Raw genomic sequence first — 57,671 nt, 5'->3', positions numbered from 1 at the left:
GCTCAGGGGGCTGGATTACTTGATCAGGTTGGGGCAGATGCTTGGCGGCATGGGCTGGGCCGGAAAAACCTTTCATGCCAACGGCACCGGTTATAACCGCCTGACGCCCGGCACCAAGTTTGCCGCCATGGCGGTGATGCCGCACTACAAGCTGCGCAAGATCAACGGCGAGCTGATTGGCTTCGATTTTTATCACTGCATTGATAACTCCCCCGTGGCCCCAAACATCCCGGTGCGTTCGCTCAACTACGCGTCCCCGGAGCACAACAACCCGCTGATCCTGCCCAGAACCCGTGACGAAATCGTGGAAATTGTCCCCGGGGTCTATCTCGGTCGCGTGCTGATCCGGGACAACTTTGGCTGGAACCTCTCCGGCTACTTTGGTCTGCGTTATCCGGTGGGAGGCTGAACCATGAGCATCAAACTCAATGGCGCCGTCACCTGCGTTACCGGGGCAGCCCGTGGTATCGGCTTTGCCACGGCAAAAGCACTGGCCGATCGGGGTGCCCTCGTTGTAGTCGGTGATATCGACGAAACCGAGGCGCAAAAAGCAGCGGACACCATTGGTCGCGGAGCGATGGCGGTGCGCGTGGATGTGGCCGACCCGGCTTCCTTTACCCACTTTATTGAACAGGCAAAATCCCTGGGCCCCATCGCCCTGCTGGTCAACAATGCCGGGATTCAGCGCACTGGGCGTTTTATCGACCAGCCTCTGGACAGCCAGCACCGTGAAATCGCCATCAACCTGAGCGGCGTGATCAGCGGCATGCGGCTGGTGCTGCCCGACATGCTGGCAGCAGACTATGGCCACATCGTCAACGTGGCGTCCATGTCCGCCAAGATGACCCTGCCCGGCGTGGCGGTGTACACCGCCAGCAAGTTTGGCGTGGCCAGCCTGTCCCGTTCAGTACGTGCGGAAATTGTCGACTCCAATGTGACCATCACCACCGTGATGCCCTCGGCAGTACAAACCGAACTGGCCGCAGGACTGAATATTCGTGGTGTGCCCAAGGCCAGCCCGGAAGAGGTGGCCGAAGAAATCGTCGCCAGCTGCCTCCATTGCAAGGGTGAGATCACGGTTCCCCGCTGGCTCACACCGGTGAAGGCCATCGAAGAGGTGCTCCCTGAAAAAGTCGGCAGTTTCCTGAAAAAACTGGCCGGAGCCCAGGAGCGGCTACTGCACGATACCCCGGCATCCCGGGCCTATCAGGAGAGGGTGTCCAAACACTGATCGCCGGGTTGGGCGTCCGAATCAATCTTAAAGCCATCAAGGAGGTTTCCCATGGCAACTGTGGATCTGGACAGAATGCTGGGCAAGGTACGCTCTACCCAGTGGGCTCTGCAGGATATTGACTGGGACGCCCCGGGCGCAGAGCTGATCACCGATGAACAGTGGCCCAAACTCCGCGACTTCATGGCCGACCTGGTGTGGATAGAACACATCGGTGGACGCGGTTTTGCAGCCATGGCAAAGAGCGCACCCACCGAGACCTTGCGCCAGCTTTACACCTATTTTTATGCCGAAGAGCAACGCCACGCCAACGCAGAAATGGCGCTGATGAAACGCTGGGGCATGCTGGATGATAACGGCAACATGCCACCGCCCAACAACAACATTCGTCTGGTAGTGGACTGGATGGAACGCTATGCCGACGATCTGGATTACCGCGTACTAGGCACCGTTACCCCCGCACTGGAAGTCGCCCTGGACGGCGCCCTGTGCCAGTTCCTGCTCGACACCGTCAAGGACCCGGTCTGCCATCAGGCCTTTGCCAAAATCAACGATGACGAGTCCCGGCATCTGGGCGTCGGCTTTGCCGTCATGGAGCGTTATAGCGGTAGCCGCACAAGGGGCCGGATCAACATGGCCACCGCAAAGATGCTGGGCCGCATCCTGAAACCCCAAATCATTCTGGGTGCCGCCGTCCACTTCCCGCTAATGAACAAGATGCGCGATAACGTAATCCGCGCCGGCCTCCCCGAAGAAAAACTCTATCAAGCCATGGCCAAATTCGAAAAGATCGGCGGCCGCACCCAAGCCGGACGCAGCAACCCACTCTTTCGTATGGTCAGTGCCCACATGAAAATGGTGGCAGATCGCAGTAACCGCTATTACCACGTACCCGTGGACCTGATGGTGAAACTCACCGACCACATTCCCCAATGGGCCCTTCCGAAAAAACCGAGCTGGGCCGGCGAGGTGACATGGAAGCCAACCGACGAGAGTGAAGCACCTCGCTGAACACTGGAATATTGGCGTCAGGTCTCGCCTTTTGCCTTCCTGGTCATGGGTTCAAGACCAGATCCAAATGTTCGCTATATCTAGGATTTTCCAATGGAAGAAGGGAAATCCAGCTCCTTTTTTACAAATATTTCTTTAACGCCCTTCTTTTGCTCGAGAAATTGCTGCCTCAATAGCAGCCTTTGCTTGTGGGCTATTTTTCCAGCAGGTTGTCCTCAGCATTGAAGCAACCATGTCCGCTATATCCTCCGCCTGATAAGTCGCCAACTCAGAAAGCGTATCGATACCCACTTCCTCAAACCTTTTCAGGACAGTCGGACCAACGCCCTTGACCGATAAGAGCACTTCTTTTTCTGCATCAGAAAATGCCACAAGACCTCCCACAGAACGCTAACCCACCCGAAATCATGCCTTTGTACCATACAGGCTGCCTTACCCCTTCCCTCGAATAAACGTGGCAATCTGGCAATCTTCCAAGCCCCGCTCAATCCGCCCATCTATATCTCCTCTCTCAGAAACCAGTTCGGGTCGCGGGGGGAGATGGCTTGGCAAACGGATATTTTTAACAATACCCAAGTTGTATAACGCATTCAGAACCCACCACCCCGGATCTGGCTCATCGGTATATAGACCTAGCATCGCCGATCTAGGGTACGCATGATGATTGTTGTGCCATGCTTCACCCATAGAGATTAACCCGGCCAGGCGAATGTTGTGGCCCTGTACAGCAGCACCATCAACCCGCCAAGTGCGCTCTCCATGGTTGTGTGCAAAGTATCCGATGAACCAATGCCCGCCCACTGAGACGACTATGCGAACGGAAATCCCCCATACCAGCCAGCTTAAGCCTCCAATCCAATAAAGTGGCACCGCAAGCACTAGCTGTTGCCACATCCATGTCTTTTCGATAAACCGATAGAATGGATCGGACGTAACACTTTCTTCAATACAAAACTCTGGGGGATTGTCCAGCCTCAGATCACAATTGAGTTGCCACCAGCCATCTTTAATCATGCTGGAACCGTGCAGCAAATAATCATGGCAGCGCGTTTGACGCTGTGCCCAATCTCTCAGGTCATGCTGTCGCATCATCCCGATGGGGCCCGCCATACCAACCAGAGTTCCCAGATATACAAACAGGTACTCCATCCACTTTGGGCATTCGTAAGACCGGTGGATCAAAAGCCTGTGCATCCCGAGTGAATGACCAAAGCATAATGTCACAGCGGTTAGCACAATAAATATGGCAATAGATGAAACAGAGGCAACAAAGGGAGCGACCAAGATCAAAGTCAGAAAATGGAACAGGAACCAAATCGACTTGCTCGGGCTCCACAAGACCCTCCCCGCAAAGGCGTCTGTGCCTGTTTTGGTTCTAACCCTTTCTGTGTTAAACATGGCTGCCCCTGTATTGATATTTTTTTGGGGCCCCTTTTCCCATCCGGGCTCGTGGCAGACCTGGCCCCGAATCACGACCCTGTAAATCTAGCGAGTACCTGCTCAGTTTTCCATCGGCTTCAGTACCAGCTGAATACCAGCCTGCTCTGCTTCGGGAGCGATCAAATCGTGATATTTTTCATCCGCTACTACCATAATAGTAACCCCCTGAAGCGCCGCTGGCTCAGCCAGGGCTAAGGCATCGCGAACGGCGCGAGCCGTGAGCGACGGGTTATTCCCGCCAATTACTACGTTTGTTAAACCGTTCTGTTTGGCATTCTCCAGATCCCTAAGCATGGGTTCGGCCCGAGAGGATCGCCCAGTCAACTCCCCCAGAGAGATCGACAGCACATCTGAAAGAGCACCATATGAAGCGACTCGGGTCACCACGTATGCGCCGGAATACTGCTCACTACCCATGGCCATTAGCTCGGCGTCTGAAACGGTAGTGGAGGCGCACCCAGTAAAGAAAATTGCGAGGAAAATAAAAATAACTCTCATCTTTTTCTGCTCTTGATTAATTTATAAATTCCAGCATAGCCAGTTGTGGTTACAGATCTTCTGGTTAGGAGAAGGTGCCCACTAAAGTGGGGGAACTACACTTGCAACCTTGGGGTCAGATCTTGCCTTTTGCTATCTTGAGCACGGGGCAAGACCTGACCCCGAATCGCAAAGATATTTACGTCCCTGCCACCGCGATTATCAAGCTCGCCACAGCAACTACAGCGGTAATCCACCAGCGCCTTTCCTGTGCATGCTTGATTTCCCGCTCGTGGAGGCTGATTGCTATTTCCACTAGCTTCGTAACTTCAGAAGGAGCTAGAGGAGGTCGTGACAATCGCTTCTTCCCCGTTTTCTTCTCATCTTCAGCAAGTCGAATTACCTCTTCACGAGGAAGCAATTTTCGTGTGTATGTATCATAGTTGCGCTCGCGGCTGCGACGCCAGACCACCGAGATATTTTCTCTTTGCGTTGTGAAAAATTCCGGATGCTGTTTAAAGACTGTTTCCCAATTTGGAGCAGATACTGGTGTCCGCCCTAGACGTTTTTCCCATTTTTCTAGGCTCCGGCTTGCAAAGCGATACGTCCCAAGCACTTGAATGGCTGCAATTAGGTCAGCCAATCTATTAGGATTTGCTATATATGGTGATGTTTTTAGTTTTATTCTCGACATGATCTACAACACCTAGGCTCGCCAACCGATTTGGAGGCACAACAAGCAGTATGGGGCTGGCCTATCATATCCCCCCTCGCAAACTTGGGGTCAGGTCTTGAATGTTGCCCTTAAGTTCACGGGGAAAGACCTGATTCAATTTTTGTGGGAAATGTGAGGTCTGACCCCCGTAGCTCCTTTCTGCGACAGCAGTGCTCTGTTATGCATTTACCTTGTTTAAAATGAGATCCTCAGCGTACGCAATCCCCTTAGGAGAAATAATACATTCGCCTGTACCTCTGTATTCTATAAACCGGCCAGCATGAAGCTGCTTTAGAGTTCGCTTAAAGTAAGCTTGGTTTTTATACTCGATAATTTCCAAAAGCTTTTTGTCAAAAACCTCTTCAGTTGCATATAACAAGAATATTACTTGCTCTTTAATAGAGAGCCCTTCCGCCAAGACCCTAGTAATATCAGCTTCTTCCCAAATCCCCTCGACATTCCTTTCTACGATGTGATCGACTATCTTTGATGTCTCTTCAGGTTTATATGAAGAGTTCAGACGAATAAGTTCAGCCAAAACCCATTTGACTGTCGAAACAATAAATGTTGCGTCTAGATGGTTAGGGCTGACGGTAGAAATATGGCCAACACCACGCTTGTTCCTAATTCCATAAACTGTTAACAAGGCTCTCGGGATATGGATACGATACGAGTCATCTCCTTGAGAATTAACGTAACTCAGCATTGTTTTATCATTAAAAGCTGGCAAACCTTTACTAATAGCTGTGTACTTTCCGAATAGCTTTAACTCTATTAGCCGGCGAACAGACTCTACAAAATGTCCGGCGTCTAATTCACTTGTTTTCCAAGACTTAATAAAATAATTTCTTTCCACTTCTTTGTACGAGTCTATAATGAGGTCTGATAGTGCTTTATCGGACGCCGACTCGATTATATTTCGTACTTTATTCTCCATTTAAATCTTCCAGCAATTCTTCGGCACGCTCAACTCCAGGCAAAGTTAGCTTGCAGGTCTTGGAAGAGGATCCCTTTTTACCATCTATAATTAAGTATTCACGCGCACCCTGTAGCGTGGCAGAAAAATTCTTTGAGTCTAAACACCCTTGCTGCTCACAAAGATCGCGGATTTCTTGAAATGATACACCTTCCACCCCAACAGACCTTTTTCCCCAAAGATATGCTAATGCCGTGTTTACCGATTTCTTAGCATTGTTTGTACCGGGCATTCTCTTGATGATCTTCACATCCTTATCTTCGATATGCAGCACTCTAGGGAATGACTTGTTGTCAAAACCGTGCTCTGACTTCTCGCCAGGGGCTAGAGGTTCAGCGGGAGGAGGAGGCACAAAGTCATCATTATGTCGCGGCAGATCTTGTGAGGGCTTATTCTTGCTTTGTAGAGCCTCCAAGATAATGTCTTTAAAGTTTTCGATTTGCTGTGACACAAATAATTCGGAGCCTGAAATTTCAAAGACCCCCTCTTCTAAAGATAAGTGCAACTTTGCTTCTGAGTTACTCATTCCTACCCCTTGGTATATTTAGTGTATTGCATGACAACGAATTAATTAGAACGCTCCTAACAACCCGGTTCCGTATAACTCCGAGCGCCCCTCCCCGCTCAACCTATCAAAATACTCTCATATCAATCAGTTAGAGTGAAATAGCCAATGTCTTACACGGAGTTCATAGGAACGTTCCTTTGAACTCCTTTCCTGCTATCCCGTTTTCAGTCATTCGAAATGCAATTGAAATCAATGAGTTGGCTTTTCACTCCCAGAGTTATGAGGAAGGTTCCGTTGAAAACGGGCACGGCTTTCACTTCATCGCCATGTATCCATGCCTGGCGATCGTCTGATGTACAATCCTCCCCACATTCTCCAGAGCCCTAGCTAATGCGTACCTTCGTCCTCCGCGCCCGTGCGGCCTCTACCAACAGCCAGACCCTGCTGGCCAATGTGGGTGGTGATGCCCATAGCGAGATCCTGGCGCATACCCTGATGAATGCGATCTTTGTGGCGCAGTCTCACCGGGAGGATGTGGTGGTGCATCTGGTACTGGAGAGCACCCAGGATTATTCGCGCACCATCACCTTCGCAGCCGCGGAGATGCGGGATATTGGTGGGTTTCATGAGCAGGCGTTGCTGGCCAAGGTGGTGCGGGCGCTGGATGCTTCTGCGGGGATGGGCAAGGAGCAGATGAAGGCGGTGGAGAGTGGCATCAGCGTGCGTACGCTGAGCTTTGAAAAGCTGGTGAAGGAGCTGGCCGAGGATGGCCATCAGCTGTACATGATGGACCCGAAGGGCGAGAGCATTCGCGAGCTGGCTTTTGCCGATAAGCCCTGCTTCCTGCTTACCGATCACATTCCCATGCCGAAGAAGAGCTTCAACAGCCTGAAGCGGCTGGGCACCGAGAAGATCAGCCTGGGGCCGACCATGCTGTTTGCGTCGCAGTGTGTGGTGTTGATTAATAATGAGCTTGATTTGGCGGGGCAGTGAACAGTGAACAGTGAACAGTGAACAGTGAACAGTGAACAGTGAACAGTGAAGGCTGCCCGACCGGCACACCTTGTCAAGTTATTATCAGGTTTGTTCCTTTTTTAAACGCATGAGGCCGCGCCCGAAATCCGGGCGCGGCCTCATGCGTTTAAGTACCAACAACGCGCTATCGCGCCGCTGTTCACTGTTCACTATTCACTGTTAACTAACTTTCCAGCCAGACTTCCCGCGCCCACTGCCAAATACTCCCCCACTCTTCCTCCTCGCTAATGCCTGCGCCAGGCACCCAAAGCAACACTGCGCCTTCCTGAGACATGGCGTAGATGCCGTTGGGCGCTTCGCAGACCGGAATCAGGTAGCGGGGCATGCCTTGGTCCCAGGCGTTGGCGGCCATTTCCGGGAGAAAGTTGTGGGCGTAGTCATCCATTACTGTGGCGGGTTCCAGACTGCCGCAGAGGATGTCGCTGGCGTTGAGCAGGAACTCCTTGTAATCACCGGGTAACGGGATCAGAAGTTGTTCCTCTATTTCTACCAGGCGGTCTTCGTCGGGTAATTCCAGTGCCACCAAACCACCTTGGTGGCGTTCGCGCAGCAGTTCGATCACGTCTTCCATATAAAAACCTTGTTAACCACAGAGGTCACCGAGAGCGCAGAGAAAGAAAAAGGTTTCCCTCAGTGAACTCCGTGACCTCCGAGGTAAAAAATCGTCTACCCCCGACGGAACGGGAACAGGAACTGTTTGACCACCCCTTCTGGTACCTGGGTGCTGGCACGGGTGCCGTACTCGGCGGCCAGGTGTTTGGGCATGATCAGTGTGCCGAACAGTTTATCGTAGATGGGCAGGAAGGCCGCGTAGTTTTTATCCACCGCTTCGTCTTCAGAGGAGTGGTGCCAGTGGTGGAATTCCGGGGTGGCGATAAGCCAGCGAATACCCGGGAAACGGAACCGCACATTGGCGTGGATAAAGATGGCGTGGAAGGACACGAAGACCAGGTAGGCGTACACCGCCGACGGCGCAAAGCCGAGAATGAAGATAGGCAAGTAGCCCACAAAACGGTTGGCGATGATTTCCACCACATGCAGGCGTGAAGACGCCAGCCAATCCATCTTGGTAGTGGAGTGATGCACGGCATGGAATTTCCACAGCCAGGGCACTTCGTGAAAGGCGCGATGAATCCAGTAGCTGCCCAGATCAATGACAATCAGGATCTCGATAAACTGTAGCCACAGGGGCTGGCTGGCGATCACCTGCTGGAAGCCCACGTCCACCTTGTCGTGCAGGTAAACCTGAATAGGAATGACGGTGAAGAAACTGATCAGCTGGAGGCCCACATGGCTGAACAGAAAGTACTTCATGTCGGTGATCCAGCCACCTCGCAGGGTCTTCTGTTGCGGGTCTTTGGGGAAGGCGCGCTCCAGCGGGATGAATACCAGGGCCAGCACCAGCAAGGTAAGAATAAAATAGTCCAGCCCGGCATAGAGGCTACGGCCATCCACCGGCGGCACATCCAGCCGCCCGGAGCCGATCAGCGCGGCCATGCACGCCAGCACCATACCGATGATGCCGTAGCGCTTTTCCTGATGCCGGAACACACTGAAGAAGCCGCAGGTGAAGCCGATACCGATGCCGATAAACAGGGCAATGCGCAGTACCTCAGCGTTATAGAAGCCGCGAAACTCCGGGGTGGTAAAAATCTCGGGATAGAGAAAACAGAAGCTGCCCATCAGCGCCAACAGGCCAAGTCCAATGGACACAGTGGCGGTAATCTTGCCCTGCCCCGGCGTCAGATCCACCTCTTCATAACGTTCCCGCAAAAATTCACTCATGGGCTCCCTCCTCAATTCTCCCAAAGCCTGCCTGACACCCCCACAATTGGGCCAGTACAGGGCCGTAACAAGCTGCTACACTGCGCGTTCAATAGAGCTGCAAGTCTCAAGTGGCAAGTTTCAAGGCGCGAGTGGTTTTCGTTGCCAGATTGAAGTCGATCCCCCGCGAACCACTCTTCGCGTAGAACTGCCTGCCAGCCTGGCTCTTCCCTAAAGCCGCGTTGCAACTTGAAACTTGTATCTTGCTACTCACCACAGCACGCAATATTCACATATTTGATCACGCCAAAGTATGCCTCTACTCACGCTTCGCGAAATACAGCTCAGTTATGGCCAGCAGGCCTTGCTTGACCATGTGAACCTTTCCATCGACAGCGGCGAGCGGCTGTGTCTGATCGGCCGCAACGGGGCTGGCAAGTCCACCCTGATGAAAGTGATCGCCGGTGAGATCCAGGCAGACGACGGCCAGATCGAGAAGCCTCAGGGCCTGAGTGTGGCACGGCTGGAGCAGGAGGTCCCGGATGATCAGGATCACACTGTTCACTATATGGTGTCACAGGGGCTCGGGGAGCACGGCGCGCTGTTGAGCGAGCATGCCGAGCTGAGCCACCAGCTGGCGGACGGTGACGACAAGGTGCTGGCGCGCTTTGAGGTTTTGAGCAGCGAGATTGAAGCTCGCGGTGCCTGGCAGCTGTCCCAGCGAGTGGATACCGCCCTGTCCAAGCTGAGCCTGGATGGCGACGTGCAGTTCGCCGGTCTGTCCGGCGGGATGAAGCGTCGGGTGTTGCTGGCCCGTGCACTGGTACAGGAACCGGACATTCTGCTGCTGGACGAGCCCACCAACCACCTGGATATGGAATCCATCCAGTGGCTGGAAGAATTCCTGAAAAGCTATGGCGCCACCCTGGTGTTCATTTCCCACGACCGTGCCTTTATCCGCGCGTTGGCCACTCGCATCATTGAGCTGGATCGCGGTCAGCTGACCAGCTGGCCCGGCAGCTATGAAAAGTACCTGACGGGCAAGCAGGCGCAGCTGGATGCGGAAGAGAAAGCCAACGCCGAGTTCGACAAGAAACTGAGTCAGGAAGAAAAGTGGATTCGCCAGGGCATCAAGGCCCGCCGCACCCGCAATGAAGGCCGGGTACGGGCCCTGAAAGCCATGCGCGACGAGTTCGCCCAGCGCCGCAACCGCACCGGCACGGCCAACCTGACCATCCAGAGCAGCGACAACTCCGGCAAGATCGTGGTGGAAGCCGACAATATCAGCTATGCGGTGGGCGGCAAGCAGATCGTCAAGGACTTCTCCGTTACCTTGATGCGCGGCGACCGGGTGGGCATTCTCGGCCCCAATGGCTGTGGCAAATCGACGCTCATTCGCCTGTTACTGGATCGTCTCAAGCCGGATGCCGGCACAGTCAAAATCGGCACCCAGCTGCAGGTGGCCTACTTCGACCAGCTGCGCGACACCCTGGATGAAGAAAAGAGCGTGATCGACAACGTGGCCGAAGGCTCCGATGTGATCAGCCTGAATGGCCAGAACAAGCATGTGATTGGCTACCTGCAGGACTTCCTGTTTGATCCTGGCCGGGTACGCCAACCGGTGAAATCCCTGTCTGGCGGCGAGCGCAACCGGCTACTGCTGGCCAAGCTGTTTACCAAACCGTTCAACCTGTTGGTGCTGGATGAGCCCACCAATGACCTGGATGCGGAAACCCTGGAGCTGCTGGAAGAGCAGCTGATGAACTATCAGGGCACGCTACTGCTGGTCAGTCATGACCGGGAGTTCATCGATAATGTGGTGACCTCCACACTGGTTTTCGAACACGGTCACATAAACAGCTATGTGGGCGGATATCAGGACTGGATTCGCCAACGACCGGAACCTGTGAAGGAAAAGCCCGTCAAAGCCGAGAAGCCGGCAGCGCCGGCCAAAGACGATGCGCCCAAACGCAAGAAGCTGTCCTACAAGGATCAGCGGGAACTGGAACAGCTCCCCGCCACCATTGAACAATTGGAAGGCGATCTGGAGGCGGTACAGGCCCGAATGTCTGACCCGGCTTTCTACAAGGGCGCCCCGGCCGATATTACGGCCGCCCAACAGCAACAGACCGAGCTGCAGACGGCACTGGAAGCCGCCTATGCCCGCTGGGATGAACTGGACCAGCTCGGCTGAATACGTACAAGGAGAGGTTGTGCAACCATCGATCCGCTATCTGGGAATCCTGTGCCTGAGCCTGTGGCTGGCCACCAGCCCGGCATGGGCTACCGAGGTGGAAGACGAAGAGCGGGCGATAGAACGCCAGCAAGAAACGGATCACCCGGCACCGGCCAAACCCGCCCATGCTGCCACCCAGTCGGACACCACTGAAGCAGAAGGCGAACCAGAGCCACAACAGACGGCTCTGGCGCTGCTCAACCGCAAGGTGGAACCCGGGACATTCGCCACCCTTCACTGGACGCCGGATCAATCGTTCGCCTCCATCGCGACCCCGGTACCCGTGTTGGTAGCACATGGAAAAAAACCTGGCCCCCTGCTCTGCCTGACCGCAGCCATTCATGGTGACGAACTGAACGGCATCGAGATGGTGCGCCGTCTGATGTATGAGCTGGAACCGGATCAGCTGGCCGGTACCGTGATCGGGGTGCCCATCGTCAATCTGGATGGCTTCCGCAGCGGTAGCCGTTACCTGAGCGATCGCCGGGATCTGAACCGCTATTTCCCCGGCACCCGCAAAGGTAGCGCCGCAGCCCGCGTGGCCCACTCGCTGTACAGCAGTATCGTCAGCCACTGTGATTACCTGGTGGATCTGCACACCGGTTCCCAGAAGCGCGTTAACCTGCCACAGCTGCGTGCTGACCTGGATAACCCGGATGTCGTCGCCTTCGCCAAGCATTTTGGTGGCATGACGGTTCTGCACAGCCCTGGCGTTGCTGGCATGCTGCGTGATGCGGCAGTAAAAGACGGCATCATCTCCGTGACCATGGAAGCCGGTGGCCCTAACCGTCTGGAACCTCAGGCGGTGAACTATGGTGTGCAGGCACTGGAAACCCTGCTGGAAAACCTGAAGATGCGGAAGGCCAGCCGTTTCTGGAGCGCCCCCCAGCCGGTATTCTTTGAATCAGAATGGATCCGTGCTGCCCAGGGCGGCATTCTGCTTTCCGAGGTAAAACTCAATGACAGAGTGAAGAAGGGCCAGATCCTCGGCACCGTCACCGACCCGATTAGCAATACTGGCAGCGCCATCATCGCCCCCTACGATGGTCGGGTATTGGGGATGGCAGTGAATCAGGTAGTCCACGCCGGGTTTGCGGCTTTCCGGATAGGGGAAGTGAAGACCACGGAAGAAGTGGAAGCGCAGGCGGAAAAAGCCAGTAAGGAAAAAACCCATTCGCAGCCCGATGCAGACGAAAGCAGTGACGACAACAACGAAGCGTCGCCTCATTCGGCAAGCACGGGCACTAACAGCGATGGCATCGCAGCGGTGGAAGACAGCAACGACCCGGACGAAACCACGGAAGAGTAAGCACCTGCCAACCTGACACGCTCACACGGCGCACTGTCCTCGCTACAATCCCATTGAGCGAGGACAGTGTTGGCTTTACTGCACTGTCAGCTGATCCTGCATCTTCGCCAACGTTTTTTCACCAATTCCCTTCACAGCCAGCAGCTGGTCCACGCTGGTAAAGGGACCATTGGCTTCACGCCAGGCAACAATGGATTCCGCCGTCTTCGGACCCACACCTTTCAGCTCCTGAAGCTGGTTGGCATCCGCAGTATTAAGATTGATACGCGCGGTCTGGCTGGCCGTCTCGGCTGCGCCTGCCGGTGTCACAGGATTGACCTCTACCGCAAGGGAAAGGCTGCTGACTGCAAGCATAAAAATGGCGAAAACAAACTGGATTCCTTTCATGGTTGATCTCCTTGTCATTGGAGAAAGCACCATAAAAGGCTGCCTCGTTACGGGTTATCAGCTAACGAGGCCAATTCGTGTCAGCAGGTCAGGAAAGGCTCTGTAATATTTCGTCCACCACCGCTGTAGGCTGAGCGGCCTGAGTGATCGGGCGGCCGATGACCATGTAATCCACGCCGGCATCGCGGGCCTGCACCGGGGTGAGTACCCGGCGCTGATCGCCAGCTTCCGCACCCACCGGGCGAATACCCGGCGTCACCAAGGCAAAGTCCATGCCGCAGGCTTCCTTGAGCATGATGGCTTCCTGCGCGGAACATACCACCCCATCCATCCCCGACGCCTTGGACAGCTCGGCCAGGCGACGCACCTGCACCTCGGGAAGATCCACGATGCCGACCTGCTCCAGGTCAGCAGATTCCATACTGGTGAGCACCGTCACCGCGATCAGCAGCGGGCGGCTGGTGTGGTTGGCGATGGCATTGGCTGCCGCTTCCATCATCCGCTGACCACCACTGGCGTGCACATTCACCATCCAGATGCCCATGTCCGCAGCAGCGGATACTGCACCCGCCACGGTGTTGGGGATGTCATGGAATTTGAGATCGAGAAACACCTCGAAGCCCTTGTCATGCAGGGCATCCACCACTGCCGGTCCACTGCGGGTAAAGATTTCCTTACCCACCTTTACGCGTACTTTGGCGGGATCGAGCTGATCCGCCATGGCCAGGGCCTGAGCCTGATCGGGGTAATCCAGAGCAACAACAACGGGGCTGGCAATAGTCATGGCAGGAATCCTGGGTGGTGGGTGGCGGGGGTATGGTAGGCGTTGCTTGGAAGTGGTTCAAGAATGGCCTGGCTTGATGCTCCTGCCGGCAATGCCAAGATGAAGAGGTGATAGCCGCTGTAGGAGCGGACGTTCGGCCGCGAACCGAGCGCAGCGAGGCGACCGGAGGGAGATCATCCTTTTGCACCTGTCGAGATGTCTGATCGCCCTGCGGTCGATTGGTGCGCGCAGCCAGGACTCTCACGACGTTTCCGGGCTCTTTACCTCGCTTTGGCTCGGTTCGCGGCCGAACGTCCGCTCCTACAGCTGCTTCGTAGAAACGCCAAGGAAATCAGGACCTTTAGGCCAGACCAATCCTATCGAGCCTGGTTCGTAGCTCACCGCTGATAGCTCATGGCTCACAGCGGCGTCTAAACCTCCTTCACCACCGGCTTGATGGTGCCCCAGCGTTTGCAGCTTGGGCAGCGCCATTGCATCAGCGGGGTTTCAAAGCCGCAGCGGCGGCATTTGTAGAGGCTTTTGTTGTTGACCAGTTTCTCGGACATTTGCCGCAGCGCATCCAGGTGCTCGCGGGCTTCGCCTTCCACAATGCCGGCCAGGCTCATGTCGAGGATCTTGTTGAGGCCACGCACGGACGGGTTGGCCTTCATGTACTCGCCGATGAAGTCAGCGGCTTCCTTGTCACCGTAACGCTCTTTCAGCGCCTCGGAGAGCAGCAGAATGCGGCTGGTGCTGGGTTTCTCTGCACTGTAGTCGGCCAGCATCTGAATAAAATCTTCGCTCTTCTCCTGGGCCTCATAGCAGCTACGCAGCTTGTCGAGCACTTCATCGAAGTAGTCGCTGTCCTGCACCCAGATACGCTGGAAAGCCTGGATGGCGGCCTCCCAGTTTTGCTCGGCCATTTCCAGCTCCCCTTCCTGGAAACTGGCGCGCACGCAATTGTTATCCAGCGAAAGGGCTTTGCGAAGCATGCGGCGGGCGGGGTTGATGTCCTTGTCGCGCCGGAGGTTCTCGGCCTGCTCACAGCAGTACTGGGCCAATACCGGCACCAGCTCGGGGCGGTTTTTCAGCAGCCGCTCCCCCATGCTGATCGCATTGATCCAGTCCCGTTCCTGTTCGTACAAACCCATCAGCTGGCTGCAGACTTCATCCTTGGCATCGCAATCCTGATCCAGCATTTCCAGCAGTACTTGCTCGGCCAGATCAAAAATACCGCTGGCGAGGTAATCCTGAGCCAGTTCCAGCTGAATTTCTTCCTGCACCGGGCGAGCGTAATCGCCATGCTCGAGCAGATGGGTATGAAGCTGGGCGGCGCGATCAAATTCGCCACGTTTGCGGAACAGCTTGCCCAACGCCAGGTGGGTGTCGAGTCCCTCTTCACCCACATCAAGGCCCTTCAACAGGGCTTCAATGCCTTTGTCTGGCTCTTCATTGAGGAAGAAGTTGATGCCGGCCACATAGTCCTTTGACAGGGAGGCCATGCGGCGACGCTGGCGGCGCTTGCTCTCTCGCCGCCCCAGAAAGAACCCCGCTCCGATTGCTACAAAGAAGAGCGGGATCAACCACAGGGATTCATTCATGAAAACAGGCTCTTGAGACCACGCAGGCCAATACCGGCCAATAATCCGGCAAACAGGCCGATGGCCAGTACACCGATCACCAGCACACCCAGAGACACTTCCCAGTGCCACTGGTCAACCAACAGATCCAGAATCACCAGGTCCCGATTGCTGGTCACAAACAGGAACGCAATAAAGAATACGGCCACTACGGCCAAAATCACCAGAATGCGGTAGAGATTACGCATGGCAGGTTTCCTCTTTCCGGCCCTCGCCGGTTACAGCATGGGAACCGGTCAGCTGGCTGCCACCTGGCCGCCCTCGGAGTCAGAGTCCTGGTGTTCACCACCTTCCAGCTGCAGGGAATCATTCACGCGTTCGCGCAATTCCTTGCCTGGCTTGAAATGGGGGACATATTTACCGTGCAGCTCAACGCTGGCACCGGTTTTGGGATTGCGTCCCACACGGGGGGCGCGGAAGTGGAGGGAAAAACTGCCGAAGCCGCGAATTTCAATGCGACCTCCGCCGGCCAGGGAATCGGCCATTTCCTCGATCAGCGTTTTGACTGCCAGTTCCACATCCTTGGGCGACAGTTGCGACTGTCGTTCGGCAATACGCTCAATCAGTTCAGACTTGGTTAACGCCATTACAGCTTGCTCCCTGGGCTCCCAGCCCAGTGGGGTCGGCGTGATTGCCGACCCCGCGGGAGGAGCCGATTAAGACTCGTTGCTGTTTTCCATCTGCTGCTTGATCAGATCACCGATGGTCTTCGGCGCATTGGCATCCTGCTGTTCAGACAGGTTGTCCATGGCTTCACGCTCATCAGCCTGATCCTTCGCTTTGATGGACAAGCTCAGTGCACGGTTCTTGCGATCAACGTTGACGATCTTGGCTTCCACTTCGTCGCCCACGTTGAGCACTTCGGTCGCATCGTTAACGCGGTCGCGGCTGATTTCGCTGGCACGCAGGGTACCTTCGACATTCTCAGCCAGCTCTACGGTGGCCGCTTTCGCGTCTACCGCAATGACCTTGCCTTTAACAATTGCGCCCTTGTCATTAGCAGCAACATACTGAGCAAACGGATCGTCTGTCAACTGCTTGATACCCAAGGAAATTCTTTCGCGCTCTGCATCGATGGACAGAACCACGGTTTCCAGCTCGTCACCCTTGTTGAAGTTACGCACAGCGTCTTCGCCCTGCTCTTCCCAAGAGATGTCGGACAGGTGCACCAGACCGTCGATACCGCCTTCCAGACCGATGAAGATACCGAAGTCAGTGATGGACTTGATCTTGCCGGAAATGCGCTCGCCTTTCTGGTATTTCTGCTCGAAGGCATCCCACGGGTTGGACTGACACTGCTTGATACCCAGGGAGATACGACGACGATCTTCGTCGATGTCCAGGATCATCACTTCCACTTCGTCGCCGATCTCTACAACCTTGGACGGGTGGATGTTCTTGTTGGTCCAATCCATTTCGGATACGTGAACCAGACCCTCTACACCTTCCTCGATTTCGGCGAAGCAGCCGTAGTCGGTCAGGTTGGTTACCTTGGCCTTCACCTTGGCACCTTCCGGGTACTTGCCCACGATGTCGTGCCACGGATCTTCGCCCAGCTGCTTCAGACCCAGGGAAACACGCATCTTCTCGCGGTCGAACTTCAGTACCTTGACGTCGATTTCCTGACCTACTTCCACGATCTCGCTCGGATGCTTGATGCGCTTCCAGGCCATATCGGTGATGTGCAGCAGGCCGTCGATGCCGCCCAGGTCTACGAACGCACCGTAGTCGGTCAGGTTCTTCACGATACCCTTGACTTCCATGCCTTCCTGCAGGGATTCCAGCAGCTGCTCGCGCTCTTGAGAGTGCTCAGCTTCCATCACCGCACGACGGGAAACGACCACGTTGTTGCGCTTGGGATCCAGCTTGATGACTTTGAAGTCCAGCTCTTTGCCTTCCAGGTGAGCAACGTCGCGCACCGGACGGATGTCTACCAGAGAGCCCGGCAGGAAGGCGCGGATGGGACCGATGTCCACAGTGAAACCGCCTTTTACCTTGCCAGAAATCTGACCTTTTACGATCTCGTCGTCGTCGAAAGCTTTTTCCAGCTCGCCCCATACTTCGGCGCGCTTGGCTTTTTCACGGGACAGGCGAGTGAAGCCCATGCCATCGTCGATGGCGTCTACGGCTACATCTACTTCATCGCCTTCGGCGATTTCCAGTTCACCTGCCTCGTTGATGAATTCGTCACGGGCAATAATGCCTTCGGATTTCAGGCCCGCATTAACAGTTACCCAATCGCTATCGATGGCAACAACGGTACCTTTGATGATGGAACCACGAGCAACGTCGAGGTCCTTGAGGCTTTCTTCAAAAAGATCAGCAAAAGATTCAGTCATGTTTCTCTCTGTTTACATTCACATGCCAACCAGCAGACATGGGTTATGGATAATTGGACCCGCCCTCCCCAGCTGGCTTACTTTGTGAGGGAGTGACAGATCAGCCGCTTGAACACAGAATCAAAAACGCCCCGCGACAAGGGTTGCCGAAGGGTGCCATGGGTGTGTGACTGCTGCGTTACGTCTGGCTGAACAGGTTCAAACCAGCTGTCGCGCCGCAGCCTCGTCGAGAATCCGGTTTACCACGTCATCAACCGAAAGTGTTGTGGAATCAATCACCACGGCATCGTCTGCCGGGCGCAATGGCGCCACCTCACGGTTCATGTCACGGTCATCCCGGGTGCGGATGTCCTCAACAAGGGTCGCGAGGGTAGCACCAAACCCCTTTTCCTTCAACTGCTCAAAGCGCCGTCTGGCGCGCTCTTCAGCGCTGGCGGTGAGGTAAATCTTGAGGGGAGCATCGGTAAACACCACGGTACCCATATCCCGGCCATCCGCTACCAGCCCCGGAGACTCCGCAAACGCCTGCTGGCGGGCCAGCAGCGCATCACGCACCGGCTGCAACACCGCCACCTGGCTGGCCAGCTCGCCGACGCTTTCCTGGCGGATGATATTGGAGACATCTTCGCCGTCCAGAATCACTGCTGTTTCCCCCTGGCTCTCCACAAATCGCACCGGGAGGGCTTTGGCCAACGACACCAAGGCGGCCTCATCATCCAGCGCAACCCCTTGATTTCTGGCGTAATAGCCCAGAACCCGGTAGAGCGCACCGGAATCCAGCAGGTGCCAGCCCAAACGTGCAGCCACCAGTCGTGCCACGGTACCTTTACCGGAGGAAACCGGCCCGTCGATAGTGAGTACGGCGGTTTCCGTCATTTTTCCTCCAGCTGCAGGCCGGCATGGGCGGACAGCTGGGCAAAGCCCGGGAAACTGGTCGCCACGTTGGCACAATCATGAATAGTGATGGGGCCATTGGCACGCAGGGACGCCATGGCAAAGCTCATGGCGATACGATGGTCACCGTGGGACTGAATCTCACCACCACCGAACTCGCCACCGGTGATGCGGATGCCGTCTTCAAATACTTCGTGATCCACACCCAGGGCGGCCAGGCCATCGGCCATCACCTGGATACGGTCAGATTCCTTCACCCGCAACTCTTCCGCACCGCGCAGGATGGTGTCGCCTTCGGCACAGGCGGCGGCGATGAAAATGGCCGGGAATTCGTCGATGGCCAGGGGCACCAGCTCCTCGGGAATCTCAATACCCTTCAGCGGCGCAGATTTCACCACGATATCCGCCACCGGCTCACCACCGGCATCGCGCTGGTTTTCCAGGCGGATATCCGCCCCCATCAGCTTGAGGATGTCGATCACGCCGGTACGAGTGGGATTGATCCCCACGTGCGGCAACGTCACTTCGCTGCCTTCGGCAATGGACGCGCCGACCAGGAAAAAGGCGGCAGAGGAAATGTCTGCCGGGACTTCCAGCTTGCAGGCAGTGAGCTTGCCACCGCCCTGCACCGCGCTGGTGGCGCCGTCACGGCGTACGGCATAGCCGAAACCGCCCAGCATGCGTTCGGTGTGGTCACGGGTGGGCGCGGGTTCGGTGACCGAGGTTTCCCCTTCGGCATACAGGCCACCCAGCAAGACGGCAGATTTTACCTGGGCCGAGGCCATGGGCAGATCATAGTGGATCGCCTTGAGAGACTGGCCGCCACGAATGCGCACTGGCGGACGCCCTTCATCGCCGGTGGTGATCTGGGCTCCCATGTCACGCAGGGGCTTGGCCACCCGCTCCATGGGGCGCTTGGAGAGAGACGCATCACCGGTGAGCTCCACATCAAAGGCCTGACCAGCCAGCAGACCGGTGAGCAGACGCATGGAGGTGCCCGAGTTACCCATGTACAGCGGCTTGTTGGGCGCTTTCAGGCCATGCAAACCAACACCATGGATGGTCACCTGACCATTATTGGGGCCTTCGATCACCACGCCCATGTCGCGGAATGCCTGCAGGGTTGCCAGAGCATCTTCCCCTTCCAGGAAACCCTCTACCTCGGTCACCCCGTCCGCCAGGGAACCCAGCATAATGGAACGGTGGGACATGGATTTATCGCCGGGCACGCGGATGCGGCCATTCAGCTTGCCACCCGGGCTCATCAGATAGGTCGGGTTGGCCTTGCTTGTGTCTGTCATGATTGTGTCGTCACCTGAATGTTGGGCGCGAGTATAGGAAGTGCGCCCGTTCATGGCCATAAAGTGTGCCCGGGCCGTATTGGCGCGGGTCATGATGCCCATCAGGGCATCGGAATCCCCTCTTTCCACGGCGTCGCGGAAACGGTCGATGCCATTGCTGAACAGGCCCAGCGCCTGCAACAGGGCGGCCTTGTTCTCCCGGAAAATGTCGTGCCACATGACCGGGTCGGAGCTGGCAATCCGGGTGAAGTCCCGAAAACCGCCGGCAGCATAGCGGAAAATCTCGTTGGAATCCCCCTGCCGGGCCAGAGTATCCACCAGGGAGAAAGCCAGCAGGTGCGGCAGGTGGCTGGTTTCCGCCAGCACCTGGTCGTGGTAATCCGGCGACATCTGCAGCACTTCGGCGCCCATGGCAGTCCAGATAGCGCGCACTTTGGCGGTGGCTGCCGGGTCGGTATCGTCGGTGGGGGTCAGGATCACCCGATGATCCCGGTACAGGGTCGCATCCGCCGCCGTCACGCCACTTTTTTCCTTGCCGGCAATGGGGTGACCGGGCACGAAGCGGGAATAATGCTCCCCCAACGCCTCACGGGCAGCCGTAATCACGTTGCCTTTAACGCTGCCGCCGTCGGTGACGATCGCGGAGCGGGAAAGGCCCGGCTTCAGGGCCGCCAGCACCTTGCCCATGGCGGACACCGGAGTGGACACGAATACCAGGTCCGCGCCTTTTACCGCCTCTGCCAGATCCTGGCTACCGTCATCCACCACCCCCAGGGCAATGCCCTGCTCCAGGGTGCGCGCCGAGCGCGAGCCGGCCACGATGGAATTGGCCAGACCGTTCTCTCGGGCAGCAGCAGCAAAGGAACCGCCAATCAGGCCGAGGCCAATGATGGCGATGCGATTGAAGAGTGGTTCAGACATTCGAGCGCCCACCTTCCTCTGTAGGAGCGCCGCTTGAGGCGCTAACCGAATCTGGCAAGGCATCTCGCAAGCAGGTTCGCGTCTCAAGCGACGCTCCTACAGCGAGGAGTCCGAAACGGTTGAAATCACCCATCGGCCAGATCCTGCAGCACATGCTTGAGGGCGATCAGGAAGCGCTCGTTCTCGCGGCTGGTGCCGATAGTCACCCGCAGATGATTGGGCATGCCATAGCCGCCCAGCGGGCGCACGATCACCCCTTCCTTGAGCAGCCCTTCATAGACCGGCATGGCAGGCTGACCGCAATCAAAGGCAATAAAGTTGGCCACAGAGGGAATCTGCTCCAGATGCAGCTTCTGCAAGCCTTCAGCGATCTGCACCAGGCCGGTGGTGTTCTCGCTGCGGGAATTCTCGATGTGGTCATCGTCCTGCAGTGCGGCTTCCGCGGCGATCTGGGCCGGGGTGTTCACGTTGAACGGCTGACGCACCCGGTTGAGCACATCGGCGATTTCCGGGCTGGAGATACCGTAGCCCACGCGCAGACCGGCAAGGCCATAGATCTTGGAGAAGGTACGGGTCACGATCAGGTTGGGGTATTTGCCCAGCCGATCGATGCCGTTGGGGTAATGACTTTCTTCCACATACTCGAAGTAGGCCTCGTCCAGCACCACGATCACCCGCTCGGGAATCCGTGACAGGAACTCGTCCAGCGCATGGGCATTGAACCAGGTGCCGGTGGGGTTGTTCGGGTTGGCCACAAAGATGACCCGGGTGCGATCGGTCACCGCCTCAGCCATGGCTGCCAGATCATGGCCAAACAGGTTGGACGGTACCTGCACCGGCTTGGCATTGCAGGCCAGGGTCACGATCGGATACACCGCAAAGGCATACTCGGAGAAGATGGCTTCGTCACCTTCCTGCAGGTAGGCACGGGCAATCATGTCGAGCACATCGTTGGAGCCATTGCCCAGGGTCAGCTGGTTGCTGGCCACATTGAGTTTTTCTGCCAGTGCTGCCTTCAGGGAAAAGGTAGCGCCATCCGGGTACAAGTGCAGTTCATGCAGGTGCTTGAGCGCATGCAGGGCCTTGTGGCTAGCGCCCAGCGGATTCTCGTTGCTGGCCAGTTTGACGATGTCCGTCACCCCCAGCTCGCGCTCCAATTCCTCAATGGGCTTGCCCGGCTCGTAGGGCTTGAGCTGCTGGATGCCGTTGTTGGCTAATTGGATGTAATCGCAGGTCATGATGCTGCTCCCTGGTGCCTGGTTGTAGGCGGTGGATTCGTCTTTGTTTTTTACCACAGAGGGCACAGAGGTCGCAGAGGAAAAACCCCATTCAAGCCGACATCTGCAGCAGGTAATTTCTGTGGGAGCGAGCCTGCTCGCGATTCTCGTTAGCGAAACCGAATCGCGAGCAGGCTCGCTCCCACAGCGGCTTAGAGCACCGCTTTTGGGTACGACCCCAACAGCTTGATGGTATTGCCGGCAGCCTCCAGCTTGTCCAATACCGCCTGCAGGTTGCCGTCTTCCTTGTGCCCTTCACAGTCCACAAAGAACACATAGCTCCAGTTCGCGGTACGGGACGGGCGGGACTCCAGGCGGGTCAGGTTGATGCCTTCGTCGCGGAACGGGGCCAGCACTTCGAACAACAGGCCGGGGCGGTTCTTGCCACTGACCATCAGGCTGGTCTTGTCCTTGCCGGACGCCGGGGTGTCCTGGCGGCCGATGATCAGGAACCGGGTGGTGTTGTCCGGGCGATCCTCGATGTTGCGTTGCACGGCTTCCAGCCCATACAGCTCTTCCGCCATTTCACCGGCAATGGCCATGGCGTTCCACTCGTCCTTGAGACGACGGGCCGCTTCGGCATTGGAGCTCACCGCGATACGCTCGACGCCGGGCATGTGCGCATCCAGCCACTGACGGCACTGGGCCAGGGTCTGCTGGTGGGAGTACACCCGGGTCACCTTGTCACGCTGGGTATGTTCACCGGCCAGCAGGTGATGATGGATACGCAGCTCCACCTCGCCGCAGATCTTCAGCTCGGAGGTCATGAAGGTATCCAGGGTGTGATTGACCACGCCCTCGGTGGAGTTTTCGACCGGCACCACACCGTAATGGGCGGCACCGGCTTCCACTTCGCGGAACACCTCATCAATGGCACCCAGCGGCACCGATTCCACCGCATGGCCAAAGTGCTTCAGGGCAGCCTGTTGGGTAAAGGTGCCTTCCGGGCCCAGAAACGCCACTTTCATGCGTTGTTCCAGCGCCAGACAGGCACTCATGATCTCGCGGAAAAACCGCGCCATGGTCTCACCGTCCAGCGGCCCCTGATTGCGCTCTTTCACCCGGCGCAGCACCTGGGCTTCACGCTCAGGACGATAGAACACCGGGTTCGGGTCGGTGGCGATTTTCACTTCCGCCACCTTGTGGGCCAGGGTGGCACGCTCGTTAAGCAGATCCTGCAGCTTCTGATCCAGCTCGTCGATCTGGTTACGCAAGTTGTCTAATGAATCAGTCATTTCGGACTCGCCTGCATGCAGCACGCATCACGCAACACGCGAACAAGCGTGGGAGCGTTCGTTGCGATCTCGTGCCAACCGTTCAAATCCATTGTTCTACCCACCTCTCAAACAATCACTTCGCCAAACGCCCGCAACACAACCACCCCCAAGGCGGCGTGTTGCGTGCTGGGTGACGCGTTTAGGCGTTCCTTTTTTCGAAGTCCGCCATAAAGGCGATCAGCGCATCCACAGCCGCTTCCGGCACCGCGTTGTAGATGCTGGCACGCATGCCGCCGACGCTGCGGTGACCTTTCAGGTTGAGCAGGCCAGCGGCATCGGCTTCTGCCAGGAACGGCTTGTCCAGACGATCATCGCCCAGCACAAACGGCACATTCATCTGGCTGCGGCTGATCACTTCCACCGGGTTGCTGTAGAAATCACTGCCATCAATGAAACCATACAGCTTTTCGGCCTTGCGCTGGTTGATTTCTGCCATGTTGGCCACGCCACCCTGCTTTTTCAGCCATTCAAATACCAGACCAGCCAGGTACCAGGCGTAGGTGGGCGGGGTGTTGTACATGCTGCCGTTGTCCGCATGGGTCTGATAATTAAGCATCGCAGGCACATTAGCGCCGGCCTTGCCAAGCAGATCCTTGCGCACGATAACCAGGGTCAAACCGGCGGGGCCGATATTCTTCTGGGCACCGGCATAGATCAGACCGAAGCGGTTCACGTCCACCGGACGAGACAGGATGGTGGAACTCATGTCCGCCACCAAGGTGGTATCACCTACCTCGGGGATGAAGCTGTACTCCAGCCCACCGATGGTTTCATTGGGGCAGTAATGCACGTAGGCCGGGTTGGCAGAAAGCTGCCAGGTATCCTGGGGAGGGACGGTGGTGAAGTTGGTGTCTTCGCTGCTGGCGGCCACATTGATGTTGCCGTAGCGAGCGGCTTCCTTGATGGCCTTCTTGGACCACTGCCCGGTATTGATGTAATCCGCCGTTTCGCCCGCACCCAACAGGTTCATGGGCACCATGGCAAACTGGGTAGACGCCCCGCCCTGCAGGAACAGCACGGCGTAATCGTCGCTGATTCCCATCAGGTCGCGCAGGTCCTGCTCGGCCTTCTCGGCGATATCCACAAAGACCTTGTCCCGGTGGCTCATTTCCATGATGGACAGGCCCATACCCTGGTAATCCAGCATTTCCTGCTGGGCCTGTTCCAGTACCGCCGTCGGCAACGCCGCCGGCCCTGCGCAGAAGTTATAGGCGCGGGACATCTGTGTTCTCCGTCTAATCAAAGAAGCCCGGCGGAACCGGGCTCGGGGATTTCCTTGCTCATCATTTCTGCCTGGCAGCCCCGTGACCGGATATCGGGTCTAAGGGGTTGGCAGGCGTTGCGAGGTACGAGTTTCGAGTTGCGAAATTCAAAAGCGGTTACGCTTTCAGGTGTTGCTCTTCGAAACTCGTTACTCGTCACTCGCTTCTACGATATTACTCTTCTGCGTCGTCGCTGGCGTCGGACTCCGGTGCTTCCGGGGTGGCTTCCCCTTCGATCACCTCACCCTCTTCACCTTCCAGCTCCTCGTCTTCCTCAGCCCCTTCCAGTTCCGGAATGGTGGCCAGGCCGCAGAGTTTTTCTTCCTCGCCGAGGCGAATCAGACGCACGCCCTGGGTGTTACGACCGGAGGTGCTGATCTGGTCCACACCGGTACGCACCAGGGTGCCCTGGTTGGAGATCAGCATGATGTCCTCGCCGCCAAACACCTGGGTGGCACCGACCAGTTCACCGTTACGCTCGTTGATCACCATGGCGATCACGCCCTGGCCACCACGACCTTTGGTCGGGTACTCGGTGAGCGGGGTGCGCTTGCCGTAGCCGTTCTCGGAGGCGGTCAGGATCTGGCCATTTTCTTCCGGCACGATCAGGGAGATCACGTCGACGCCGTCGGCCAGCTTGATACCACGCACACCACGGGCCAGACGGCTCATGACACGGACCTTGGACTGATGGAAACGCACCGCTTTGCCGTTGCGCGCCACCAGCATCACGTCTTCGTGGCCCTGGGTAATGGCCACGTTCACCAGATGCTCGCCTTCCTGCAGTTTTACGGCGATCAGGCCGGAGCTGCGCGGACGGGCAAAGTTGGCCAGCTGGGTACGTTTGACCACACCGCTGGAGGTGGCCATGAAGATGAACGGACCGGGCACGGTATCGGCCACGATGCCGTCGTCATCACCCTCTGCTGCATCATCAACCACGTCTTCCGCGTCAATGGTGGTCTCTTCGTCTTCTTCGCTGTCCGCTTTCTGCTGACGCACCATCTCTGCGTCGAGTCGCAGGATGGCGGTAATCCTTTCTTCCGCCCCCAGTGCCGGCAGCAAATTAACGATGGGCTTGCCGCGGGAAGCACGGCCACCTTGCGGCAGCTCGAAGGTCCGCAGCCAGAACACCTTGCCGGCATCGGTAAACAGCAACAGGGTATCGTGGGTGCCCGCTACCAGCAGGTGCTCCACATAATCTTCGTCTTTCAACTGCCCGGCGGACTTGCCGCGACCGCCACGCTTCTGGGCGCGGTAGGTATCGATGGGCTGCATCTTGGCGTAACCACCGTTGGACAGGGTCACCACCACGGTTTCTTCAGCGATCAGGTCTTCCATGCTGAGATCCAGGCGGGACGCCACGATCTCGGAGCGACGCTCGTCGCCGTATTCTTCGCGAACGGCTACCAGCTCGTCACGGATCACCTGCATCAGGCGCTGTGGATCCGCCAGGATCAGCATCAGCTCGGCAATGATTTCCAGCAGCTCCTGGTAATCATTGATCAGCTTCTCGCGTTCCAGACCCGTCAGCTTCTGCAGACGCAGGTCCAGAATGGCCTGAGCCTGTTCCGGGCTAAGGTAGTAGAGGTCATCACGCAGGCCGTATTGCTCGTCGAGGCCGTCCGGGCGAGCGGCATTTTCGCCACCGGCACGCTCCAGCATCTTGAGTACATCACCCGGCGCCCAGCCTTTGGCCAGCAGCTTTTCTTTCGCTTCGGCACCGCTCGGCGAGCTCTTGATCAGTTCGATCACCGGATCGATGTTACTCAACGCCACTGCCAGACCTTCCAGCAGGTGCGCCTTTTCGCGGGCCTTGCGCAGTTCGAACACGGTACGGCGAGTCACCACTTCACGACGGTGACGGATAAAGGCATCCAGCAGCTCGCGCAGGTTCAGGGTCTTGGGCTGGCCATCGACCAGGGCCACGGTGTTGATACCGAACACCGACTCCATCTGGGTCTGCTGGTACAGGTTGTTCAGCACCACTTCCGCGTTCTCGCCCTTGCGCAGCTCGATCACGATACGCATGCCCTCCTTGTCGGATTCGTCGCGCAGTTCGGTGATGCCTTCAATTTTCTTGTCTTTCACCAGCTCGGCGATCTTCTCGATCAACCGTGCCTTGTTCACCTGATAGGGAATCTCGGTGACGATGATGGCTTCTTTGCCGCTCTTGTCAGTGGCCTCGATTTCGGCACGGGCGCGCATGTACACGCGGCCACGACCGGTACGGTAGGCCTGCACGATGCCGGCGCGGCCATTGATGATGCCAGCGGTGGGGAAATCCGGGCCCTTGATGTACTGCATCAGATCGTCGGGGGTCAGGCTGTCGTCGTCGATCAGCGCCAGACAACCATCCACCACCTCGCCCAGATTATGGGGCGGAATATTGGTGGCCATGCCCACGGCGATACCGGAGGAACCGTTCACCAGCAGGTTGGGCACCCGGGTGGGCATCACATCAGGAATCTTTTCCGTGCCGTCGTAGTTATCGACGAAATCCACGGTTTCCTTGTCCAGATCCGCCAGCAATTCATGGGCGATCTTGGACATGCGCACTTCGGTGTAACGCATGGCCGCGGCGGAGTCGCCATCGATGGAACCAAAGTTCCCCTGACCATCAACCAGCATGTAGCGCAGGGAGAAAGGCTGCGCCATCCGCACGATGGTGTCGTACACGGCGGAATCACCATGGGGGTGATATTTACCAATCACGTCACCGACCACACGGGCCGATTTTTTATAGGGCTTGTTCCAGTCGTTGTTCAGCTCATGCATGGCGAACAACACGCGGCGGTGTACCGGCTTCAGGCCGTCGCGCACGTCAGGCAGGGCCCGCCCCACGATCACGCTCATGGCGTAATCCAGGTACGACTGCTTGAGTTCGTCTTCGATGTTGACCGGGGTAACTTCTCTGGCGAGATCCGACATAGTGATCCTTATTATCCCCAACAGCCCCTCTGGCGGGACTCAGGCTGACTCCATGGTTCCGGGCGGCAACAATGAAGAAGCCCGGAAAAGCATCGGATGATAGCACAGCTGCCGGGGTGCGCGAACACTGGAAATGAGACCATCGCAGAGGAGCAAGACGCAGCTCAAACCGCTATACTGCCGCCATTCTGGTTCCCAGTCCGATCAAGGAGTTACGCATGAGCGACCATCAGGCCGACCTGATTGTCCACGCCCGCTGGATTGCCACCGTGTCCGCCGACGACGCGGTACTGGAAAATCACGCCCTGGTAGTAAAGGACGGCCTCATTGCCGACCTGCTACCCAGCGAGCTTGCCGATGAAAAATGGCAGGCCGACACCGTTACCCGCCTGGACGATCACCTGCTGATTCCCGGGCTGGTCAATGCGCATACCCATGCCGCCATGAACCTGCTGCGCGGCATCGCCGATGACCTGCCGCTGATGACCTGGCTGGAAAAACACATCTGGCCTGCGGAAGGACAGTTTGTCAGCGAGCAGTTTGTCTACGAAGGCACCCGACTGGCCGCCGCGGAAATGATTCGCTCCGGCACCACCACCTTTGCGGACATGTACTTTTTCCCGGCCAGCGCCGCCAAGGCCACGGTGGAAGCCGGCCTGCGTGCCACCCTGTTCTGTCCGCTACTGGACTTTCCCACGCCCATGGGGGCAGGCCCGGATGACTATATCCGCCTGGCCACCGATGCCATGGACGAGTGGCGTCACGACCCGCGCATCCAGATCGGCTTCGGACCCCATGCCCCCTATACCGTATCGGATGAACCTCTTCAGAAAGTGCTGACCCTGGCCGAAGAACTGGACGTGCCAATGATGATGCACGTGCATGAAACCGCCGGAGAGATCCAGATGGCGGTGGGCAACACCGGCGAACGCCCACTGACCCGCCTCAAGGCACTGGGCCTGCTGTCGCCGCGCCTGCTGGCGGTGCACATGACCCAGCTCACCGATGAGGAAATCGAGCTGGTGGCCGAAACCGGCACCCACGTGGTGCACTGCCCGGAATCCAATCTCAAACTGGCCAGTGGCTTTGCCCCGGTGGAAAAACTGCGCAAAGGGCAGATCAACGTGGCCCTGGGCACCGACGGTGCCGCCAGCAACAATGACCTGGACATGATCGGCGAAGCCCGTACCGCCGCCTTCCTTGCCAAGGGCGTAAGCCTGCAGGCCGACGCCCTGCCAGCCGCCGATGTCCTGAAAATGGCCACCCTGAATGGCGCCAAAGCGCTGGGCCGCGATGACGAGATCGGTTCACTGGAAATTGGCAAGCAAGCGGATATGGTAGCGGTGGATCTGAACCGACTGGAAACCCAGCCGGTCTACGATCCTGTGGCGCAGCTGATTTATGCCGCCAGCCGCGATCAGGTGACGCATACCTGGGTCGGTGGCCGCTGTCTGATGGACAGCCGCAAGCTGACCACACTGAATGAAGCCCTGATTCTGAAAAATGCCCAGCAGTGGCAACAAACGATTGCCGGAGCCAACAACCGTGACCGATAGCCCGAATACTGTTCCCAATGTAGACGCTGGCGAGATTGCCAAATTCAATGCTCTCGCCGAGCAGTGGTGGGACCCGAACTCCCAGTTCCGTCCGTTGCACGATATCAACCCACTGCGCCTGAACTATATCGATGAGCGCGTCAGCCTGCCCGGAAAGAAAGTCATCGACATCGGCTGTGGCGGCGGCCTGCTCTCCGAGGGCATGGCCCGACGCGGAGCCAACGTGACCGGCATCGACATGGGCGAAGCCCCACTGGCAGTGGCACGCATTCATGCCGAACAGGCCGGCGTAGAAGTGGAATATCTGCAAACCCCGGCGGAAAAGATTGCCGAGGAGCGCGCAGGCCAATATGACGTGGTCACCTGCCTGGAAATGCTCGAGCACGTACCGGACCCCTCTTCCGTGATCCGTGCCTGTGCCACCCTGGTCAAGCCCGGCGGTCATGTGTTCTTCAGCACCATCAACCGCAACCCCAAGGCGTTCATGTTTGCCATCGTTGGCGCGGAATACGTGCTACGACTTTTGCCCCGTGGCACCCACGAATACGCCAAGCTGATCAAGCCTTCCGAACTGGCCGGCTGGGCCCGCGATGCCGCGCTGGATGTGAAGGACACCACCGGCATGGTCTACAACCCGCTGACCCAGGTGTACAAGCTGAACCGGGATGTGTCGGTGAATTACCTGATGTACGCCCGAAAGGGAGATTAAGCACAGTTTCGAGTCGCGAGTAACGAGTTTCGAAGATCAAAACCGGTTTTGCCTTTCGAAACTCGTTACTCGTCACTCGCATCTTTTTTCAGGTCTTCACCGCAAGCACCTCTTCACCGTAAGCACCAACGATCAAAGAACAGAGAGCCCTATGGAACGCCTTGAAGCCGTTTACTTCGATCTCGACGGCACCCTGATCGACACTGCACCGGACTTTTATACGGTGCTCAACACCCTGCTGAAAAAGCACGGCCGCCCGGAAGTGACCTACTCGGCAGTGCGGGCCAATGTCTCCAACGGGGCGCGCGCGCTTACCGAGCTGGGCTTCGGCACCGGGCCGGACGACCTGACGTTTCCAGCCTTCCTGGAAGAACTGCTTGATGCCTACGAACAACACCTGGCGGTGGACACGGTGTTGTTCCCCGGTATGGCGGAATCACTGGACTGGATGGATGCCAACCGGATTCCCTGGGGCATCGTCACCAACAAACCCTCGCGCTTCACCCACAAGGTGCTTGAAGGTCTGGGACTACATGAAAGGGTTGGCCCAGTGCTCTGCCCTGATGACGTAAAACAACGCAAGCCAGACCCGGAAGGTCTGCTCATTGCCGCCAACGCCGACCAAGTCACACCGGCAAACTGCCTGTACGTGGGCGATCACCTGCGCGATATCCAGGCGGGCCACAATGCCGGCATGGCCACTGCCGTGGCCGCCTTTGGCTATATTGATGCCGACGATGACCCGCATGGCTGGCAGGCCACCTACTATCTGGAACAAGGCTCAGATTTGTTGCCGCTGCTGCAAAAACTGCGCGGCTAACCGTAGGGCGGAAATGGGCGAACGCCCATCTCCGCCATGATCCCCCACCGAGATGGCGAAGATCGGCTCATGCCGATTTCCGCCCTACGAATCCGGTGGGACGATAATGTTATTGCAGGATTCACCATGACGGATTTTCAAAACGACGCTCTCAACTACGCCTGTCCTGAAGACGCTTTCAAGGACCGTATCATTCTGGTCACCGGTGCCGGTGCAGGCATCGGCCGCACTGCCGCCCTGACCCTGGCAGCCCATGGTGCCACCGTGATTCTGCTGGGGCGCACCCAGGAGAAACTGGAACGGGTCTATGACGAGATCAAGGCCGCCGGCGGGCCGGAGCCGGCACTGGCACCGGTCAACCTGGCCGTGGCACGGCCGGAGGATTACCTGGAGCTGGCCGGTCTGTTTGAAAAGGAATTTGGCCGCTTGGACGGCATCCTGCATAACGCCTCCATTCTGGGCGACATTACCCCAATGGACCGTTACGGAACCGGCACCTGGGATTCCGTTATGCAGGTAAACGTGAACAGCGCTTTCTACCTGACGCAGGCCATGCTGCCATTGCTCCGCGCCAGCGATGATGCCCGCCTGCTGTTTACCTCTTCCAGTGTGGGCCGCAAAGGCCGCGCCTTCTGGGGAGCCTACGCCGTCTCCAAAGCCGCCACCGAAAACCTCGCACAGGTACTGGCTGAAGAGCTGGAAAGCACCAGCAACATTCGCGTCAACACCATCAACCCCGGCGGCACCCGCACCGACATGCGCGCTCTCGCCTACCCCGGCGAAGACCCGATGACCATCAAGACTCCGGCGGACATCATGGCACCCTATCTGTACCTGCTTGGCCCAGCCAGCAAGGAGACCAACGGCCAGTCCATCGACGCACAACCGAAGTAACGCAGAAGACCAGTAACGAGTTTCGAGTTTCGAGTTTCGAGTTTCGAAAAACAAAAAATGGTGAATCGCGTTTTTTCAGCTTTTCGCTTCTCGAAACTCGTTACCCGAACCTGAATCACTGCCCTGTTTTTTGAATGTAGCGTCGGGCATCCGCCGTCCGGTATAAGGCATTCCTTTCATAGGCCCTGACATCTTCTTGTCCCGGTTGCCCAAACGCCGTCACCCTCCGCGCTGGAGCCCTCCTCAGTGCTGCGCTAGCGTGCTACTTCTTAATGCAATAACAACAAGCATGCGTACGGAGACAACCATGCAAAAACGCCTGAGTCTTTTTCTGGCTATGAGTCTTTTGTGCTCAATGGTCAGTGCCACCAATCTCACTGATGCCCAGAAAGAAAAACTGCAACAACTGGTGCCGGGCACGACGCTGTCTGACAGCACCATGTCCCGGATGGCTGATATTTTTTACACCCGGGAAATGCCTGTCCGCGATCGCCTTCAAGCCATCAGCAAACTGGTCGGCTTCGATCAAATGCCGAAAGGATCATCCTTCAGCCGCACCATTTGTATCTGGGATATTGCCGGGCGCAACGGACCTGTCTTCAATGCCGCCATGGAGCAAAGAGCACTGGCAACGGAATACGGCATTGACCTGAAGATGGAACCCTACACCAGCGAAACCGTAATGGTGGAAGAGTTCAAGGCCGGGCGTTGTGATGCAGCCCTGATGAGTGGACTGCGCGCCCGCCAGTTCAACCTTTATTCCGGCAGCGTGGATGCGATTGGGGCAGTTCCTGACCAGGAACACATGCAAACCCTGCTACAGGTCATGGCCCACCCCAAGCAAGCCGGCCACATGATTCAGGGGGATTATGTTGTCATGGGCATCTACCCTGCTGGGGCCGCCCATATCTTTGTGAACGACCGCCGCATCAGCTCTCTGGCCAAAGCCGCAGGTCACCGTGTTGCCGTGCTGGATTACGACGAGACCCAGGCAGAAATGGTGGCCGCCATCGGCGCCACACCGGTAAGTACCGATATCGTGTCCGCGCCCAACAAGTTCAATAATGGGCAGATCGATATTCTGCCTGCACCTCTTATTGCTTATGAAATCCTGGAACTTTACAAAGGTATGCAACCAGACGGCGGCATTGTGGATTACCCGCTGACGCAATTGAGCATGCAATTAATTGGCAAACTGGATAAATTCCCCAATGAAGTCGCCCAGCTGATTCGTGAGGCCTCTTTCGAAGCTTACCCTCAAGTGATTGCCCGACTTGAGCAGGAAACAAAACGGGTGCCCGGAAAATGGATGATTCCGATTCCTGAAAAAGACAAGCAGGAATACGAAGTCATGATGGGGGAAGCCCGCACGGCCCTGAAAGACCGTGGCTACTACAGCGCCGACATGCTTTCCCTGCAACGCAAAATCCGCTGCAAATTCAATCCAGCCCGTGCCGAATGCAGCCAGACTGGAGGCTGATGGGCTCCCGTACGCTGGGCCAATCCCGGCGCAGCGTACAATTGTCATACAAGCGGTAAAACACCCCGCCGTTTTTCAATGCTATAAGCGAACCATATTGACTTGAAGGACCTTCAATGGCTTCGCTAAAAACACTTTTTATCGTCTTTTGTCTGTCTGTGCTAACCACGCCAGCCCTGAGCCTGACCCTGACAGCCCAACAACAAGAGCAACTGAAACTGGCCCGCAAGGAAATGGGGCTGAAAGAAGGCGAGGTTTTCAAACGGCATATCTGTCTGTGGGATCTTTCCGGGCAATCCGGCCCCGTTTTCAATGGTGCCACGAATCTACGCCTGGACCTGTTGCGTTACGGAATCGACATCTCTCTGGAAGCCTTTACCAATGAAGGCGTCATGGTCGCCTCCCTGAAAAACGGCCATTGTGATGCCGCCTTGATGAGTGGCTTTCGTGCCCGGCAGTTTAACCGGTTCACTGGCACCATTGATGCCATTGGAGCGCTTCCCGATCTGGGCCACATGAAAACCCTGCTGCGCACCCTTGCCCATCCCAATCTGGACCAATACATGGTGAGCAACAAGTACCAAACGCTGGCTGTTGCTCCAGCAGGTGCGGCCTACTTGTTTGTGGATGACAAGCGCATGAATTCACTAGCCCAGGCTGCCGGTAAAAAAGTGGCAGTGCTGGATTTTGACCCCGGCCAATCCAAACTGGTTACCCATATCGGCGCAGCCCCTGTCTCTACCAATCTGGCCACCGCCCCAAACCTTTTCAATAACGGCACCGTGAATATCCTGCCCGCCCCGCTGATCGCCTATCAGGTACTTGAGCTCTATAAGGGCATGGCACCGGACGGCGGCATTGTGGATTACCCTATTGTGCAACTGACCGCACAGCTGATCGCTCATACCGACCGCTTCCCTCCCCCGATTGCGTCACTGATTCGGGAAATTGCAGCTGACAGTTTCAGTTCCATCCAGGTTGCCCTGGAAAAAGAGGCGGGAAAAATCCCGGAGCACTGGTGGATTGAAGTCTCTGCAGACAACCAGAGGGAATATGACAGCATGATGCGTGCCGCACGTCTCAAACTACGCGAAGCTGGCTATTATGATGGCACCATGCTCTCCATCATGAAGCGCATCCGCTGCAGCCAGGATCCTCTGCGACCGGAATGCAGCCAGAAATCCGAGTAGATCCGAACAGGAAATTGGCCATGACGCCAAGCGTCATGGCAACGGAGCCAGAGACTCCCCGGCTACGCGGTTCACAATGGCGTGACTAACAATAAAATACCGGAGTCACTCGTGCGCGCTTTGCAGCTTCTTACCACAACCGTTCTGTTGGTCAGCACCCTGCTGGCCCATGCAGAGGACAGCCTCAACCTCACCCCTGCGCAACAAGCCGAACTGGAAAGCTTTGCGCCTGGCGTCACCCTTACCCCCGCGCTGGCAGGAAAACTACGCGCCATTGCCTATGACCAGAGCCGCAGTCTTGATGAACGCATTGATGCCATGCAAAAAGTCGCCGGCTTCACTCCCGGTAACCCACTGAAACGACGCATCTGCATCTGGGACGTTGCTGGACGGGTAGGCCCTATTTACAAGGCCGCCGAAGATCAGCGCACTCGCCTGCTGGAATACGGCGTAGAGCTGGAGGTGGAGGCGTACACCAACGAGGCCGTGGTTGCCGAAGACCTGAAAGCCGGTATTTGTGACGCGGCATTAATGACGGGTTTGCGCGGCCGCCTGTTCAACCGTTACACCGGCACCATCGATGCCATCGGCGGCCTGCCCACGGACGAGCACATGAGAATTTTGCTGCAGGTGCTTGCCAATCCCAAATCGGCTGACAAGATGGTCAGCGGTGAATACGTCATTCTCGGTATCGCCCCCGCTGGTGGTGCCTACGTTTTCGTAAACGACAAGGCGATCAACACCCTCGCCAATGCCTCAGGCAAACGCGTGGCCGTACTCGACTACGATCCGACCCAGGCTGAAATGGTGTCGCAAATCGGTGCCACTCCGGTAGCATCCGACATTCTCTCTGCTCCCAATAAATTCAACAACGGCGTGGTAGATGTATTGCCTGCTCCATTGGTGGCCTATGAAGTACTGGAACTCTACAAAGGCCTGCAACCAGATGGCGGCATCATCAACTACCCCCTCGCCCAGATATCCATGCAGTTAATAGGTCGCAAGGACAAGTTTCCCAATGAGGTCGCCCAACTGGTCCGCGAAGAGTTCTACAACAGCTACCACCTGATCAAGGAACGACTCGATCAGGAAGCCGCGAAGGTACCCCAGCATTGGTTTATCGAAATCCCGGAAGGTGACAAACAGGAGTATGAAGTATTGATGCAGGAAGCCAGACTCACCCTGCGAACTCAGGGCTACTACGATGCTGACATGCTGACCCTGCAACGCAAGATTCGCTGCAAGCTGGAGCCGTCACGAGGGGAATGTGCGAATCCGGTAGAGTGATAGCTACGAGTTTCGAGTTTCGAGTTTCGAGTTTCGAGTTTCGAGTTTCGAAGAGCAAAAAGCAGTAACACCAGGCTGACAACGCCATCTCTTGATTTTCGAAACTCGTAACTCGTCACTCGCATCAAGGCCCAAATAAAAAAACCGCGCCCAAAGGGTGCGGTTTTTTTGTAGCTCGTAGCTATTAGTGCAGTAACCCGCCCGGCAGCTCATCTGCCCCGCCAAACATATCCAGCCGATTATCACTGAACATATCCATTTCCGGGGCCAGCACCTGCACATAGCGATCAAAGTACAGGAACTGCTTGAGCAACAGCGCAAATTCGCGAGGGAAACGAATGCCGTGACCTTCACCAATTTTGACCAGATCCATCAACAGGCGATTCACTTCCTTGTCGTTGCGGTCAGCCTGAATCAAGGCAGAAGGATCGACCTGCCCAAGCGCACCCTGCAGGCTCTCGATATCACGGGTCAGTGCATCCACATCCACTTCTTCCCGGGTCATGCCAATTACCGCCATGGCTTCTGCCATCTGGCGGATGTCTCCACGACCAATGGCATCGAAAAATTTGGCCATGCCATCCCAGGCTTCACGGCGAATCCGGCCCACAATACCGAAATCGATAAACCCGACCCGACCATCCTCCAATAACATCAAATTGCCAGCATGCACATCCGCATGGAAGAAGTCGCACAGCATCAAGCTGGAAAACCAGGTGTTCAAAGCCGATATCAAGGTCTGCGCCGGGTCATCGGTATACTTTTTCAGGACATTCATGTCCGTGAGCGGCACACCAAAGAAGCGCTCCATGGTGAGCACCTTGCCCGTGGTGTGAGACATCACCGGCTCCGGCGCAATAGCACTGGTATTGCCTGTGTCTCTCAGGAAAGCATTAAACGCCTTAAGATTGCCCGCCTCCTTAATGAAGTCGCATTCTTCCAGCATGCCTGCCTGCAGTTCTTCGATCACACCGGAAATAGCCGATTTGGACAAACCCGGTGCCAGCCGTTCGGTAATCCGCGCTGCCAGGTATAAAAAATTGAAATCGGTCAGCAAAACGTTCCGCACACCCGGACGCTGAACCTTGATCACCACGTCTTGCCCATTTTTCAACTTGGCAGAATGTACCTGCGCAATGGACGCACTTGCCAATGGCTTGGGGTCAACGAACTGGTACAGCTGTTCCAGGGGTTGCCCCAGTTCCTGCTCAATCGTTTCACGGATGTAATGAAAAGGTAGGGGGGGGGTTCGATCCAGGCAACGCTGAAATTCTTCCACATATTCTTCGGGAAAAATGGATGGCGAACTGGCAATAAACTGCCCAAGCTTGATATATGTTGTTCCCAGGGATTCGAAGGTGGTGCGCAGCAAAGCCGGAACTGGCGGGCGATTGCCCAATAGCCAGCCAAGTCCCTGACGGCCGAGAACACCCAATGTCTCGGCTATTCGGGCGCCACCGCGGGCGGTGTTCAATGCCAGGGAAAGGCCACTGCGTTCACCTTCCAGCCAGGCCTTCATGTCCTTGATGCCAGAGCTATCACTCATAATAAAGTCTTACTATCCATGGGTGGGAGAGGGTTTAACATAGCGTTGACACATCATATAGCAAATTTATGGTTTGTAATTGCTTGCAGGCTTTTTTGTAATTGCCGCTTGTGTCAATTCCCGGACTTTCGTACCTTTGACCGCGCAATTTGAGAACAATAACAAGGAGCTACCGAATGCGTTCTCTCTCCGTGAAAAACCTGCTGGGACATACTCGCCTGGCCCTGATTGGGGGCGCTATCCTGGCTCTGCAAGGTTGTGGTGTTATCTATAAAACCACCGGTGATGTCCTGATCAGCTTCGGCCGGTCAGAGATGCTGCCCTACATGATGACCTACAGTGACGTGCGCATGGCCTGTGTGACCGGCGAAGCGCAAACCCCGCTGCTGATGTCCTTCGAGCGCGTTGGTTCCCACCCTGAAAAGCTGGGCGCGATGGTATTCACCACCGCCGCCACCTGTGCCGAGCAGATCGCTCTGGATGCCGAGCTCCGCTACATGCGCTCCGTGAAGGACGGTCGCGTCAATGAAGCCCAGGACGCCCGTATCGAGCAGAAACGCTGGGCAGCCGTGGCAGCTGAACGTCAGTACACCGCCTACAAGTACATGATTGAGGCATACGGCGAACAGGAAGAAGGCGAATGCCCCAAGCTGAAAACCGATTTCGACGAGCTGGTCTGGATGGTCGGAAACATCTCCGGTGTTCAGTCCCTGTTGAACGATGGCAGCTCTGACGGTGCTGTGGGCGTTCCGCGCGATATTGCCGCCAAGGTAGAGCGCAACATGAAGTGCCTGGATAACGCAAAGTGGTGGGGCGTTCCCCGCGGCGTTCGTGCTGCCGTATGGAACCTGCTGCCGATGCTGGCTCCGCCGAATTCCGACGCCTGGGCCGAACTGGAAGCTTCCGCCAAGGCCGGTTTCGATAGCGGCATCCGCTTGGGTAGCGCCCTGTACGCCATGAGCGCTTTCAGCAAGGGCGATGACGCTCGCCTGCGCAAGGCGATCCGTGATTACGCTGCCAACGACAAGAACCTGGACCCGGATTACGCCATGCTGGATGCCATTGCAGGCTTCATTGTCCAGGGCATTTCCGACCGTGAATGGACCGAAAACACCGGTAAACGAACCCCGATTGGTGGCATTGGCACCTTCTGGGATGACGCTGCCAAGTCTGCGCCAGCCGTCGATATCAACGATTTGCTTTAAGCTTTTGTATGCGGCCTTCGGGCCGCTTTTGAATTAATTAGATTAAGAAGTAACCAGGAGACCACCATGCGCTATTTCAAGGCGTTGACAGCAGCGGCCACTACGGCTCTTGCACTGACAATCAGCCCCGCCCAGGCCGCAGAGAAGCGCACCATGTGCGTATTCGACATCATTGGTGCCAACGGCGACATCTACAACATCATGAAAGACTACAAAACAGCCGCTCTCGGCTGGGGTGTAGATCTGGAACTGAAGCCCTACACTGACGAGAAAATCGCATCAGAAGACCTGAAAGCCGGTCAGTGTGATGCTGCGGTGCTGACCGGTATTCGTGGCCGCCAGTTCAATAGCTACACCGGCAGCCTGGACTCTGTTGGCTCCATCCCCAGCTACGACGCCATGCGTCAGGTTCTCACCGTGCTGGCCAGCGAGCATCCTTCCATCAAGGAACACCTGGTTTCCGGTCCCTATGAAGTTGGGGGTGTAGCGCCGATGGGTGCCGCCTACCTGTTCGTGAAGGACCGTACCATCGATACCGTTGGCGAACTGTCCGGCAAATCCATCGCTGTACTGGAATACGACAGCGCCCAAGCCAGCATGGCTTCCCGGGTAGGCATGTCTCCGGTAATGTCTGACATCACCAACTTCTCTGGCCGTTTCAACAATGGCTCTGTCGATATCTGCTTCGCACCTATTGCTGCTTACTCCGCTCTGGAACTGTACAAAGGCATGCAGCCCAACGGCGGCATCGTGGATTATGTGCTCGGTCAGCTGACCGCCCAGGTTCTGCTAAAACGTGACAAGTTCCCTGCTGACTTCGCGGCACAATCCCGCAAATACATGCTGGGCCAGTTCGATCGTGCCATGCGCGTGATCGAAAACGCCAACAGCGAAGTCGACAAGAAGTGGTGGGTCCGTATCCCGGAGGCCGACAAGCTCAAGTATGATGAAATGCTGCGTGAGGCACGTATCGCCCTGACCAACGACGGCGTATACGACAAGAACATGATGAGCCTGCTGCGCAAGGTGCGTTGCAAACAGGACTCTTCCCGCGCTGAATGTGTAAACCCCACCGAATAATTCTGGTGGGTATTGAACGGGGCCGGCATCGGCCCCGTTTTACTCTCATAACCTGATTTTTTTCAGCCATTTCCTGCAATTCCTGCAGGAAAGGCAATCGCGTCAACACTGTCCAGAATACGGAAATCAAACAGAGAACCATTGTTTTTGGTTTTATATTTCCAGCTAACGAAACGGTATAACAATAACCGGGTGCACAATGGATAAACCTTCTAGCATGACTGTCGCCAACCGCTCGGTGGGCGAATGGCTATCTTCCCTACCCACTCTGATTCTCCTGTTGCTGACTATTTTTCTTGCATCAGGTGAAGTGATTCATTCCCAGCTCCTGAAAATCGGCGAAAACACCTGGGAAGGCTACTTCAAGCTACGTACCGCCGGCCTGGTCGGGGAACCCACCTGTAACCCGGACCCGGATCTGGACGCTGAACTGCAGAAGGCTGTCGCCCAGAAACAGGCAGAGATGGCTGATGACCCTCTGGCCGGGATTTTTGGCACCGATGTGGACGAAGGCGCCCTGCGCCAGTCTCTGGAAGCCTCCCGTCAGATCTGTCGTGACAGCTGGGCCGATTACACCATGGTTCAGGAACAGGTCACCCCGGGCGTCATTGCGTTCCGCAACCTGGAAGGTGGCGTTGCCAAAGTGGTTACCACCCTGGGTAACTACAAGCGGCTGTTGCTGTGTCTGCTGGTCATTATCTGTGCCGCCACCGCCACACTGACCCGGCATCATATTTCCCTGCGCCCGGCCCGCACCCGCAAAGATCACATGGTGGCCACCATCGGCCAGCTGAGTGCCAATGTGATGCTGCTGCTATCCGCCTGGATTTATCGTGGCGAAGAAGTGTCTGCCATTGCTGACGGGGTTCAGGTGAATCACTTTTACCTGCACCAATTCTGGATCGGCGGCTTCCTGATTCTCTCTTTGGCGGCCGCTTATCAGCTGATCCGCCCACCGAAAGACCTGGAAGAAGGCGGCACATGGGGCAAATCCCTGCTGACCATTCCGCTGTACAGTTTCATGTGTATCACTGCTGGCATCCAGTTCATTAGCCAGGGCTACTACCACGGTATCAGCGTGTACCTGGGCATGATGATGGAACTGTCCACCCTGTTCCTCAGCCTGGCCCTGTATATCTGGATCGGTATGCTGCTGCGCCAGACCAAGATGGCCCATCTGGTATTTGATGTGCTCCGTCCCTGGAAAATGTCCCCGGAACTGATGTGTTTCGTGGTGCTCGCCGTTGCGGCGGTACCCACTGCCTATACTGGTGCTTCCGGTATCTTTGTTATCGCTGCCGGTGCCACTATCTACAATGAGCTGATTCGTGCCGGTGCCCGCAAGCAGTTGGCTTTGGCCGCTACTGCCATGTCTGGCTCCATGGGTGTGGTACTGCGTCCGTGTCTGCTGGTGGTAATCATCGCGGCTCTGAACAACAGTGTTACCACTGACGAGCTGTTCACTTCCGGTCTCAAGATCTTTGCCCTGTCCTTGATCCTGTTCTTCATCTACAGCCAGTTTGCACGGACCGCTCCGGCCCGTATCGCACCGTTCTCTGAAGCCGTACCGGCCAGCATCAAGCGCCTGATCCCCCTGCTGCCCTATGTGATCATCATGGGCACCGTGATTGTGGTGTTTAAGGATCTGCTCGGCACCAAGCTTGACGAGATCTATGCGCCGATCATTCTGCCTGTGATGCTGCTGACCATTCTCTGCTATGAAAAACTGAGCGAGAAGTCACTGCATGTGTTTACCCTTGTGCTCGTACCTCTGCTGGCATTCTCCTTCTACAACATGCTTGGCATGCAGGACGCACTCAGCACAGGCAACATCCCTACCGGCACCTCTGCTGAAGAACTGCAGAGCCAGTTCTGGGGACTGTTCTGGCGTAATATCATCCTTGGCGCCTGTCTCGTGGTTCACTATCTGATGAAAACGCCGGATATGGATCCGCACTACCAGCCGGAACCGGGTGTGGGCGAAAAGCTGGAAAGCTCGCTGCGCTTTGCCACTAACGAAACCACCGGTCACATTGGTGCTCTGCTGATGCTGATGGCGCTGTCCGTGAGCGTAGGCGGCATCATCGAACGGTCTGGCATGATGGAAGCCCTGCCGGAAACCTTCCCGAATATCTGGGTCGCAATGACCCTGCTGGTCGTCACCATGGTGATTATCGGTATGATCATGGACCCCTACGGGGCGGTGATTCTGGTGAACGCCACCATTGCCCAGATTGCTTTCGATAATGGGATCGCACCGTTGCACTTCTGGATGATCACCCTGGTCGCCTTTGAGCTGGGCTATCTGTCGCCACCTGTGGCACTCAACCACTTGTTAACAAGGCAAGTGGTGGGCGACGAAGAAGTGGAATCCGCCAAAGTGGAAGGTGGCAGCTTCTACCGCCGTTACGAGAAGTACCTGCTGCCCATCGCGGTGATGCTGACCGCCTTGCTGCTGGTATCCTATGTACCGCTGATGTCCGATTCCCTCCACGATTATCTGTTCCAGAAAATCGCGGTTGGTGGCTGATAGCACTTCGGACGTTTAAAAAGGGGCCTTCGGGCCCCTTTTTTGTTACCTGGGAGCCTTATGTTTGAAATTTGTCTCCGACTATCAGGCCTATTTCCTTTCTGCTAGGCTCCATCGATCCAATAAAAAAACCAAGGACATGGAATGGACACGGTCAGTCTAAGCGTCGGGCGGCGGTCGCCCAAAGAATGGTTATCCTCGCTGCCTACTCTCATCGTACTTTTACTGACGATCTTCCTCGCTTCCGGTGAAGTGATCCATTCGCAGCTACTCAAGATTGGCGAAAACACCTGGGAAGGCTATTTCAAGCTGAGAACCGCGGGGCTCGTCGGGGAACCCACCTGCAACCCGGACCCGGACATGGAACGTTCGCTGCAGGAGGCTGTGGCCCGGAAAAAGGCACATATTGCGGATGATCCGCTGGCGGGTCTTTTTGGAACCGATATTGACGAAGCTGCCATACAACGTTCGTTGGAGGCATCACGGCAAATCTGCAGGGACAAGTGGGCCGATTACACCATGGTCCAGGAGCAGGTCACCCCTGGAGTTATCGCGTTTCGTAATATCGAGACGGGTGTCGCGCAGCTTGTCACCTCTCTCGGCGACTACAAGCGCCTGCTACTTTGCTTGCTGATCATCATCTGCGCAGCAACGGCAACCCTCACCCGACACCATATTGCTCTGCGACCTGCTCGCACCCGAAAAGATCATCTGGTCTCCACCATTGGGCAGCTCAGCGCCAACCTGATGCTACTGATATCCGCCTGGGTATACCGCGGGGAAGAAATGGCGGCAATGGCTGATGGCGTACAGGTCAATCACTTCCACTTACATCAATTCTGGATTGCCGGTTTTGCCATCCTCTCGCTGGCGGCCCTCTACCAGCTTGTAAAACCACCGAGAGATCTCGAGGAGGGTGGCACCTGGGGCAAGGCGCTACTCACGATTCCGCTGTACAGCATCATGTGTATTTCGGCAGGCATCCAGTTTGCTCAACAGGGCTACTACCACGGCATCAGCGTCTATCTGGGCATGATCATGGAGCTATCCACCCTGTTCCTCAGCCTGGCCCTGTACATCTGGATTGGCATGATGTTGCGACAGACTCGATTGGCGCATCTTGTTTTTGATGTGCTTCGCCCGTGGAAAATGTCCCCGGAATTGATGTGCTTTGCGGTACTGGCGATCACCGCCTTTCCAACGGCGTATACTGGTGCATCAGGTATCTTTGTGATTGCTGCCGGGGCCACGATTTACAGCGAACTGGTTCGTGCAGGAGCCCGCAAGCAACTGGCTCTTGCCGCCACTGCCATGTCTGGCTCTTTAGGGGTAGTGCTTCGTCCATGTCTGCTGGTTGTTATCATTGCCGCATTGAATAACGCAGTCACAACAGGAGAGATGTTTACTGCCGGCATCAAGATTTTCTACCTGACGCTATTCATTTTTTTCATCTACAGCCAGTTTGCCCGTACCGCTCCGGCACGTATTGCCCCATTTTCTGAGGCAGTCCCCGCCAGCATCAAACGACTGATTCCCCTGCTGCCCTATATCATCATCATGGGCTCAGTGATTGTGGTGTTTAAGGATCTACTGGCCATCAAACTTGACGAGATCTATGCGCCCATCATTCTGCCAGTCATGCTCTTTGCGATTCTTGCGTACGAAAAGCTGAGCAGCTATTTCCTCCACTTCTTCTCGTTACTCCTGATCCCGCTGTTGGCTTACTCATTCTTTAACATGCTGGGCATGCAAGAGGCTCTGAGCTCTGGCAACATCCCCACCGGGATGTCCTCCGAAGGCCTGCAGAATGTGTTCTGGGGGCTGTTCTGGCGCAATATCATCCTCGCAGCCTGTCTGGTGGTTCACTATCTGGTTAAAACGCCGAATATGGATCCGCACTACCAGGCAGAGCCGGGTGTTGGTGACAACCTCGAGTCCTCACTTCGCTTTGCTACCAATGAAACAACCGGCCACATTGGTGCCCTGCTTATCCTGATGGGGATGTCTGTCAGCATGGGCGGAATTATCGAGCGTTCCGGCATGATGGAGAACCTGCCAGAGACGTTCTCCAGTATCTGGATTGCGATGACATTGCTGGTGATTACCATGGTGATCATCGGCATGACGATGGATCCCATGGGGGCAGTGCTGCTGGTGAACGCCACGATCGCGCCCGTGGCTTTTGCTAATGGTATCGATCCCCTGCACTTCTGGATGATTACCCTGGTGGCCTTTGAACTTGGCTATCTCTCCCCGCCAGTGGCGCTTAACCATCTGCTAACACGTCAGGTTGTTGGGGACGAAGAAGTGGAGTCGGCCCATGTTCATGGCGGTTCCTTCTACCGACGCTACGAGAAGTACTTATTGCCTGTTGCGGTAATGCTGACAGCGCTTCTGTTGGTATCCTACCTGCCGCTGGTGTCCGACGCCGCGCATGACTACCTTTTCCATAAAATCGCCTTTGCCGGCTAAACCGGCAAAAACTCAAAAAAAGGGGCTCTTTGGCCCCTTTTTTGTCTCATTTCTTCTCAAGTGCCAGCGAGACGGAGGTTTGTCTACACCATTCCATTTCGTTCACAGGAACTCGACGGCTCGACATTATGTCAATACCATTAAGCCCTGCAGGTTCCTAATTCATCGTGAATAGCGGATACTGTAGCCACAGGCTATTGAAGGGAGAGTGCTGATGGCGAAACCGGAACCATCACAACTACCGCGTGAAACAGAACCCCTACCCAGGACAGCCAAACCTGCGCTGCTTTTCCTGTTGTTTCTGGCGGGCGTCGTCAGCCTGATCGCCCTGGCCTCCTACCTGGTCGACCGGGCAATCTACGGATAGGGATCACTATGGCAACGGCAATGGAAAACCGACGCTACCCCCGCACTCACCGTGAAGAAAGCCTTTCGCTGACGCTACTCCCTGCGCGCTCCTCATCGGTAAGCCTGGAAGATCGTCTCTACCTGACGACCCATGACGTTTCGCTGGCAGGGATCAGTGTCGAGCTGCCTGCGCCGATTCGTCCAGACACGGACGTGGAGCTCTGGGTCGCCTTGCTTGAAGAGCATGGCACTTACCATCTTTATGGCACTGTAGCCTGGTGCGCCGCCCCCGATGGCCACCTGCTGGCGGGAATCGCTCTGGATCTTGAGCGTGCCGACGGCCGTCTGTGGTCCGCCCACTTTGACCAGGGTGGTGCATTCTGTGAGTGAACCGCTTTTCCAGCGCGGCTCCTCCTACCAATTACATCGCCCTGACTATCCGGATTCACTGTTTGCCTGGCTTGCGAAGCAATGCCCACAGCGGGAGCATGCCCTGGATATGGGCTGCGGCACAGGTCAGGCCAGTCGTGGCCTTGAGCCTTGGTTTCAGCACGTTCTGGGCGCGGATTTGAGCCTGAAACAGCTGCAATCTGCCCCGCCTTCCCGCACCCAGTATCTGGCCAGCCGTGCTTCTCCCCTGCCCTTTGCGAATGATTGTCTGGATCTGATTTCCGTTGCGCAGGCGTTTCACTGGTTTGATGCGGATGCATTCTTCGCTGAAGCTGGTCGCTGCCTTCGCAAGGGTGGCCTGCTGGCCCTGATCAGCTATGGCGTCTGTGAGGTGGAGGGATTGGGCAGCTTGATTCAGGACTTCCATGACAAGACGCTTGGCCCCTGGTGGCCAGCGGAGCGGGATCAGGTTGTGGCGGGATATCCAGAAGCCCATCTGGATTGGCAAGATTGCGCATTTCCTGCCAGTGACATTGAACGGCAATGGTCAGCCCGGGAAATGCTGGGCTACCTCGATACCTGGTCCGCACTGGTGCAAGCCCGACAGGCCGGGAAAGATCCACTCACTCCCTTCGGCATAGCATTGAGCACGGCTTGGGGGCCTGGCAAACGTCTGGTTCGGTGGCCGTTACGGGTGAAAGCCTGGCACAAGCCCTAAGCGCTGCTTTTCCCTGTAGCTAACATGCCGCCGGCTAGCTTTTCGGGAAATGCTCAGCCAGCAGTCCTGCCAGCCGATCCAGCTTCTTGCGACGTTTGGCCATGCCAAAAATATTCAGCAACCGGGTCGCCCAGGTAAAAGCCGTCGCCAGCGTATCACCGCCCCGTCGGGGGATCACATGCAAGTGCACATGGGGAACATGCTGGTTCGCTTCACGACCATCATTGATCACAAGGTTGTGGGCCTTCACCGGCAACCCAGCGCGTTTCTGCGCCTTGATCGTCCGCCGCGCCAGGTCCATAAGATGACTGGACATCTCACCGCTCAGTTCTTCCACCAGAGGCGCATGCACCTTGGGGATGACCAGACAGTGGCCTTCACGCACCGGGAACAGATCCAGAATGACCATGGCTCGGTCATCCTCATACACTACGCTGGCGGGCAACTCACCTTCCTGAATCTGACAAAAGATGCAATTTTTCATTCTGGATGCGCCGAGTCGGGGCCCGCATCGAGATTCAGACGTGCCTGTTTGCGCCGCTGACGCCATACCTCCAGAACAGCAACCACCAACGCCACCAACAGCATGGCCACCAGCGGTCCACCGGCCCGCCACAGACTGATGTCTTCCTGGGCAAGACCATCAAACAGGCTGACCACCCAGGCCGGAGCCCATTCATCATGCTCCGGCGATACCGACCAGGGAGTAATCAACAACGCTGTCAGCACAATCCGCAACGGCACCTTGGCCCACACGGCCAGCGAGCGGGTCAGCCACCACCAGACAAAAAGAACACCCACTGTTCCGACAAGATAGGCAAACCAGCCCCACAGATACGCTTTAGTCGTCACAATAACTCCTGACTACTGAGGGCAGAGATCACTCTACCCAATGAATAATGTGTTCTTCCCAATCATCCTCGGGAATCAGCTGTTCGGATACTACCCGACCCGCCACACTCACGCCCGCTTGCTGCACCGAACGACGATCTCCACTCAACAGCGGATGCCATGCGGGTAACGGCTCACCAAGGGCACGCAAACGATACGCACATGTGGACGGCAGCCAATCGGTATTGCGCGCGATAGATTCCGTTACCCGAATACAATCCGGCACTTTCTGGAAACGCTGTTCATACACCCTGCACTGACACTTGGCAGCGTCCAGATAACGACAGGCCAGATTGGTAAAAGCCAGCTCTCCGCTGTCTTCATCCTGCAGTTTAACCAGACAGCAGCGTCCGCAGCCATCGCAGAGCGCTTCCCATTCCGGGTCTGTCAGCTGCTCCAGGGGCAACTCCCAGAAACGCTCGCGCTGGGGCTTATTCGCCATCCAGACTCCGCGGGCGATCCGGGTGTCCTGCCGCCAGATACAGGTCTTCATCCGGCGGAGGAGGCATCTGTAAATAAAAGCCCTGTTCACGGATGGCGTCCATGACTTGCTGCACATCCGCACGTGCCAATGGCCGATCCGGCGACAGAATCATGTCATTCACATGTACCGCCGGACCAAACTGGTTCAACAGCACCTCCGGCAGATCCTTGAGGCCCTTCTGGCGATCCACAAACAGGTACATACCGGCTTTTTTCCGGGTCTTGTAAATCGAACAAAACAGCTTGCCTTTCAGCACTACAGCAACTCCAACAGAGGTTTAGTCACCACATCTTCCCGCCAGCCGGTCAGCGGCTCCGGCACCCGATCCGGGTGACGAATCAACGATTCCAGCCAACGGCGACGCATCAGCACATCCGGCTTGAGGCCAATATTATCAGCGATCTGACCCACTTTACCGCGCAGCGTCTTGGCCAGCTTTTTCTCGCGGGCATCCGGCGGCCCGGGTAGCGGTGGTGGCGGCGCCACGCGACGGCCTTCTTCGATCAGGGCTACCAGCGCATCGCCATCGCGACGAATACTTTTCGGGTGCAGCCCCACATCCGCCAGCATGCCGCGATCAGAGCGCCGGGCGCGGGCCAGATCCAGCAGCTGGGCATCCTTGATCACAAAACTTTTCGGCAGATTACGTTCCCGTGCCATACGATTTCGCCAGGGAGCCAGCACCGACAGTACCGCACGGGCATCATCGGGCAGCAAACCCGCACCTTTCACGCCGCGCCAGGCGTCCTCGGGCTGCTCTTGCTGACTGGCCTGCCCCAGCAAACGCTCGCATTCTTCCTGCCACCACGCCAAACGGCCCAACCCGGCTAGCCGTTCGCGGAGTAAATTCGTCACTTCCGGCAGGTACTTCACGTCATCCTCGGCATAGTGCAGCTGTTCTTCACTGAGCGGACGTTTCAACCAGTTGGTGCGGGTGGCCCCTTTCGGAAGCTCCACCCCCAGCAGCATCTGGACAATTTTCTGATAGCCCAGTTGCATATCTTCGCCACTTAGTGCCGCAGCAATCTGCGTGTCTTCAATGATTGCCGGATAGGCACCGGTGAAGCTGGCAATCGCCTCCAGATCTTCCGAGCAGGCATGCATCACCAGAGGATAATCCCGAAACAGCGGTGCGAGTACCTGAGGGCTGATTTTGGTGGTGTCGATCAGGCGGATAGCCTGGCCATCATGCACCTGAACCAGTGCCAGCTGGGGCCAAAAGGTGCGTTCACGCATGAACTCGGTATCCAGATACACCGGGCTACCGGGGCTCAACCCCGCTAACCAGCTGCTGATTGCGTCATTTGTTTCACACCAGAGATAAGCCATGTAACCGCCTGAAACTGAATTGGCGACGATTATACGGGCTCAGCGGGGCAGATTTCAGCAAACCAGCAAAGGAATCATGGCCCGTGGGCAAATATGGCCGTTAACGCTCAATTTCCCGCCCGTTTTCTGCTACGATTTGCGCCGCACTGAAACCCGCACAGGAAACACCGCATGAGCACGAAACTGGTACTGGTCCGCCATGGCCAGAGCGTTTGGAACAAGGAAAACCGCTTCACCGGCTGGAAAGATGTCGATCTGACCGATCAAGGCCGCGAGGAAGCCCGTACCGCAGGCGAACTGCTGAAAGAAGCCGGCTTTGAATTTGACGTGGCTTACACCTCCGTGCTCAAGCGCGCCATCCGCACCCTGTGGACCATCATGGATACCATGGATCAGATGTGGATCCCGGTGATTCGTGACTACCGCCTGAACGAACGCCACTACGGTGCACTGCAGGGCCTGAACAAGGCAGAGACCGCCGCCAAGTACGGCGACGAGCAGGTTCACATCTGGCGTCGCAGCTACGACACTCCGCCACCAAAGATGGAGCGCGACGACGAGCGTTACGCTGGCAATTTCCGTGTCTACAAGGAATTGAGCGAAGAACAGATCCCACTGTCCGAAAGCCTCAAGGATACCGTGGACCGTTTCATTCCTTACTTCGAAAGCGAGATCAAGCCGGTTATCGAGTCTGGCAAACAGGTTCTGATCTGTGCCCACGGCAACAGCCTGCGCGCCCTGGTGAAGTACCTGGGTGATATTTCCGACGAAGAGATCGTCAAGCTCAACATCCCCACCGGGGTACCGATGGTGTATGAGCTGGATGACAACCTGAAGGCCGTGAAGAACTACTACCTGGGCGACGCCGAAGCCGTTGCGGCAGCAGCCGAAGCTGTGGCTAATCAGGGTAAGGCGTAACTACGCTGGACGCCTGAGGCTCCAAAGCTGATGCAAAAAAGCCCGCCCCGGCTAACCGGGGCGGGCTTTTTTGTGGGAGCGGTAATTCTGCCGAGATGCGCCGGGGCATGATTGAAACGCCCCATCGCGGTCGAACGCCCGCTCCCACAGGAGGGAAAATTCCCGGCCTGGGTGTTATTTTTGTGGGAGCGGCGGTTCCGTCGCGATGTGCTTGGGCATGATTGAAACGCCCTATCGCGGTCGAACGCCCGCTCCCACAGGTGGGAAAATTACTGGCGTGGGTGTTGTTTTTGTGGGAGCGGCGGTTCCGCCGCGATGTGCCTGGGCATGATTGAAACGCCTTATCCCGCGGTCGCACCCAGAGGGCATAGCAAACGCCCGTATTCGCTGCACTCACCCTTCGGGCCGTCCTGCGGACGTCACTTCGCTGCGCGTCGTTCCCACTGGGGAATTTCCCCACGTGAGCTCCGCGGGCACGGCCTTACAGAGCCCGAAAGCCTGATCCGCGTTTAAACTTTAAACTTTGAACTTTCAACTCAACCCTGGAGATGCTGCGGAGCCTCACCATCGTTGCCATGATCCTGCCGCCCTGCCTCCCAGGCCGAACGCAGAACAGGGTCGTCATAGGGATTGTTGGCACCCCACCAGGCGGTCAGCTGACCACGCTCATAGGCCACTTCCACTGTATCGAGCTCCGAGGCCTCTGGAGCGCGCCATCTTGCCTGCCAGCGCAACCAGGCCACATTCACGTCGTGGCCAATGACCAGCAGGCATGGCACCAATAGCAGGCTGACCAAAGTAGCAAACAACACACCAAAGGCCAGCGCCACCGCCATGGGGATCAGGAACCGGGCCTGCACGCTGGTCTCCAGCATCAGTGGCGCCACTCCAGCAAAGGTAGTGATGGAGGTCAGCATCACAGGCCGTAACCGCCCGCTCACACCTTCCACCACCGCGTCCCGCAACGCCTTGCCTCTGGCCTTGAACTCATTGATGGCATCGATCAGCACCAGGTTGTCATTCACCACCACACCACTGACCGCAATCACCCCGACAAGTGACCAGAGGGTAAGGCTATAACCGAGCAAAAAATGCCCCAGAAAGGCGCCGACCATGCCAAACGGAATCGCCGCCATTACCAACAATGGCTGTCCATACCGCCCAAACAGCACCGTTAGCAGAAAGAAAATAGCTGCCAGTGCGATCAGGTAACTAATGGACAAACGATCGAGAAAATCCTGCACTGCCGCTTGTTTGCCTGCTACCGTCCAGCCCGCCTCCTCGTCGGCTTGCGTCAATGGATCCAGGAGCGTCTCTTGCAAGCGCTGCATCACCAGCGCAGGCGATGTGGTGTGCTCATCCACGAAAGCGCTCACGGTGGCGCTGCGGCGACCGTCATAATGACTGATCATGGCCGGTGCCTGGCGGCGGGACAGATCCGCCACTGCTGCTAGCAAGGTCATTTCGCCATCCGGCAGCTTGAGCGGCAGTTTTTCCAGATCAATCAGATTACGGCTATCCTGCTCCGACAGTCGCAACATCACAGGCACTTCCTGATCCTGCTCGAACCAGCGATCCAGTTCGATACCGTGAAACGCATTACGCACCTGAGAACCCACTTCCTCAGCCCGCAAGCCCGCCAAACGGCCTTCCTCACGCAGGTTGATCTCGACAATAGTGCGTTTGGCATGAAGATTATTGGCCACCTCGTGAACGCCATCCATTTGCGATAACGTCAATGCGGCTTGCTCGCTCATGCGTTGCAGCGTTGCCAGATCAGAATGGAACAGGTTGAGGTGGATATCCGGTTTCACCGCCATCAGGCTGGCGTGGAATTTCACCGACAAGGCATCCGGTATGGGACCATGCTGCTCCCGCCAACGAGCCGCCAGCTCCCGCGGGGTCAGCTGACCGGTCTCGCCGCTCACGGCAAGCGTGACACGAACCCGAAAACGAGCCCCCGGATCCTGAGCATTGGAGGTTTTCTGGCGTACCCCTTGCTCAGCGAAAACCGCATCCACCAGCACCGGCGCATGCTCCTGCTCAAGGGTGCTGGAAAGACGACGCGCGGAGCCTTCCAGGGCCTGCACTTCCCGCAACAGACGAGCATCACCGGTGCCCTGCGGAAAGACCACTTCCGCCATCACCCGGTCGCCTTCCACACGGGAGAACAACACCATGGTTAGCCAACCGCTGTTGACCAACGCACAACAGAACAAGAACAGACCAAGGAACACAATCACCAGCACATAACGCCATTGCAAGGCACGCCGCAGCAGTGGACGCGCCTTTACGTCCAGCCAGCGCTCAAGTCTTTCATTGATACGATTGGCCAACCGCTCTGATTTGAGCCAGATACCACGGGGCGGGCGACCATGGCTGAGGTGTGCAGGGAGAATCCACAGCGACTCCACCAGCGACAACACCAGGATGGCAATGGAGACTATCGGGATCACTCTCATCAGTGCCCCTTCTGGGCCCGGCAAAAACAGCAGAGGAGCAAACGCGAAAATGGTCGTCAGTACGGCAAACAACAACGGTTTTGCCACCCGCTGCGCGCCACTGACTGCAGCTTGAGGCCCCGACAATCCCTGCCGCCGCTGATGGTCAATGCTTTCGCCAACGATCACTGCGTCGTCGACCACAATCCCCAACACCAGGATGAAGGCAAACAGGGAAATGGTATTGAAGGATTCGCCCAACAACGGCAGCAGCGCACAGGCTCCGAGCATGCACACAGGTATGCCCAAAGCGACCCAACCGGCCAATCGTAGTGTCAGGAAAATCGCCAGCATGATGGTCAGCAGCACCAGCCCCTGTAAGGCATTGCGCCACAACAGACTGGACCGTTCCTGAAACTGCCGCGCGTCGTCGCTCCAGATCCGCAGGCTCACCCCACTGGGCAAATCGGTCTCGGCCATCCACTGCTTGACGGCATCAGCGACCGCAAGCACGTTCTGATCGCCGACCCGGTACACATCCAGCGCCACCGCCGGCTGACCATTCAGCCAGGCGGCCTGATTGTCACGGGAAAAGCCATCGTCCACCCGTGCCACATGCCCCAGACGCAACAAGTCCCCCTGCTCGGACTGACGAATCGCCAAATCCTCATACGCCTGCGCACTGCCTGGCTGCTCCCCGGTTTGCAGCAGCCAGTCACCTCGTTCACTACGCAGCAGACCACCGGCAATGCGTTGCACGCTTTGTGATGCCGTAGCGGCCATGCCATCGAGCGTCAGCTGGTACCGGTAGAGATCATCACGATCCACCTGCAGAGACATCTCCCGCTCAGGCAGATTCTCGATATCCACACTGGATACGGCCTCGTGATTGAGCAGCTGCCGACGGGCTTTCTGTGCGAGCTGGTAAAGATCCTTGCGAGACAGGGAACCACTCACCAGCAATCGGACTACCCGGTTACGAACCACCAGCTCCTGAACCCTGGGGCGATCCGCCCCTCTGGGTAGCGTGTCCAGCCCTTCCAGGCGAGTCCGGATTTGCTCCAGCACAGACCGGGTGTCATGACCTTCCAACACATCCAGCTGTACCGAACACAAGCCTTCACGGGATTCGCTGATCAGCTCGGTACCACCCTCCACATCATCGATAGCGGTTTCCACCGGACTGCAGAGCAATGACTCTACATTCTCTGGCGTCGCCTGGGGCCAGGCCACATAGATACCGATGCGATCCAGCGGCACGTTTGGCAGGGTTTCCTGCCGGGTCATGGGGATCGCCAAAATCCCCGCCAGAAGCAGGGTAATCATCAACAAATTAGCGACCGCGCTATTGCCGGCAAACCACGCTATGGAACGGTTCATGGTGCCAACCCGCTCACCGTGGCCAAACCCGCCGCCGGCGGATTCGGGTCGATACGCATCCCCTCCAACAGTTGCAGATCACCGGCCAATACCGCACGGGTCGTGCTGGTGACGCCATCGCTGACATAGAGGTGCTCTCGATCATGGTGCAGCATAACGACCGCCTGGCGACGCAGGCGCTTGTCTTCATCCAATACCCAGATGCTGTCTTCTCCCGCCTGGGCAGAACGGGGCAGCACCGCCACCGCAGGGGTCGGCGCACCACGCAGCTCAGCTTGTACCAGCACGCCGGGCTCCAGCGGCAACCCTTGCTCATGATTGGCCACCTGCACAATGAGGTTCATCATTTGATTGCGATTGAGCCCACCTTCACGGCGCACCACCCGGCCCTGCCATTCCCCATCCCGGCCAGCGAAACGCCCACGCAACGTCGCATTGACCATGGCCAGAGTGCTGTCATCCCCCGGCACAATGCCCAGCAGGGCCAGCCAGTCGTCGCGCACGGGCAAGCGCACTTCCACCAAGTCTTCCTGATAGAGCTGGCCCAACACAGTCCCAGCCTGAAGATGCTGCCCCGGCATCACCTTGACGCCTCTCAAGCGACCACTGATCGACGCTACCAATTCGGTTTGCTCAAGTTGCCGCTGGGCTTGCCGCAATCCAGCCTGCGCTGCCGCCAGTCGGCTACGAGCCTCATCCATTTGCGGTTCGAAACGCCCCAGCGCCGACGACCGACCCGAGCCCCCTGCCACTCTGGCACGGGCACGGGTTTCAGCCAGATGCAAACGGGCAGCCTGCACCGCATTCTGTTGTGACGTGACTTCCAGCTCAAAAGGCTCCGGATCCAGCCGCAACAGGATTTCACCGGCCATCACACGACCACCATCGGCGAACGCAGGCGCGACTTCTTCGACGCGGCCGGAAACTTCAAGGCTGAGAGGCAGCTCATGCCGCGCCGATACCAGCCCCTGGGTATAAACCGGAATGATTTCGTCGCGCCAGCTCACCTGCCAGGTATCCAGTGCCAGCACGCTATCACGCACTTTCTGCTCCGGCTGTGCCGGGGGGACCAGATAGAGCATGGCCACGGCTAACCCCATTGCCAGTGCCGCAATGACCGCCACCAGGGTACGCAAGGTCGGCATTCTCATATCCACTCCAGCAAGCCATTGATCCACTGTTCAAGACAGCGTTTGGCGCGAACCTCATCCGCACCAAGAGAAGGATGCAGCCGCAGCGCCAGGCTCAAACGCCCATTAACGACCATGACACCATTGGCTACCGGGTGATTGGGGCTTCCAGGACCACAGCAACCAAACACCGTATCCGCTGCCATACCGGCAGAAGCAAAATCCATCTGCCATTCGCCCAAGCTGGAAAATGAACCGCAATGAGCCTTGCCGTTCAGCATTCGAGCACAAAGCCAGTCCACTCCCGATTGCCCGATAACGCGCCCAATACGGGCCAGGTGCCAGTAACGCCAGTGCACATTGGCTTTCAGATTGGCGCGAATGGCATTGTCGATATCGGCTGGCTGATCCTCGGGCGCTACGCTCAGGTAAAACGCGCTGGACAAGTTCATTTCCTCACGAGGCACGGTAACGGCATTGCGCATATTGACGGGAAAGCACCAGCTGCCGGACTGCATTCTGTCCATCAGGATTGTGCAGACTGCCCGGTGCAGTGACAGCAACAAAAGACTGTTCAGCGAGACATTGCAGCTCTGCGCTGCACGATACAATTCACTTGTTTGGGCCTTGCTCAACCATTGTATCTGTGGCTCAGGAGATGACTCACTTGCCATTTCGGACGTTCGCCAGCTTGGCGTGGCAGCCGCACCAGCAACAGGATCGGCTTGCCAGCGCTTCCAGAATGGTGGCGCCGGGCGCGGCTTACCGAATGGAACCTGAGGCGGCGTCATCCCCATCCGCCGCGCCGATACCAGAATGCCTGCCACACCGTCATAGTCCCGGTGCCGTAAAATGACACTGCGCCGTTTGCCGCTTTCCGGATCGACAAACATGAAATCAATGCGGTCATCCACGCCCAACTTTGCACGAGCCTGATACCACATCCCGATGTAATCGGTAGCACTGACACTCACAGGCGCGCTACCTCCACATACCAGGGCCGATTCATATCCAGCGTACCGCGCGGGTCGCCGTCATAACTCACCAGAAAATGTTCGCTGAGCAATAACCTTCTGCGGTAGCGCTCAGCGACCTTAGCCAGCCGGTCCTGCTGGAAGAAACCACAAATCAATGCGTCATAACGACCATGGAAAAATGCCACGGCATAATCCAGCAACAGGCGCAGTAGCTCAGGGTCATCGTTACTCACAATCACGCTGTGCAGAGAGAGGTAGGACAACACGCCTCCCGGTGCCGGCAGGCGCATACCACCCCGCAATACGCTGTGCGTATTGTAGAGGTGGCGCATCATTCCCATGCCACGGGTATAACCCAGCACCCGGGTTTGCTTGATTGGCTTCTGGTCCCAGAAGCCCAACACCCCTTTTAGCTCTCCTCCTATCCGGAGCAACAAGAAGCTGGATGCATTCAGCCCGTAGCAATACTCATCTCCATGGACACGATTGACGTCCCAGTATGGGAAAAACTGTTTGTGTTGGCCCTGCGCCTTCAGCAACGCGGCAATGTCCGGCAAGTCCGCCGAGCCGCTCTGCCGAATAGCAATGTCCGCGGGCAGACGCGGCATGCGTTGGCGGGTGTAAAGCATGCTGGTTTCAATGGTTCCGGCCGGATAGTAGGTAGGCAGCCCAGCACGGCCACTGGCCACCGTGGCAAGTGATGCCTGGTTATCCTGTAATACCGTTGTCTGCATCCATTCGCCTTCAGCCAATTGCTTGCGCAAGTGCCGAAACAGACGGTGCAGAATCATCCCGTTGCGACATTCCGGGGCAATCCGAAGATCATGGGCGTAACGAATCGGCCGCACCTCACCATTTACCCACACATGCCGCCAGCCCACGTTATAAACCGCGCCGACTTTCCCTGGGGCATCGCGCGCTTCCGCCACCCATACATCCGGCTGCTCACAGGCCACCCTGGCACCACGGAAGTAATCTGGTTGGCGCTCAAAGTTGAGTGTTACCGCTCCCTGTTGCGGCGTTCCCTGTAGCAGGGTCAGAATCGCTTCGTTATCCCCCTGCTCTGCGGGGCGGATCCGATAACTCACAGCACCGGCTCCTTGGCGCCCTTTCCACAACGAGAAAGGTCTCCTTCGAAAGAAAGCCAACCAGGCAGGCTACCCGGCCAGTACTGGAGGGATTCCATCTTGATGTTTCCCTCAATCATGCCGCGCTGGCGACATTGACGCAGGTAACGCTCACGCATGCCGGGATGCACCACGCAACGCATCGGTTCCAGCTGCCCAAGGTTTCGTGCCAGCTGATAGTGAAAATGCTTTTGTAATTCGGCCTCCAGTCGGGCGCCGGCGCCGGAACTCTGCTTGCACTCACCTTCCAGCAACAACAGATACCCCGGCTTGCCATTGCCGGCATCATCCACCGCAACGGTACAAACCGGTATCGCATCATCCGGCAGATCGATAGCCGCAATGGCCTCCTCCACCACTGGTGCGGTGAGTTTTTCACCCACCAGATCCGTGGTGCCCGCTCGGCCCAGAAAGGTGAGAATCGGCACGCCCTGATTAAAACCCTCTACCCGCACCAGATCTTTGAGCCGGTAGCGCAACAAGCCGCTCCCCGTACTCAGCAAGGGCATCACCCGCTGCCCCACCTCCAGCTCCCAGGGGGCATAGATGCTGCCATCATCCGGGTCCTGAAATTCATAAACATGGCTTCGATAGGCCAAGGTGTGTTCCCCCTGATAGGGAATCGTCACCACCCCCTCCGTCGCCCACAACCCCTTGCCCTGGAAACCGGCTTGCGGAAGCAGCGAATGGAGCTGCCGAGCCCATGGCGCTGACGCCGCAGTGTCCCAGGCACTTACCAGCGCCAGCGACGGCCATAAGGCCTTGAAAAACTCGGGGCACAGTGAACCATCCCATTCACGCAGCATCGCCCCCGCGCGTGGGGATTTCGGGCAACCAGGGTTTTCGACGCCCTGCATATAGCTTCCCCATTCCCCCGTGGACAGCACCTGGGCCAGCTCATCCCGCCAGAGCGCCATATTCTTGAGCAGCCCCAACCCAAAGGTAGGGCTCCAGATAGAGATCATTGAAAGGGATTGATCCGATGCCAGCCAGGCCAGTGTGGCAAACAGGGAATCATCGGAGGTACGTGCGAGCGATACGTTCTGGGGAACCGACTGGGTTGCGCCTGCCAATA

52 protein-coding genes (2 of these 52 cut by a window edge) are annotated in these 57,671 nt (G+C 57.0%); 21 read left to right on the top strand and 31 right to left on the bottom strand.

The annotated features are described in order from the left end of the window. The 3 genes in view from Y5S_RS19220 to Y5S_RS14150 are tightly spaced (at most 51 nt apart) and all read left to right on the top strand, a layout consistent with a single transcriptional unit that may run on beyond the window. Positions 1-409, top strand: the 3' portion of a protein-coding gene (locus tag Y5S_RS19220) for a hypothetical protein (RefSeq protein WP_052041618.1). 248 nt of this gene lie to the left of the window's left edge; only the last 409 of its 657 coding nucleotides appear in the window; its start codon lies beyond the left edge, outside the window; it ends in the stop codon at positions 407-409. A 3-nt stretch (positions 410-412) separates the two neighbouring features. After that, the gene (locus Y5S_RS14155; protein WP_035233840.1) at positions 413-1,231 is read left to right on the top strand and encodes an SDR family oxidoreductase; all 819 of its coding nucleotides are present in this window, start codon (positions 413-415) and stop codon (positions 1,229-1,231) included. A 51-nt stretch (positions 1,232-1,282) separates the two neighbouring features. Beyond that, positions 1,283-2,242, top strand: coding sequence for a hypothetical protein (locus tag Y5S_RS14150; protein ID WP_035233838.1), 960 nt, complete (start codon positions 1,283-1,285; stop codon positions 2,240-2,242). A 135-nt stretch (positions 2,243-2,377) separates the two neighbouring features. Here the strand turns inward: Y5S_RS14150 and Y5S_RS14145 are convergent, their stop codons facing one another. From Y5S_RS14145 to Y5S_RS14125, 6 genes are all read right to left on the bottom strand, one after another. Then, a complete protein-coding gene (locus tag Y5S_RS14145; protein ID WP_035233836.1) occupies positions 2,378-2,614 on the bottom strand; it encodes a helix-hairpin-helix domain-containing protein in 237 nt (78 codons plus the stop codon). Positions 2,615-2,674: 60 nt separating this feature from the next. Further along, positions 2,675-3,640 carry an acyl-CoA desaturase gene (locus Y5S_RS14140; protein ID WP_035233832.1) on the bottom strand — a complete coding sequence of 322 codons (966 nt, stop codon included), beginning with the start codon at positions 3,638-3,640 and terminating at the stop codon, positions 2,675-2,677. Positions 3,641-3,742: 102 nt separating this feature from the next. Beyond that, positions 3,743-4,180, bottom strand: a complete 438-nt coding sequence (locus Y5S_RS14135; RefSeq protein ID WP_035233829.1) for a hypothetical protein — start codon at positions 4,178-4,180, stop codon at positions 3,743-3,745. A 178-nt stretch (positions 4,181-4,358) separates the two neighbouring features. Further along, entirely contained in the window at positions 4,359-4,853 is a 495-nt protein-coding gene (locus Y5S_RS19740) for a hypothetical protein (RefSeq protein ID WP_156107785.1), read from the bottom strand. A gap of 199 nt (positions 4,854-5,052) precedes the next feature. Next, a complete protein-coding gene (locus Y5S_RS14130) occupies positions 5,053-5,811 on the bottom strand; it encodes a hypothetical protein (RefSeq protein WP_035233827.1) in 759 nt (252 codons plus the stop codon). Next, positions 5,801-6,376, bottom strand: a complete 576-nt coding sequence (locus Y5S_RS14125) for a hypothetical protein (protein WP_035233826.1) — start codon at positions 6,374-6,376, stop codon at positions 5,801-5,803. The genes Y5S_RS14130 and Y5S_RS14125 overlap by 11 nt, the downstream gene beginning before the upstream one ends. Positions 6,377-6,748: 372 nt before the next feature. On the opposite strand from Y5S_RS14125, the gene trmY reads away from it, so the two are divergent. Then, positions 6,749-7,351 carry a tRNA (pseudouridine(54)-N(1))-methyltransferase TrmY gene (trmY, locus tag Y5S_RS14120; protein ID WP_035233825.1) on the top strand — a complete coding sequence of 201 codons (603 nt, stop codon included), beginning with the start codon at positions 6,749-6,751 and terminating at the stop codon, positions 7,349-7,351. A 205-nt stretch (positions 7,352-7,556) separates the two neighbouring features. On the opposite strand, the gene Y5S_RS14115 is transcribed toward trmY, so the two are convergent. Both Y5S_RS14115 and Y5S_RS14110 read right to left on the bottom strand, forming a co-directional pair. Continuing rightward, positions 7,557-7,964 (bottom strand): SMI1/KNR4 family protein, encoded by a 408-nt coding sequence (locus Y5S_RS14115; RefSeq protein ID WP_035233823.1) that lies wholly within the window; start codon positions 7,962-7,964, stop codon positions 7,557-7,559. A gap of 95 nt (positions 7,965-8,059) precedes the next feature. Next, positions 8,060-9,178 carry a sterol desaturase family protein gene (locus tag Y5S_RS14110; protein WP_035233821.1) on the bottom strand — a complete coding sequence of 373 codons (1,119 nt, stop codon included), beginning with the start codon at positions 9,176-9,178 and terminating at the stop codon, positions 8,060-8,062. A 292-nt stretch (positions 9,179-9,470) separates the two neighbouring features. Between Y5S_RS14110 and Y5S_RS14105 the strand changes: the two genes are divergently transcribed. Beyond that, positions 9,471-11,351 carry an ATP-binding cassette domain-containing protein gene (locus tag Y5S_RS14105; RefSeq protein ID WP_035233820.1) on the top strand — a complete coding sequence of 627 codons (1,881 nt, stop codon included), beginning with the start codon at positions 9,471-9,473 and terminating at the stop codon, positions 11,349-11,351. 19 nt (positions 11,352-11,370) lie between these two features. Further along, positions 11,371-12,702: a succinylglutamate desuccinylase/aspartoacylase family protein gene (locus Y5S_RS14100; RefSeq protein WP_231552698.1), complete on the top strand. Its 1,332-nt coding sequence runs from the start codon at positions 11,371-11,373 to the stop codon at positions 12,700-12,702. Positions 12,703-12,777: 75 nt separating this feature from the next. Here the strand turns inward: Y5S_RS14100 and Y5S_RS14095 are convergent, their stop codons facing one another. From Y5S_RS14095 to gyrA, 12 genes are all read right to left on the bottom strand, one after another. After that, positions 12,778-13,089 carry a ComEA family DNA-binding protein gene (locus Y5S_RS14095; RefSeq protein ID WP_035233819.1) on the bottom strand — a complete coding sequence of 104 codons (312 nt, stop codon included), beginning with the start codon at positions 13,087-13,089 and terminating at the stop codon, positions 12,778-12,780. Positions 13,090-13,177: 88 nt separating this feature from the next. Further along, a complete protein-coding gene (gene pyrF, locus Y5S_RS14090) occupies positions 13,178-13,873 on the bottom strand; it encodes an orotidine-5'-phosphate decarboxylase (protein ID WP_035233818.1) in 696 nt (231 codons plus the stop codon). A 410-nt stretch (positions 13,874-14,283) separates the two neighbouring features. Beyond that, entirely contained in the window at positions 14,284-15,453 is a 1,170-nt protein-coding gene (gene lapB, locus Y5S_RS14085; RefSeq protein WP_035233817.1) for a lipopolysaccharide assembly protein LapB, read from the bottom strand. Beyond that, a complete protein-coding gene (locus Y5S_RS14080) occupies positions 15,450-15,680 on the bottom strand; it encodes a DUF1049 domain-containing protein (RefSeq protein ID WP_035233815.1) in 231 nt (76 codons plus the stop codon). Before Y5S_RS14080 ends, lapB begins: the two co-directional genes overlap by 4 nt. Before the next feature lie 48 nt (positions 15,681-15,728). Continuing rightward, complete coding sequence (gene ihfB, locus Y5S_RS14075; RefSeq protein ID WP_035233813.1) at positions 15,729-16,079, bottom strand: integration host factor subunit beta; 351 nt, start codon at positions 16,077-16,079, stop codon at positions 15,729-15,731. Positions 16,080-16,148: 69 nt separating this feature from the next. Then, a complete protein-coding gene (gene rpsA, locus Y5S_RS14070) occupies positions 16,149-17,831 on the bottom strand; it encodes a 30S ribosomal protein S1 (RefSeq protein WP_035233811.1) in 1,683 nt (560 codons plus the stop codon). A 198-nt stretch (positions 17,832-18,029) separates the two neighbouring features. Further along, positions 18,030-18,707 carry a (d)CMP kinase gene (cmk, locus tag Y5S_RS14065; RefSeq protein WP_035233809.1) on the bottom strand — a complete coding sequence of 226 codons (678 nt, stop codon included), beginning with the start codon at positions 18,705-18,707 and terminating at the stop codon, positions 18,030-18,032. After that, entirely contained in the window at positions 18,704-20,947 is a 2,244-nt protein-coding gene (locus Y5S_RS14060) for a bifunctional prephenate dehydrogenase/3-phosphoshikimate 1-carboxyvinyltransferase (RefSeq protein ID WP_035233808.1), read from the bottom strand. The genes cmk and Y5S_RS14060 overlap by 4 nt, the downstream gene beginning before the upstream one ends. A 125-nt stretch (positions 20,948-21,072) precedes the next feature. Beyond that, the gene (gene hisC / locus Y5S_RS14055; RefSeq protein WP_035233807.1) at positions 21,073-22,185 is read right to left on the bottom strand and encodes a histidinol-phosphate transaminase; all 1,113 of its coding nucleotides are present in this window, start codon (positions 22,183-22,185) and stop codon (positions 21,073-21,075) included. 191 nt (positions 22,186-22,376) lie between these two features. Next, positions 22,377-23,459, bottom strand: a complete 1,083-nt coding sequence (pheA, locus tag Y5S_RS14050) for a prephenate dehydratase (RefSeq protein WP_035233806.1) — start codon at positions 23,457-23,459, stop codon at positions 22,377-22,379. 181 nt (positions 23,460-23,640) lie between these two features. Next, positions 23,641-24,723, bottom strand: a complete 1,083-nt coding sequence (gene serC, locus Y5S_RS14045; protein ID WP_035233805.1) for a 3-phosphoserine/phosphohydroxythreonine transaminase — start codon at positions 24,721-24,723, stop codon at positions 23,641-23,643. Between the two features lie 214 nt (positions 24,724-24,937). Further along, entirely contained in the window at positions 24,938-27,694 is a 2,757-nt protein-coding gene (gene gyrA, locus Y5S_RS14040; protein WP_035233804.1) for a DNA gyrase subunit A, read from the bottom strand. 218 nt (positions 27,695-27,912) lie between these two features. Between gyrA and Y5S_RS14035 the strand changes: the two genes are divergently transcribed. The 7 genes from Y5S_RS14035 to Y5S_RS14005 all read left to right on the top strand — a co-directional run bounded on the left by Y5S_RS14035 (position 27,913) and on the right by Y5S_RS14005 (position 35,630). After that, positions 27,913-29,250, top strand: coding sequence for a TRZ/ATZ family hydrolase (locus Y5S_RS14035; RefSeq protein ID WP_035233803.1), 1,338 nt, complete (start codon positions 27,913-27,915; stop codon positions 29,248-29,250). Next, the gene (gene ubiG / locus Y5S_RS14030) at positions 29,198-29,959 is read left to right on the top strand and encodes a bifunctional 2-polyprenyl-6-hydroxyphenol methylase/3-demethylubiquinol 3-O-methyltransferase UbiG (RefSeq protein WP_231552697.1); all 762 of its coding nucleotides are present in this window, start codon (positions 29,198-29,200) and stop codon (positions 29,957-29,959) included. Before Y5S_RS14035 ends, ubiG begins: the two co-directional genes overlap by 53 nt. Before the next feature lie 151 nt (positions 29,960-30,110). Then, complete coding sequence (locus tag Y5S_RS14025) at positions 30,111-30,779, top strand: HAD-IA family hydrolase (protein WP_035233801.1); 669 nt, start codon at positions 30,111-30,113, stop codon at positions 30,777-30,779. A gap of 126 nt (positions 30,780-30,905) precedes the next feature. Continuing rightward, entirely contained in the window at positions 30,906-31,673 is a 768-nt protein-coding gene (locus tag Y5S_RS14020) for a YciK family oxidoreductase (protein WP_035233800.1), read from the top strand. A gap of 307 nt (positions 31,674-31,980) precedes the next feature. Then, on the top strand, positions 31,981-33,153 hold the full coding sequence (locus Y5S_RS14015) for a putative solute-binding protein (RefSeq protein ID WP_035233799.1): 1,173 nt from the start codon (positions 31,981-31,983) through the stop codon (positions 33,151-33,153). 116 nt (positions 33,154-33,269) lie between these two features. Next, positions 33,270-34,343: a putative solute-binding protein gene (locus tag Y5S_RS14010; RefSeq protein WP_035233798.1), complete on the top strand. Its 1,074-nt coding sequence runs from the start codon at positions 33,270-33,272 to the stop codon at positions 34,341-34,343. 120 nt (positions 34,344-34,463) lie between these two features. After that, on the top strand, positions 34,464-35,630 hold the full coding sequence (locus Y5S_RS14005) for a putative solute-binding protein (protein WP_407921420.1): 1,167 nt from the start codon (positions 34,464-34,466) through the stop codon (positions 35,628-35,630). A 184-nt stretch (positions 35,631-35,814) separates the two neighbouring features. Here Y5S_RS14005 and Y5S_RS14000 read toward each other — a convergent pair whose 3' ends face one another. Beyond that, the gene (locus Y5S_RS14000; protein ID WP_035233796.1) at positions 35,815-37,176 is read right to left on the bottom strand and encodes an ABC1 kinase family protein; all 1,362 of its coding nucleotides are present in this window, start codon (positions 37,174-37,176) and stop codon (positions 35,815-35,817) included. A 176-nt stretch (positions 37,177-37,352) separates the two neighbouring features. Here Y5S_RS14000 and Y5S_RS13995 point away from each other — a divergent pair, with 176 nt between their 5' ends. From Y5S_RS13995 to Y5S_RS13970, 7 genes are all read left to right on the top strand, one after another. Further along, positions 37,353-38,381 (top strand): hypothetical protein, encoded by a 1,029-nt coding sequence (locus Y5S_RS13995; protein WP_035233795.1) that lies wholly within the window; start codon positions 37,353-37,355, stop codon positions 38,379-38,381. Positions 38,382-38,447: 66 nt separating this feature from the next. Further along, complete coding sequence (locus tag Y5S_RS13990) at positions 38,448-39,461, top strand: putative solute-binding protein (protein WP_035233794.1); 1,014 nt, start codon at positions 38,448-38,450, stop codon at positions 39,459-39,461. A gap of 199 nt (positions 39,462-39,660) precedes the next feature. Next, positions 39,661-41,991, top strand: coding sequence for a TRAP transporter large permease subunit (locus Y5S_RS13985; protein ID WP_035233793.1), 2,331 nt, complete (start codon positions 39,661-39,663; stop codon positions 41,989-41,991). 144 nt (positions 41,992-42,135) lie between these two features. Beyond that, a complete protein-coding gene (locus tag Y5S_RS13980) occupies positions 42,136-44,463 on the top strand; it encodes a TRAP transporter large permease subunit (protein ID WP_035233792.1) in 2,328 nt (775 codons plus the stop codon). A gap of 214 nt (positions 44,464-44,677) precedes the next feature. After that, entirely contained in the window at positions 44,678-44,830 is a 153-nt protein-coding gene (locus Y5S_RS19735; RefSeq protein ID WP_156107783.1) for a hypothetical protein, read from the top strand. A gap of 8 nt (positions 44,831-44,838) precedes the next feature. Beyond that, a complete protein-coding gene (locus tag Y5S_RS13975) occupies positions 44,839-45,201 on the top strand; it encodes a PilZ domain-containing protein (protein WP_035233791.1) in 363 nt (120 codons plus the stop codon). Then, positions 45,194-45,919 carry a class I SAM-dependent methyltransferase gene (locus Y5S_RS13970; RefSeq protein ID WP_035233790.1) on the top strand — a complete coding sequence of 242 codons (726 nt, stop codon included), beginning with the start codon at positions 45,194-45,196 and terminating at the stop codon, positions 45,917-45,919. Before Y5S_RS13975 ends, Y5S_RS13970 begins: the two co-directional genes overlap by 8 nt. Positions 45,920-45,953: 34 nt before the next feature. Here the strand turns inward: Y5S_RS13970 and Y5S_RS13965 are convergent, their stop codons facing one another. Genes Y5S_RS13965 through rnd form a run of 5 tightly spaced genes read right to left on the bottom strand, consistent with a single transcriptional unit; the run spans position 45,954 to position 48,623 of the window. Continuing rightward, positions 45,954-46,403, bottom strand: a complete 450-nt coding sequence (locus Y5S_RS13965) for an HIT family protein (protein WP_035233789.1) — start codon at positions 46,401-46,403, stop codon at positions 45,954-45,956. After that, a complete protein-coding gene (locus tag Y5S_RS13960) occupies positions 46,400-46,771 on the bottom strand; it encodes a hypothetical protein (RefSeq protein WP_231552696.1) in 372 nt (123 codons plus the stop codon). Before Y5S_RS13960 ends, Y5S_RS13965 begins: the two co-directional genes overlap by 4 nt. Before the next feature lie 28 nt (positions 46,772-46,799). Then, on the bottom strand, positions 46,800-47,252 hold the full coding sequence (locus tag Y5S_RS13955; protein WP_035233788.1) for a YcgN family cysteine cluster protein: 453 nt from the start codon (positions 47,250-47,252) through the stop codon (positions 46,800-46,802). Next, positions 47,242-47,550 carry a YcgL domain-containing protein gene (locus Y5S_RS13950; RefSeq protein ID WP_035233787.1) on the bottom strand — a complete coding sequence of 103 codons (309 nt, stop codon included), beginning with the start codon at positions 47,548-47,550 and terminating at the stop codon, positions 47,242-47,244. The genes Y5S_RS13955 and Y5S_RS13950 overlap by 11 nt, the downstream gene beginning before the upstream one ends. Then, positions 47,550-48,623 carry a ribonuclease D gene (rnd, locus tag Y5S_RS13945; protein WP_035233786.1) on the bottom strand — a complete coding sequence of 358 codons (1,074 nt, stop codon included), beginning with the start codon at positions 48,621-48,623 and terminating at the stop codon, positions 47,550-47,552. The genes Y5S_RS13950 and rnd overlap by 1 nt, the downstream gene beginning before the upstream one ends. Positions 48,624-48,794: 171 nt before the next feature. On the opposite strand from rnd, the gene gpmA reads away from it, so the two are divergent. Beyond that, the gene (gpmA, locus tag Y5S_RS13940) at positions 48,795-49,541 is read left to right on the top strand and encodes a 2,3-diphosphoglycerate-dependent phosphoglycerate mutase (RefSeq protein WP_035233785.1); all 747 of its coding nucleotides are present in this window, start codon (positions 48,795-48,797) and stop codon (positions 49,539-49,541) included. Positions 49,542-50,077: 536 nt separating this feature from the next. Here gpmA and Y5S_RS13935 read toward each other — a convergent pair. The 5 genes in view from Y5S_RS13935 to Y5S_RS13915 are tightly spaced (each overlapping or abutting the next) and all read right to left on the bottom strand, a layout consistent with a single transcriptional unit that may run on beyond the window. Then, positions 50,078-53,362 carry an efflux RND transporter permease subunit gene (locus Y5S_RS13935; RefSeq protein WP_035233784.1) on the bottom strand — a complete coding sequence of 1,095 codons (3,285 nt, stop codon included), beginning with the start codon at positions 53,360-53,362 and terminating at the stop codon, positions 50,078-50,080. Further along, positions 53,359-54,513 carry an efflux RND transporter periplasmic adaptor subunit gene (locus Y5S_RS13930; protein ID WP_035233783.1) on the bottom strand — a complete coding sequence of 385 codons (1,155 nt, stop codon included), beginning with the start codon at positions 54,511-54,513 and terminating at the stop codon, positions 53,359-53,361. The genes Y5S_RS13935 and Y5S_RS13930 overlap by 4 nt, the downstream gene beginning before the upstream one ends. Beyond that, positions 54,510-55,466, bottom strand: a complete 957-nt coding sequence (locus Y5S_RS13925; RefSeq protein ID WP_035233782.1) for a hypothetical protein — start codon at positions 55,464-55,466, stop codon at positions 54,510-54,512. The genes Y5S_RS13930 and Y5S_RS13925 overlap by 4 nt, the downstream gene beginning before the upstream one ends. Next, positions 55,463-56,557: a GNAT family N-acetyltransferase gene (locus tag Y5S_RS13920; RefSeq protein ID WP_035233781.1), complete on the bottom strand. Its 1,095-nt coding sequence runs from the start codon at positions 56,555-56,557 to the stop codon at positions 55,463-55,465. The genes Y5S_RS13925 and Y5S_RS13920 overlap by 4 nt, the downstream gene beginning before the upstream one ends. Further along, positions 56,554-57,671, bottom strand: partial view of a GH3 family domain-containing protein gene (locus Y5S_RS13915; protein ID WP_052041617.1) — the 3' portion only. 517 nt of this gene lie beyond the right edge of the window; only the last 1,118 of its 1,635 coding nucleotides appear in the window; its start codon lies beyond the right edge, outside the window; it ends in the stop codon at positions 56,554-56,556. Before Y5S_RS13915 ends, Y5S_RS13920 begins: the two co-directional genes overlap by 4 nt.

The sequence above is a fragment of the Alcanivorax nanhaiticus genome, assembly GCF_000756665.1.
Classification (GTDB): domain Bacteria; phylum Pseudomonadota; class Gammaproteobacteria; order Pseudomonadales; family Alcanivoracaceae; genus Alcanivorax; species Alcanivorax nanhaiticus.
The sequence above is the reverse complement of the archived record's forward strand: the minus strand, read 5'-3'. Positions and strand labels throughout refer to the sequence as shown.

Excerpts from the sequence above, each read along its gene's own strand:
- Y5S_RS14155 (WP_035233840.1), top strand. The coding sequence starts at position 413 with ATGAGCATCAAACTCAATGGCGCCGTCACCTGCGTTACCGGGGCAGCC.
- Y5S_RS14150 (WP_035233838.1), top strand. The coding sequence starts at position 1,283 with ATGGCAACTGTGGATCTGGACAGAATGCTGGGCAAGGTACGCTCTACC.
- Y5S_RS14140 (WP_035233832.1), bottom strand. The coding sequence starts at position 3,640 with ATGTTTAACACAGAAAGGGTTAGAACCAAAACAGGCACAGACGCCTTT.
- Y5S_RS14135 (WP_035233829.1), bottom strand. The coding sequence starts at position 4,180 with ATGAGAGTTATTTTTATTTTCCTCGCAATTTTCTTTACTGGGTGCGCC.
- Y5S_RS19740 (WP_156107785.1), bottom strand. The coding sequence starts at position 4,853 with ATGTCGAGAATAAAACTAAAAACATCACCATATATAGCAAATCCTAAT.
- Y5S_RS14130 (WP_035233827.1), bottom strand. The coding sequence starts at position 5,811 with ATGGAGAATAAAGTACGAAATATAATCGAGTCGGCGTCCGATAAAGCA.
- Y5S_RS14125 (WP_035233826.1), bottom strand. The coding sequence starts at position 6,376 with ATGAGTAACTCAGAAGCAAAGTTGCACTTATCTTTAGAAGAGGGGGTC.
- trmY (WP_035233825.1), top strand. The coding sequence starts at position 6,749 with ATGCGTACCTTCGTCCTCCGCGCCCGTGCGGCCTCTACCAACAGCCAG.
- Y5S_RS14115 (WP_035233823.1), bottom strand. The coding sequence starts at position 7,964 with ATGGAAGACGTGATCGAACTGCTGCGCGAACGCCACCAAGGTGGTTTG.
- Y5S_RS14110 (WP_035233821.1), bottom strand. The coding sequence starts at position 9,178 with ATGAGTGAATTTTTGCGGGAACGTTATGAAGAGGTGGATCTGACGCCG.
- Y5S_RS14105 (WP_035233820.1), top strand. The coding sequence starts at position 9,471 with ATGCCTCTACTCACGCTTCGCGAAATACAGCTCAGTTATGGCCAGCAG.
- Y5S_RS14095 (WP_035233819.1), bottom strand. The coding sequence starts at position 13,089 with ATGAAAGGAATCCAGTTTGTTTTCGCCATTTTTATGCTTGCAGTCAGC.
- pyrF (WP_035233818.1), bottom strand. The coding sequence starts at position 13,873 with ATGACTATTGCCAGCCCCGTTGTTGTTGCTCTGGATTACCCCGATCAG.
- lapB (WP_035233817.1), bottom strand. The coding sequence starts at position 15,453 with ATGAATGAATCCCTGTGGTTGATCCCGCTCTTCTTTGTAGCAATCGGA.
- Y5S_RS14080 (WP_035233815.1), bottom strand. The coding sequence starts at position 15,680 with ATGCGTAATCTCTACCGCATTCTGGTGATTTTGGCCGTAGTGGCCGTA.
- ihfB (WP_035233813.1), bottom strand. The coding sequence starts at position 16,079 with ATGGCGTTAACCAAGTCTGAACTGATTGAGCGTATTGCCGAACGACAG.
- rpsA (WP_035233811.1), bottom strand. The coding sequence starts at position 17,831 with ATGACTGAATCTTTTGCTGATCTTTTTGAAGAAAGCCTCAAGGACCTC.
- cmk (WP_035233809.1), bottom strand. The coding sequence starts at position 18,707 with ATGACGGAAACCGCCGTACTCACTATCGACGGGCCGGTTTCCTCCGGT.
- Y5S_RS14060 (WP_035233808.1), bottom strand. The coding sequence starts at position 20,947 with ATGTCTGAACCACTCTTCAATCGCATCGCCATCATTGGCCTCGGCCTG.
- hisC (WP_035233807.1), bottom strand. The coding sequence starts at position 22,185 with ATGACCTGCGATTACATCCAATTAGCCAACAACGGCATCCAGCAGCTC.
- pheA (WP_035233806.1), bottom strand. The coding sequence starts at position 23,459 with ATGACTGATTCATTAGACAACTTGCGTAACCAGATCGACGAGCTGGAT.
- serC (WP_035233805.1), bottom strand. The coding sequence starts at position 24,723 with ATGTCCCGCGCCTATAACTTCTGCGCAGGGCCGGCGGCGTTGCCGACG.
- gyrA (WP_035233804.1), bottom strand. The coding sequence starts at position 27,694 with ATGTCGGATCTCGCCAGAGAAGTTACCCCGGTCAACATCGAAGACGAA.
- Y5S_RS14035 (WP_035233803.1), top strand. The coding sequence starts at position 27,913 with ATGAGCGACCATCAGGCCGACCTGATTGTCCACGCCCGCTGGATTGCC.
- ubiG (WP_231552697.1), top strand. The coding sequence starts at position 29,198 with ATGCCCAGCAGTGGCAACAAACGATTGCCGGAGCCAACAACCGTGACC.
- Y5S_RS14025 (WP_035233801.1), top strand. The coding sequence starts at position 30,111 with ATGGAACGCCTTGAAGCCGTTTACTTCGATCTCGACGGCACCCTGATC.
- Y5S_RS14020 (WP_035233800.1), top strand. The coding sequence starts at position 30,906 with ATGACGGATTTTCAAAACGACGCTCTCAACTACGCCTGTCCTGAAGAC.
- Y5S_RS14015 (WP_035233799.1), top strand. The coding sequence starts at position 31,981 with ATGCAAAAACGCCTGAGTCTTTTTCTGGCTATGAGTCTTTTGTGCTCA.
- Y5S_RS14010 (WP_035233798.1), top strand. The coding sequence starts at position 33,270 with ATGGCTTCGCTAAAAACACTTTTTATCGTCTTTTGTCTGTCTGTGCTA.
- Y5S_RS14000 (WP_035233796.1), bottom strand. The coding sequence starts at position 37,176 with ATGAGTGATAGCTCTGGCATCAAGGACATGAAGGCCTGGCTGGAAGGT.
- Y5S_RS13995 (WP_035233795.1), top strand. The coding sequence starts at position 37,353 with ATGCGTTCTCTCTCCGTGAAAAACCTGCTGGGACATACTCGCCTGGCC.
- Y5S_RS13990 (WP_035233794.1), top strand. The coding sequence starts at position 38,448 with ATGCGCTATTTCAAGGCGTTGACAGCAGCGGCCACTACGGCTCTTGCA.
- Y5S_RS13985 (WP_035233793.1), top strand. The coding sequence starts at position 39,661 with ATGGATAAACCTTCTAGCATGACTGTCGCCAACCGCTCGGTGGGCGAA.
- Y5S_RS13980 (WP_035233792.1), top strand. The coding sequence starts at position 42,136 with ATGGACACGGTCAGTCTAAGCGTCGGGCGGCGGTCGCCCAAAGAATGG.
- Y5S_RS19735 (WP_156107783.1), top strand. The coding sequence starts at position 44,678 with ATGGCGAAACCGGAACCATCACAACTACCGCGTGAAACAGAACCCCTA.
- Y5S_RS13975 (WP_035233791.1), top strand. The coding sequence starts at position 44,839 with ATGGCAACGGCAATGGAAAACCGACGCTACCCCCGCACTCACCGTGAA.
- Y5S_RS13965 (WP_035233789.1), bottom strand. The coding sequence starts at position 46,403 with ATGAAAAATTGCATCTTTTGTCAGATTCAGGAAGGTGAGTTGCCCGCC.
- Y5S_RS13955 (WP_035233788.1), bottom strand. The coding sequence starts at position 47,252 with ATGGCGAATAAGCCCCAGCGCGAGCGTTTCTGGGAGTTGCCCCTGGAG.
- rnd (WP_035233786.1), bottom strand. The coding sequence starts at position 48,623 with ATGGCTTATCTCTGGTGTGAAACAAATGACGCAATCAGCAGCTGGTTA.
- gpmA (WP_035233785.1), top strand. The coding sequence starts at position 48,795 with ATGAGCACGAAACTGGTACTGGTCCGCCATGGCCAGAGCGTTTGGAAC.
- Y5S_RS13935 (WP_035233784.1), bottom strand. The coding sequence starts at position 53,362 with ATGAACCGTTCCATAGCGTGGTTTGCCGGCAATAGCGCGGTCGCTAAT.
- Y5S_RS13930 (WP_035233783.1), bottom strand. The coding sequence starts at position 54,513 with ATGAGAATGCCGACCTTGCGTACCCTGGTGGCGGTCATTGCGGCACTG.